The organism is Pollutimonas subterranea, assembly GCF_002849655.1.
Classification (GTDB): domain Bacteria; phylum Pseudomonadota; class Gammaproteobacteria; order Burkholderiales; family Burkholderiaceae_B; genus Pollutimonas; species Pollutimonas subterranea.
Map to the genome: position 1 here is coordinate 1 of NZ_PDNW01000014.1, position 57,671 is coordinate 57,671.

The window sequence follows — 57,671 nt, forward strand, 5'->3', positions numbered from 1 at the left end:
TACTCACCACGGTGCTCTTGCACCATGCGCACAGCGCGCTCACGCACCTCGGGGGAAAACTTGTTCTGCTTCTTCATAGCTCCATTCTCTCAGATGTTGGAGCCTCTACAAATCCCGGGGCGCTTCACTCAAGTACTGTGCGGGCCATAATGCCGTGTGCCTTAATTCCGTTGCAGCTTTCATAGGCCAAAAGCGATAGCCTCAATGCCGTTGGGCTGTCCATCAACTGTCGGCTTCACTGGAAACGCGCCTACGCCGGGGATTGTACCGGGACGTGTGCTGTGAAGCGTCGCAGCCTCTTCACCGGGATAGATGACGAAGGCGCCCCAGGAGCGCCTAATTGCGTCGCGGTACCCGACTCTTCTATCCGGCTGGAAACATGCAGGGGCACAGAGGTCGCAGCATTCAGACGCAGCGCCAATGACAGGGAATGCCTGCATATGTCGTCGATCATCGCCCGGAACGCGAAAACATCGAACTTTGCGGGGTAAACATCGACATTTGCAACCAGCAAATCGGTCTCATCGTGCCGACTTAGCTCGATTTCAAGCCTGAGTATTCCAGCCTGCGATTGAGTATTCAGGACGCCCTCACTCCGATCACGAGGAGATCCCTTGATCAATCGGCCAACTGGGACAAGGCGTGCATGCACCGTCGGGTCACTGACCTTTAGCGTGTACCAGTAGACGCGATCCTCGATCAAGTAAGGCGTGTCCGATGACGGGTACTCAGGCTGCGGGCTTGGCTGAAAGTCCAGCCCCTTCGGCCTCAACAATGCCGCGAATGACCCAACGGCCGGCGACGTTGACGACGACAGCAACGGCGTCGCCGTACGACTTTCCAACCTTCTCGTCCACGATAGCAGTGTCTTTGAGAACCTTCCCCTCGTCGAAGATGCGCCACACAAAGCAAAGGGGCAGCGGAGTAAAAGCCGCCTCGTGCCAGCTCGGGCGTTCGCGCCGGCTCGGCTAATAGACCGGAGTGAGCTCGCGACCCGTTGGTTGGGGCGCCCCCGGCAACGCGGCGGCCCCACAAAAACTAAATTCAGGTTTTTGCTTCTTCGAACACTTTTATTAAAAAGGTTGAGATCGGCCGCCCCGAGATGCAAAGGGTGCGGGCCGCTGGGCGCATCATTTCCCTTTTATTTCCGTTCTCCTCGGCGCAGACCATTTGACGGTTGGGGGAGGCCGCGTGGACCTAAATAGAGAGCCCACCGAATAGCGGGCGCCTGTTGTTGTGTATTTGTCGTGTTATTTCGCTCGGCAAGCTAGAAATGGACAAGGGCTTACAAGCAAAAAACTTGTGAGCCCTTGATTTCATTGGCCGCGACGAAATTCTAACTCGCGACTCTTTGCACCCCATGTAAGAAGTCCCATTTCACAGCCGTCCAGAGCGCCCGCTATCTTCGAACGGTCTACTATTCCACTAAGGTCCCACCGGCTTGTGAATGCCATAAGATCGAAAATCTTGGCGATTAAATCGATATTGACGGAAGTTAGCCACAATTGAGAATCGACAGACTTTATTCCCTTTCGACAGGCTTTATTCACGCTCTTCAAATGGCATGTCGCGAGAGCCACCCTACTCCACCGTCACACTCTTAGCCAGATTCCGCGGTTTATCCACATCCGTCCCCCTCGCGCACGCCGTGTGATACGCCAGCAACTGCAGCGGTATCGTGTGCAAGATCGGGGACAGTTTTCCGTAATTCTCGGGCATGCGAATAACGTGTATTCCTTCGCTGCTTCCAATCCTGGTATCCGCATCAGCAAACACATACAGCTCGCCGCCGCGCGCATGGACTTCCTGCATGTTGGACTTCAGCTTCTCCAGCAACTCATCCCGCGGAGCTATCGTGACAACCGGCATGGCTTCGGTCACCAAGGCCAGCGGCCCGTGCTTCAATTCCCCCGCCGGATAAGCCTCGGCATGGATATAACTGATTTCCTTGAGTTTTAAAGCGCCTTCCAGGGCAATTGGATAGTGCATGCCGCGACCCAGGAACAGCGCATTTTCCTTGCTGGCAAATCGATCGGCCCACGCCATGATTTGCGGTTCCAGGGCCAGTACGGCGCCGATGGCAACGGGCAAGTGGCGCAAGGCTTTCAAGGATTCGGCTTCTTTCTCTTCGCTGAGCTTGTCCTTGGTTTGGGCCAAGGCCAACGCAAGCAGGAAAAGTGCGGTCAACTGCGTCGTGAACGCTTTGGTGGACGCCACGCCTATCTCCACGCCGGCGCGGGTTATGTAGGCCAGCTTGCATTCGCGAACCATGGCGCTGGTGGCCACGTTGCAGATCGTCAAGGTGTGCTCCATGCCCAGGCCGCGTGCATGCTTCAAGGCGGCCAAGGTGTCGGCGGTTTCGCCGGATTGGGAAATGGTGACGACCAGGCTGCGCGGGTTGGGAACGCTGTCGCGATAACGGTATTCGCTGGCAATTTCGACGTTCACCGGAATCTTGGCGATGGATTCAATCCAGTAGCGTGCGGTCAGGCCGGCATAATAGCTGGTGCCGCAAGCCAGGATCAAGACGTTGTCGATGTCCTTGAAGACTTTATACGCTTGATCGCCAAACAGCTCAGGCGTGATGCTTTCGATGTCTTGCAGGGTGTCGGCCACGGCGCGAGGCTGCTCGAAGATTTCCTTCTGCATGTAATGGCGGTAAGGGCCGAGCTCCGCCGCACCGGTATGCACTTGCACGGTATGGACTTCACGATCCACGGCACGGCCTTCGCTGTCGGTAATCCAGACGCGGGCCAGTTGCAGGTCGACGACGTCGCCGTCTTCAAGATAGGTGATCTGATCGGTCGTGCCGGCCAGCGCCAATGCGTCCGAGGCCAAAAAGTTTTCATTGACGCCGCGGCCGACGACCAGTGGCGAGCCATGTCTTGCGCCTACTACACGGTGAGGTTCGTCGCGGCAGAATACGGCAATGGCGTAGGCGCCGGTAAGGCGTCGCGTTGCCTGCTGCACCGCTTCTAACAGATCGCCGGCATACAGGTGATCGACCAGATGGGCGATAACTTCGGTATCGGTTTGGCTTTCGAACACGTAGCCGGCAGCCTGCAATTCTTCACGTAGTTCATCGTGATTCTCGATGATGCCGTTATGCACCAGCGCTATGCGCGGCGAGCTCTTGGCATTCCCGGAAAAGTGGGGATGGGCGTTGTGGGTGGCGGGCGCGCCATGGGTCGCCCAGCGCGTATGTGCGATCCCTGTAAAGCCGGCAACCTTGTCTTTCTCGACTTGCGACAACAGTTCGGCGACGCGTTCCGTGCTGCGGGCCCGACGCAGTTCACCTTCGGCGTAGACCGCGACGCCGCAGGAGTCATATCCACGGTACTCGAGGCGCTTAAGGCCTTCAAGAAGAACAGGGGTGATGTCGCGTTGCGCCACGGCGCCAACAATTCCGCACATAGATAAACTCCAGCCGATGTAAAAGAGAGACTATTGTGCGCAAGCTGGCAAGAAATAAGGTTTCTTATTATTGTTCGATATGGTATTTTATTTCTATAGCTAGTCGCTATGAAATTTTGTTCCAAAAAGAGCATAAAAACGATATAAATGACTGAAGTCACACACTCCATTGAGCTCGACGACCTTGACCTTCGCATACTCGATCATCTCCAGGTCGACAGCTCCATGACGAATCAGGACCTTGCACAGCTCGTGCACGCCTCGCCGCCGACCTGCCTGCGGCGGGTGCGTCGCCTCGTGCAGGAAGGCATCATCCAAAAGCAGGTCGCCATCCTGGATCCCGAAAAGGTTGGCCATGGGCTGACCGCTATTATTGAAATTACGATGGATGTCCAAACCGCCGAACATCTGGACGCGTTTGAGGCCAGCCTGGCCGACGATCCGGCCATTCTGCAGTGCTATCGCGTGTCGCCCGGTCCCGATTTCATTGTCATTGCACAGGTAGCCGACATGCCCGCCTACCATGCGATGGCGCACCGGACGTTCACGTCGCGGGCCAACGTGCGCAATGTGCGAACTTTTTTCTCCATGCATCGAAGCAAGTTCGAGACGCGTATGACGCTGGCGAAAAAAGGCAGCTGAACACGCAGCGGCTAGCTATTCCGATCAAGCAGGCGTTGATATTCAGCCAGATAGCGCCCCGCCATGACACTGGCATCGTGCTCGCGCAAGACATAGTCGCGTGCGTTTTCGACGATGCTGGCGCGCAGGCCGCGATCGTTCAACACGCGATCCATGCCGGAGGCCAGAGCTTCGTCATCGCCCACCGCGCACATGACACCGCGGCCGTCTGCCAATATTTCAGCCAGGCCGCCCGCATTGGTCGCCACGACGGGAACCGAGTACAAGAAGGCATCGAGCACACTCGTACCCAGCGCCTCGTCCCGGGAACTCAGCACAAAGACATCCATGAGCCTATACAAGTCGTCGATGCCTGATTGAAAACCGGCAAACACATAGATATCCCCAAGACCCAGTTCGCGCACCAGTTCGCGTGCCTCGGTTTCTGTTCCACCACCCGCGCCCAGATGCAGGAAGACAAAATCGCTGCGCAACTGACGCAAGCGATGCACCGCGCGTATCAATGTGCAGGGGTCTTTCTCGGCGGTCAGGGCAGCAGCCGTTGCAAGCACGCGCTTGCCCGCCAGATCGAACTGCCGAGTAAACGCAGTGATATGTTCCTGGTCCAACGGCCGTGCCTGGATCGCGCTCGGGATGACGCTTGCTTCCAGGCCAAGTCGACGCGGCTCGGACGCGGCGGCCTGGCTGATGGCCACAAGCACATCGGCGCTGCGCCACTTCCAGGCGGTTTGCCGTTCGCGCCGCTTTACCGGAAAGGCGGTTCTCCGGGTAAAGACGATGCGGCGCCCCAGTAAAGGTTTCAGCAGTGCCAGCCAGGTCATCATATTGGCAGTTTGCGCATGCAGGATATCGTAGCGGCGACCATGGCGCAGCAGAAAGCCGCACAATCCCGCTACATTGGCGGGCTCATGCACGGCAAAGCCCTCGGCGCTGGCACGCCGGGTAAGCGCGCCGCCGCGGCGCGCCAGCAGCGCAACGTCATGCCCGGCATCCCTGAACTGTTGCATGCTCAGCAAGGTCTGCCTTTCGCCGCCGCGCCAGCCTCGCTCGAAGTTCATCTGCAGTATTCGCATGGCGTCCTAGTGTGCTGTTTGGTTAGTTCGTGCGTTCAAATTAGCCAAATAGCGCACTATAGTTCGAGGTCCAGAGACGGATTCAACTGCCGCCAGATATTGATCGAAACGGCAACCAGGGCGCAAGCAATGGCGGCCGACACGCCCAGCACGGCGCCTTGCGACTGGCTGATATTGAAGGCGATCGCGACCAGGGCCGTGCCAAAACTCTGCCCGAAAACCCGGGTGGTTGCCTGCATACCGCCTGCCGCCCCGCTGCGATGCCGCGGCGCACCGGCCAGCAAGGCCCGATTGTTGGGCGTCTGGAAGAAACCAAAACCCACGCCGCCCAATAACATCGCCGCCATGAGCCATCCGAACGCAACGCCGGCTGGCAGCATAATGATCCAGAATAGGCCGGTCGCCATCCCCGCCGCGCCAATGCCGCACAACACGGCAATGGAGTAGCGATTGGACAAGGCCCCCGCCACGGGTGCCATGACGGCAACGCCTATCGACCAGGCGCCCAGCAATAGGCCGACGTCACCGAAAGAGAAATCCAGTTCCTGGTGAAAATAAAACGGCAGCGAGACGAATGCCGCCATCTGCGCGGCAAATGAAAATGCCGATGCGCCGACGGCGAACGCGATGGGAGTGATGCGCAGCAAGTCGATAGGCACAATCGGCGCGACCTGGCCGCGCGAACGGCGCACCAATACCCACCCGGCCAAGCCCGCCACAATCAGGCAAAGCGCGGAACGTGTGGGATCTTTCACGATGGCATCCAGGCCGACGATCGACAGGCCAAAAACCGGCACGCTCAGCGCACAGGCAACCCAGTCGAATCGGCCGCCGCTGCGCGGCACTTCAGGCAGGAATCGAATGCAAAAATAAGCGGCAATACCGATCGGGATATTGACCAGGAATATCCATTGCCACGATGCCAACTGCAGAATGAAAGCGCCTACTGTGGGACCCAATACCGCCATCAAGCCCACCGTCATGGCGTTCACGCTGATCCCCATGCCCAGTTTATTAAGCGGATACGTATTGCGCACCAAGCCCCCAAACAAGCACATCAACATGGCTGAGCCCAGTCCTTGCACAATGCGCGATAGGGTCAGCGTCAGCAAGGAGTTCGACAAGGCCGATGTGATCGACGAGAGCAGGAATATGGTCATGCCGATGGCGAACATGCGCCTGAACCCAATGCGCTCGGCCACGGCCGACAAGGGCAGCAACGAGACCACCACCATGAGGTTGTAGGCGATGACCACCCACACCACGGCGGCCGGGTCTATATTCAGCTGTTGGGCAATAGCTGGCAAGGCGACGTTGGCCATGCTGGAATCCAGCACCGTGATGGTGATGGCCAGCAACAGCCCCAACGCGGCCCAATAGCGTTCGGGCGTTGGCAGTCCATCAGGCAGGTTTGAGGGCCGGGACCGTGGTCGAGTGGCGTCAGACACTATCAAGATTTCTTGACTGGACGTACCCAACCCTTGATAGTCTGCTGCGCCGGCCGCGAGATCGTCAACTGATCTGCAGGTGCGTCTTTGGTCAAGGTGGTGCCGGCCCCCAGCGTGGCTCCGCGCCCTACCCGTACCGGCGCCACCAGCTGCGTGTCCGATCCGATGAAGGCGTCGTCTTCGATGAAGGTCTGCGCCTTGTTCACACCGTCGTAGTTGCAGGTAATGGTACCGGCGCCTATGTTTACACGCTGGCCAATGACCGCATCGCCGATATAGGCTAGGTGATTGGCCTTGGAACCTTGGCCCAATTGGCTCTTCTTGATTTCGACGAAATTGCCGACGTGAGCCTGAGCGCCGATATCGGCGCCCGGACGCAGGCGCGCATAAGGCCCTATGCGCGCTTCATTTGCGACCTTGGCTTCCTGGATATGGCTGAAGGCCTCGACATGCGTGCCGGCGCCGATAACCGCGTCTTTGATGACGCAGTGCGGACCGATGCGGACGCCGTCGGCCAGCTCGACCACGCCTTCGAAAACGCATCCGACGTCAATATAAACATCGCGTCCGCATTTCAGCGAACCGCGCACGTCGAATCGGGCAGGATCAGCCAGCGTAACACCCTGCTCCAGCAATCGCCGGGCTTGCTCACCTTGCCAGTCTCGTTCCAGCTGCGCCTGTTGTATGCGGCTGTTTACGCCGAGGGTTTCCCATGCTGCAGACGGCTGTGCCGCATGTACCGGCAAGCCGTCTTGGACAGAAAGTCCGACGACATCGGTAAGGTAATACTCGCCCTGGGCGTTATTGTTATTGATGCGGCCCAGCCAGTTTTTGAGCCGGCCCGTAGGCGCAACCAGGATCCCGGTATTGACTTCGGCAATGGCATGTTCGGCCGGCGTTGCATCTTTGTGCTCGACGATACGCAACACTTCGCCGCTATCGTTGCGCACGATGCGGCCATAGCCGGTGGGATCGGCGAGTGTCTCGGTGAGCACCGCCATGCCCTGCCCTCGCGCTTCCAGCAGGCGCTGGAAGGTTTCCGCCTGCACCAGTGGCACGTCGCCGTACAGCACCAGCGTGGCATCCTGCGCAGCGGCTTGTCCCTCGAGCAAGAGGTCGGCCGCCTGCTGCACTGCATGCGCAGTGCCGTGTTGCGGCACCTGCATGACGAAGTGCAAGTCAGATTGGCCGGCAAACGCCGCCTTCACGCGATCGGCGCCGTGTCCGACGACAATGATGATACGGTCCGGATTCAGCCGCCTGGCGTTGTCCAGCACGTGCGCGAGCATGGGTTTGCCAGCCAGGGGATGCAATACCTTGGGTAAATCGGACTGCATGCGTTTGCCCAGACCCGCGGCAAGAATAACAATGTTGAGCATGAAATAACTTGAAAAATGAGTAATGGATTTATGGCTTTCGGGCTGCCGGCGCGCGCTTGCGGGCCGTCGTTTTCTTGGCGGCGGCTTTCCGCGGCGCCGACGATTCGCTCTTGGTTGACGCTTGCGCTTGCGTCCTGGTCTTGCCCAGCGTGGAGTCGGCCGATGAGCCTGTACTTGCCTGTTGCGCGGCGGCTTTCACGGCTTCGGCACCTTGCAGGGTCGCCGTTGTAGCGGCTGCCAGTGTGTCGAATTGCTTTTGCACCATGTCCCACCATGCCTGGGCCGCTGGCGCTGTGCCTGCTTTATCGGCGTCGGCAGTGTCTTGGGAAGGTTCGCTGGCAGCCTTGCCGGTTTTAGCGGCGGGTGGTGACTCGCCGCCTGCGGATGGTGGCGACATCATGCCCAGCGCCACCTCGAGCGGTGATGGCCCATTCGGGTTGGACGCCGCGCCCGCCGCCGATGTCATGAACGACTTCAGCGTGGCTATGGTTGAGCGCTGGACTTCAAGCCCTTGTATGGTGCTGGAGAGCATGGACAGGTTCATGCGCAACCAGTTTTCGACGGCCCGCAGGTCGGCGATGCGCCGCTCGAGATCCTCGGCCGAAATAGGCGCCGACATGGCCCCTGCATTCATGCCGCCGGTGCTGGCGAGCCCTTGCCAGGCTTGGCGCATCATTTCCATGCTGGCAATCAGCGGATTCTGGGCCATATCGCCGGTTTGACCGAAACCGGGCAATACAAACGGATTGTTGTTTTGAGTGACCATGTCGCCTCCTTGAGCACAATCGTAGGGACCCTGGCTGCGTATCGTTGTGTGCGCGGGGCCAAGGCTCACGCTAGCTTAAACTGAACCCGGGCCGCCGTCTAATTGCCTGGGCTCTCCAGCGGCCGACTTTATGGAATAAGACCTTCGTGTACGCGTTTTCGCAAGCCTTCCAAAACGACCAGCTCGGCCTCGCGCGTGAAGTCGCCTGCCTCGACCATGGCCCAAAGCTCGTCGATGTCGACACGCCGAATTTCGCTGACTTCGCCATCCAGGTTCCGGGGCGTCACCGATTCGGCCAGGACGCAATCGCTCACCAGTACATCTTCGACCTGATAGCCCTCCGGCAGGCGCCGGTGCATACGCAGGATAACGCGCAACGGAGACCTGTCCTCGATGTCGTTGGCGATCAGGCCCGCCTCTTCGTTGCTTTCCCGCAACAAGGAAACATCGAGGCTTTCACCGGCACCCGCCAGCCCGCCGACCAGCGTATCCCACATGCCGGGATCTGTGGATTTGCTTAATGCGCGGCGTGCAATCCATAGCTTGCCGTCCGGCGTCCATGCATTCAGATGGACCGCCTTGGTCAGCAGGCCCAGGGGACGCACGGCAGCTCGTTCAATGACCGCCAGGCGACGGCCTTCGCCCACGACGTCCAGCAATTCGTCACGCCACGTGCGCAGGCAACCGGCGTCCCGAAGGGTAACGGCCAGCTCCGCCATCACTGCATTCAAAGGTTTGCGTTGTCCGGCCGCCGCAGTGATGTGCACGGCCTCGTCTTCTATATGGATGCCCGGCAGGCCGGCAAGATGACGGGTGGCTTTGGCCGTGATCCAGCCGGCAACTTTTCCGGCGACCGTCAGCGGTCGCGAACCGGTGGGCGGCAGGTGTTGAATTCGTTTCGCAAGGGTTTGATAACGCGCGTTTATGGCGGGCGTCAGTGCGTGGGCGCGTGCATCTTTCATGCCATAATTGTAGTGGATGCTGGGTTACTTACGCATGTTTGCCCGACGACACATTTAGGCGGTTAACGCCGAATCAGCCCATCGTCAGCGCTAGTTCGCTATAATTCCGCGGTCTATAGGTGATTCGAGCAGGTATTACCCAAGTACAACATTTTAAACCTGCCGTTCAATAATTGTGTGTTCGTTCCGTGTTTTCCCGGTCATGAGGTTTGATCAAAGTCAACATTCGTCCAGAACACGTCGTATTTCGAGGTCAGCATGAAGAAGTTGAGAGGGTTACTGGGCACTGGCGCATTGCTAACGGCGTGCGCTGCCGGTGCGCAGGTCAAGGACATGCCGGGAGGCCCTAGGGTCAATCAGCTCAATCTCCACGAGGGGGTAACGCAGATCGCGCAGGAAATCATGTGGATACACTGGATGATGCTCATCATCTGTGCCGTGATTTTCGTAGGCGTGTTCGGAGTCATGTTCTACTCCATCTTCATGCACCGCAAATCGCGCGGCGCCGTGCCCGCCAAGTTCCACGAGCACGTAGGCATTGAAGTCGCCTGGACAGTCATCCCATTCATTATCGTGATCGCCATGGCGCTGCCTGCCACGCGCACGGTCGTGGCCATGAAAGACACCAGCAGCTCAGACCTCACTATCAAGGTAACGGGCTATCAATGGAAATGGGGCTACGAGTACATCGACGGACCTGCCCAGGGCGTCAAGTTCCTGTCCAACCTGGCTACTCCGCGCGACCAGATTGAAGGCAGAGCTCCACGCACTGACCTTTACCTGATGGAAGTCGACAATCACGTTGTCGTGCCCGTCGATAAAAAAGTACGCATTGTCCTTACCGCCAACGACGTCATTCACTCGTGGATGATTCCTGACTTCGGCGTCAAGCAAGATGCAATGCCCGGCTTCCTGCGTGACACATGGTTCCGCGCCGAAAAAATCGGTACCTACCGTGGCCAATGCGCCGAACTCTGCGGTAAAGATCACGCTTTCATGCCTATTGTCGTCGACGTCGTTTCGCAAGCCGATTACGAAGCATGGGCAGCCGAACAGAAGAAAGCAATGGCTTCGGCCGCCGATGATCCAAACAAAGAGTGGACCAAAGAAGAACTCGTAGCTCGTGGTGAACAGGTTTACACTGCAAACTGCGTAGCCTGTCACCAGGCAACAGGAAAGGGCCTTCCTGGCACATTCCCTGCACTCGACGGTAGCCAGCAAGTGCTTGGACCCATGAAAGATCAAATCCTCACCGTGCTCAATGGGCATCCCGGCACCGCTATGGCGGCCTTCCGCGATCAGTTGAACGATGTCGAAATCGCCGCTGTCATTAGCTATTCCCGCAATTCCTGGGGCAATGCCGGTAAAGGTCAAGATCCCGTCGTTCAACCTGCCAACGTCAAGGCCTTGCGCTAAGCCGACAGCACGTTACAGACACATTCGAATGTTTTTACCGGATATCCGTCATACGGCATCCGGTTGAGTAGGAAGGAGTTCCACCATGAGCAGCGTTACTGCCGATCACGTCCCAGCCAGCCACGGCCACGACGACCACGACCACAGGCCACACGGATGGCGGCGCTGGTTGTTTGCCACCAACCATAAAGACATCGGTACCATGTACCTGCTCTTTTCGTTCATCATGCTGCTGGAAGGCGGCGTGCTGGCGCTATTGGTACGTACAGAATTGTTCTCGCCCGGCTTGCAGTTCTTCCAGCCAGAACTTTTCAACCAGTTCACCACCATGCACGGCCTGATCATGATTTTCGGCGCCATCATGCCGGCGTTCGTGGGCTTTGCCAACTGGATGATTCCACTGCAAATCGGCGCGTCCGATATGGCTTTTGCCCGCATGAACAACTTCAGCTTCTGGTTGCTGCCCATCGGCGCCATCCTGATGACCGGCTCGTTCTTCGTGCCAGGCGGCGCCAATGCCGCAGGCTGGACCATGTATGCGCCCCTGTCGCTGCAAATGGGTCCCGGCATGGACTTCACCATTTTTGCCGTGCACATCCTGGGCGCTTCGTCCATCATGGGCGCCATCAATATCGTGGTCACCATCCTGAACATGCGCGCTCCCGGCATGACGCTGATGAAGATGCCCCTGTTCTGCTGGACCTGGCTGATCACCGCTTACCTGCTTATCGCCGTGATGCCGGTACTGGCCGCAGCGGTCACCATGCTGCTTACCGACCGTCACTTCGGCACCGCCTTCTTTAACGCCGCCGCCGGCGGTGACCCGGTCCTGTATCAGCACGTATTCTGGTTCTTCGGCCACCCCGAGGTCTACATCATGATCTTGCCGGCCTTTGGTATCGTGTCGGCAGTCGTACCCGCGTTCGCCCGCAAGCAGTTGTTCGGTTATGCCTCGATGGTGTACGCGACGGCAGCCATTGCCATTCTGTCCTTCCTGGTATGGGCTCACCACATGTTCGCCACCGGCATGCCGGTTACCGGACAGCTGTACTTCATGTACGCCACCATGCTGATCTCCATTCCCACGGGCGTGAAGGTGTTCAACTGGGTAGCCACCATGTGGCGCGGCTCCATGACGTTCGAAACGCCCATGCTGTTCGCCATCGGCTTTATCTTCGTATTCACGATCGGCGGCTTTACCGGCCTGATCCTGGCGGTTGCGCCTATCGATATTGCTGTCCATGACACCTACTATGTTATCGCGCACTTCCATTATGTGATGGTGGCCGGATCGCTGTTTGGGATGTTCGCCGGGGCTTACTACTGGATGCCGAAGTGGACGGGCCGCATGTACAACGAAAAACTGGGCAAACTGCACTTCTGGTCCAGCATGATTTCGTTCAACATTACCTTCTTCCCCATGCACTTCCTGGGGTTGGCTGGAATGCCGCGCCGTTATGCCGATTACTCCGCGCAGTTTACCGACTTCAACCAGATCGCAACGATCGGCGCCTTCTGGTTCGGGCTGTCGCAGCTGATATTCCTGTACGTCATTCTCCGGTCGTATGCCGGACACGGAAAGCCTGCCCCGGCCAAGCCCTGGGAAGGCGCAACGGGCCTGGAATGGACCGTGCCTTCACCCGCACCCTTCCATACCTTTGTTGTCCCCCCCGTAGTCAAGTAAGGTAATTTAATGACACCCGAACAACGCCGGAAGAACCGCCGCACCGCTATCGTGCTTATCGTCATTGTGCTGGCGATCGTGGCGTGGACCTTCTGGCGCAGCGGGTCCCTGGGTGGAGGCTAGCCCGGTATGACTCGAGACATTCACGAACTTTCCCGGCGCAAGCTCAATTTCTTCCAGACACTGAAGGCCGTGGCCTGGGGATTTTTTGGCGTGCGCAAGGGCAAGGGCTACACCGAAGACATTTCCAAGCTCAACCCGGTGCATCTGATTCTGGCCGGCGTGCTGGCAGCCATAGTATTCGTTGTGGCATTGATCATGGCTGCCCGGTGGTTTATTTCCTATTTGACCTAGCATTTTCAATTTAATAATTCGCATCAGGAGAACACCATGAGTGCAAGTCACTTGGCTCAGGGCAACGAGGCACCTTACTACTACGTGCCTGCCGATTCAGTACATCCCGTACGCGCAAGTTTCTGCTTGCTGCTGGCTCTGGTGGGTGCCGCCTTCTGGATCAATAGCTACGAAGTGGGTTTCTGGCTGTGCATTGCCGGTATTCTTGGCCTGTTCGTGGTACTGTTCGGCTGGTTCGGCGACGCCATTCGCGAATCCGAAGGTGGAATGAACAACGCTCGCGTCGATCACTCCTACCGCTGGAGCATGGCTTGGTTCATCTTCTCTGAAGTCATGTTCTTTGGCGCATTCTTCGGTGCCCTCTGGTACACCCGCGAAGTCACCACACCGTGGCTCAGCAATATCGACCACCAGACATTGCTATGGCCGAACTTCTCCGGCACGTGGCCTAATTTGGGACCAGCTGGCGTTGTACCGGAATTCAAGACCGTGGGGCCTTTCTGGTTGCCTACAATCAATACGGCGCTGCTGCTGACGTCCGGCCTGACCCTGACTATTGCCCACCATGCCTTGCGCGCAAGCCATCGCGGCAAAGCAATTTTCTGGACCGCACTCACCGTCATACTGGGCTTTACGTTCGTCGGAGTTCAGAGCTACGAGTACATTCACGCTTACCGCGACTTGAACCTGCGTTTCGATTCCGGCGCGTACGGCTCGCTGTTCTACATGCTTACCGGTTTCCACGGTTTCCACGTCATACTGGGCGCCACATTCCTGACTGTGATCCTGTTCCGTCTCATCAAGGGGCACTTCACCGCCTCGCATCACTTCGGGTTTGAAGGCGCGGCATGGTACTGGCACTTTGTCGACGTGGTTTGGCTGGGCTTGTACTTGTTCGTATACTGGTTCTAGACAGTAACGATGTCCGTTAAAAAAAGGCTGGCATTGCCGGCCTTTTTTCTGGAATGGCGGTTCGTGCCCGCCAGCGGCTAGCCGGCGGCTATGCCGGTGCTTTGAATCCAGCCCATATGATGGGCGAACAGCACGAACAGGAACAATGCTATCGACAGCCCGATGCGTATTGTTAACGCGTTTACGGTACGATTGGTTCCGCCTTTGTCGCGCATGAGATAGAAAAGCGCTGACGCCAGACTTCCTAAAATACCCAGGAACGCCAGGATTACTACAAAACGCATTTTACCCTCCGCTGAAAGTAGAATTATTGCAGACATGGCTCGCTCTCACACAGGTTTTCGTATTGTTGCCGCATTAATTCTGCTGGGCATCATGGCGGTTGTGTTCACGTCGCTGGGCAATTGGCAACTGGACCGGGCCGCCGAACGTGAAACCATCAAGGCTGCCATACAAACCGGTCGCAGCACGCCCGCCTTGCACCTTGATGCCGGCACGCCCGCCAAGGAACTTATGCCATGGCGCCCGGCCGCCGCGCAAGGCGTGTGGCTGCATCCACTTACTGTACTCCTCGAGAATCGCAACTACCAGGGCCAGCCGGGTTATTGGGTGGCCACGCCGCTGCTGGTCGATGAACGAAGTAATTCCGCCGTCCTGGTACTGCGCGGCTGGATGCCCCGGCCCATGCGCCCAGGTGTAGCCATGCCGGTCGTCCCAACCCCAGGGGGCCTGCAAAACGTAAGCGGCCAACTGCTTGAACGCGTACCGCGTCTTTTTGAGTTAATGTCTTTGTCAAAGGACGATGGCAGCCAATTGCCGTCCGCCCTGCCCGATGCTGCAACACCCGTGCCGAAAGTCCAGAACCTGGATATTGACACCTATGGCAAGGCGACCGGCTTGAGGTTTTTGCCGACAGTCCTGGCCCAGGCCGGCGAATCCGGGGCGGTTGCTGCCGATGCACAGTCCGGCACACCATTGCAGCACGAATGGCCAGAGCCGTCACTGGATTCTGACAAGAATCGCGGCTATGCGCTGCAGTGGTTTGGCTTTGCCGCCATTGCCGCCGGCGCCTGGCTTGTTATTGCGTGGCGCGCCTTGCGCCGAAAGATTAAGCTTCCGACCTTGTAAGGAAACATTGTGGTCAGCCCTACTGAAGTTCCATCCAAAGAGCCCTCCCGACTCCGGTCAAAGGCACCCTTATTCGCCATACTCGCACTCTGCTTGGCGCCACTGGTTTTGGCCTTGCTGGCGTATTATGTGCCGGCCCTCGGGCTGCGACCAGAGGAGTCCAGTGCCTATGGTGAACTGATACAACCGCAACGGCCCATGCCCGAAACGGCTGCATTGCCGCTCACCACGCTGGACGGCCAGCCCGCCGACCTGAACAGCTTGCGCGGGAAATGGCTGCTGGTTAGCGCCGACGAGGGCGCCTGCCCGGAATCCTGCGTTGAAAAGCTGTTCATCTTGCGCAATTCACACGCCAGCCAGGGCAAAAATGTCGAGCGCCTGGCTCGCGTCTGGTTCCTGACCGACGATGCCCCGGTTTCCGACCAGATCAAGCAAGCCTATGTGGGTACCCATATGCTGCGCGGCGACCCTGAAAAGCTGGCTGCCTTCCTGGCGCCCCAGGCCAGTGCCGCTGAACGCGACGCCGCGCTGAAGGCGCCGATGTGGATTATCGACCCACTGGGCAATCTCATGATGGAATTCCCCGCCGATGCGGATCCGGTTTCAGTACGCGACGACATCCGGAAATTGATACGCAATTCGCGCATAGGTTGATCAGGCATGCAGGAACGAATTATCAAGCGCTACCGGAAACTAGTATTTTTGACCTGGTTCCTGACGCTGGACCTGATCATGTTTGGCGCCTTCGTTCGCCTGACTGATTCGGGGCTGGGCTGTCCCGACTGGCCGGGCTGTTATGGAAAGATCACGCCTATCGGTGCCAGCGGCCATATCGAACAGGCGCTGCAAGCGATGCCGCATGGCGCGGTCAGTTTTTCCAAGGCCTGGATCGAAATGATCCACCGTTATGTCGGTTCCATACTCGGCATGATGATTATCGGTATCGTCTACATGGCCTGGCGTTATCGCGCCCAGTTGGGCCATACGCCACGCCTGGCCATTGTGACCTTGATTGCAGTCTGCATACAGGGTGCATTCGGTGCCTGGACCGTCACGCATCAGCTCATGCCTGTCGTCGTGACCAGCCACTTGCTGGGAGGCATGATACTGCTGGCGCTCATGACTTGGCTGGCGGCCCGAGAAAAGCTCCACCAGCCGCTCACCGTGCAGGCACTGCGCTGGCGTCCCTGGATGGTGCTCGGGGTCATGCTGCTATTTATACAGATAGCCCTGGGAGGCTGGGTCAGCACCAACTACGCGGCGCTGGCCTGCATGGACTTCCCGAAATGCCATGGGGTATGGGTTCCGCCCATGGACTTTGAAGGCGGCTACTCGCTGATCCGCGGCCTGGGTCTGCTGCCCTCGGGCGAGTTCATATCCCAGTCCGCCCTCACCGCCATACACTGGGTGCACAGGAACTTCGCATTCGTCGTGTTTGCCTACCTGGGCATACTCGCAGTAAGAATGCTGGCGGATCCCGGTTTGCGTGGCCCTGCAAAGCTGGTCCTGGCCTTGTTGCTGGCCCAATTGCTGACAGGGCTGACCACCATTTTCTTTCAGTGGCCGCTCCTGATCGCCGTATTGCATAACGGCGGCGCGGCAGGGCTGGTCCTGGCCTGCGTCACTCTTCTGGTTCGCCTTTCGCGCGACGACTATAGGGCTAAAATACCAGCATGACTTCCGTTCACGCCCCAACGCCCGCCATTTTCCGGCAATACCTTGTTCTGACCAAGCCTCGCGTCACGCAGCTGGCCGTATTCTGTGCAGTGATAGGCATGTTCCTGGCCAGCCCCGGCCTGCCCGATATGGGCAAGGTCGTGGCCGGTACCGTGGGCATCTGGTTGCTGGCCGCCGCTGCGTTTGCCGTCAACTGCCTGATCGAGCAGGAAATCGATGCCCGCATGCTGCGCACCGCGCGACGCGGAACCGCGCGCGGCACGATCAGCAACATGCAGGTGATCATGCTGTCGGGCCTATTGGGCGGGCTGGGCATGCTGGTGCTGTATACCTTGGTCAATCCATTGACCATGTGGCTGACCTTCGCCACATTTGTTGGCTACGCCATCATCTACACCATTATCCTCAAGCCGCTCACGCCCCAGAATATCGTCATTGGCGGCTTGTCCGGCGCCATGCCGCCCGCCCTGGGCTGGGCGGCGGTTGCCAACGCGGTACCGGCCGAGGCATGGGTGCTCGTCCTGATCATTTTCATCTGGACCCCGCCGCATTTCTGGGCACTGGCCTTGTACCGCAACAACGATTACGCCAAATCCGGCTTGCCCATGCTGCCCGTCACCCATGGCAAGCAGTTCACGCGATTGCACATTCTGCTGTACAGCTTTGTGCTGTTTGCCGCCACGCTCCTGCCTTATATCGTGCGCATGAGCGGCCTGGTCTACCTGACGGCTGCCATCATTCTCAGCGGCATCTTTATCTCGTACGCGTGGCGCCTGCATAAAGAATATTCCGATGAGCTGTCGCGCAAGCTCTTCCGCTTCTCCATCCTGTACTTGGCGCTGCTGTTTGGCGCGCTGCTGGTCGACCACTGGGTCGCGCTCATCTGATCCACACCACGAGGTATTCATGTCCAGTTTTTCAAGCAAACGTCGCATTCTCTTGACCACCACCGCGGCACTGGCGCTGTCTGCCGCCCTGGCCGGTTGTGGCAAGAAAGAGCTGGTCTTCCAGGGTTCGGACATTAGCGGTACCGCATTGGGCCGCGACCTGGACATGATCGACGACAGTGGCAAGCCGCGCACGCTCGATGATTACAAAGGCAAGGTTGCCGTGGTGTTCTTCGGCTTCACCCAATGTCCCGACGTATGCCCCACCGCCATGGCGGAACTCTCGGAAACCATGGATCTGCTGGGCGCCGACGCCGCCAAGGTGCAAGTCCTTATGATCAGCGTCGATCCGGCCCGCGATACGCCCGAAGTGCTGTCCGCCTATGTCAAGGCGTTCAATCCTTCTTTCGTGGGGCTGACGGGCACACAGGAACAGCTCGGCAAAACCGCCAAATCGTTCAAGGCCTATTACGCCAAGTCGTCGGGCGGCACCGCCGAACAGTACGGCATGGATCACGCCTCGTCGTTCTACATTCTCGACCAAAATGGCGAAGCCCGTGTACTGGTCAGCGGCAACGCTTCGGCAAAAGACATCGCCAGCGACATCCGGCAATTGCTATAAGGCCTTGGGGCTCAGATCCGGCAGCGGTTCATGCTGGCGCTCGCCGGACTGGAACTGCTGCCACACTTCCAATGCCCGCAAACGCTGCTTGACCACTGCATCGATCTTTTCGCGCAAGGCGGGATCCCGCGCCAGCAAGGTGGCAAAATCCCCCTCGGTCAACATGAGCAGACGGCTATAGCCCAGCGATGTCACCTTCGCCGCGAATTCAGTGGCTGCGGCGAGCGCCATTTCCCCAAAGATTTCTCCGCTGCCCAACTCAACCGTCGTCTGGTCCGGCAAGTGAATAGTCACTGCGCCAGAGGCCACGAAATACATGACCCGCGTGCGGCCCATCTGCATCGCAATTTCTTGATCGGGTACGGCAAGCCGCGGTTTCAGCAACTTGCTGATGGATTTCAATGTTTCGACGGACAGCCCTTCGAACATTGGCACCCGCTTGATCAAATCGGCCGCACTCATGGCGATGTCCAGCGCGGGACGCTTGTCGATGTGGCTCCAGCGTTGATCAATCTGCTTGACCAGATCCGCGTACATCTCGCCGGTGATAAGAAAGTGCGACAGCATGTCGCGATAGCGGGCGCGCTCAAGCGCCCGTGCCATGCGTCCCAGGTAGGACTCCTGCAGCCAATGCGCAAAGATTGGATACTGCAGGTTCAAGGCTTGCAATGCGGTTTCCAGCAATAGCAGACGGCGGTGGTGGGCCTTGATGATGGCTTCAGTGGCCTCCACGCCCAGCAATGGCTGTATTTCCTTTTCGGCGAACTGGATAAGGCGCTGCGCCACCGACCGTTTGTTGATCAAATTGGCAAAACGCTTGGCCAATTCATGCGCGAGCCATCCCTGGAAGCCGAAAAGGTAATGCACCCGTAAAGACAGCCGGAACGCCGTCGAATAACGCAGGTCAGCCGCGATGGCGGCATCGAAGCCGCGCAAGCCGCCCGTTCGCACCGCCTCGCTCATGCGCTCGGCGCGGGCCAGTAGCGATTCCGCCGTCCGCCAATCCACGACCTGTGATTTCAGCGTGTCAAAGAACATTTCCTCCTCGCGCGATGCCAGCATGGCCAGTCCCATTGACACTTTCTGCTCGTGCGACAATTGCCCGACTTCACTGCCGTCCACGCTTGCCTGTGCCGCGTCGAAAATGGCGTGTACGCGCCCTTGGACATCGCTTCCTATATGCTCGTGGACGGCGATTTCATCGGTCTTGGTACGCAGGTCTTCCAGGGCAATGACCAGTGCCTGGTTGCGCAATGTACGATCGAAGGGGGAAAGCTCGTTCAGGCGCAGCTTGCGTATCAGGGGACGCAGGCTTATCCCGTTGACGAACAAGGTCATCAGCACGAATCCAGTGGTTGCCACGGCTATGAATTGGCGCGCCTCGTATGGGATGTTTTCCTGCTCGGTCACGGCAAGGGCCAGCGCCAGCGAGACGGCCCCACGCAATCCGCCCCACCACATGACGACCCGATATGCCGCACTAACCTTGGTGCCGAGGCGCGTGAGCCCCAGCACAGGCAGAACACCGAAGACCATCACCGCCCGCGCCACCAGTGTGACGGCAAAGACGAGTAGTATCAGCAATACCTGGGTCCAGGTGATCGCGGCCACCATGCGCGGGATCAGCATGGCGGCAAAGACGAATATCAAGGAGTTGGCCCAGAAGCCAAACTGTGCCCACGACGCCGACAACTGCTCGAACGTCGTGGGAGACATCCGTGTACGTCCGGTGGAGCCCACCACCAGCCCGGCGATCACTGTGGCCACTACGCCCGACACGCCCAAGTAGTGCTCGGAAATATAGAACGTGAGGTACGCCAGGGCGATGGTAAGCGTCACTTCAGCGGTTGGCCAGCCGCGCAACCAGATAAATAAGCCGCTGGCTAAGCGCCCCATCAGCAAGCCCACCACTCCGCCCCCCACAAAGCTGAAGACAAAACGGTAGAACACGTGACCTATTGAGAGCTCACCGCCGCCCGAAAGCATGGTCACCAATACGGAATACAAGGCTATGGAAGCGGCGTCGTTGAACAAGGACTCACCCTCCACCAGCGTCGTCAGGCGCTTGGGTGCACCCACTTCGCGAAAGACACCAACCACGGCAATAGGATCCGTCGTCGCGACAATGGCGCCCAGCATCAGGCATACCGCCAGGCCGTAGCCTGAAACGGTATCCAAAGAGAACCCGACCGCCACCGTGCAGACAATGACCGCAACGATGGCCATCATTAGGATGGGGCCTATGTCATCCATTAGCCGGCGTACGTTCAGGGCCAGGGCGGTCTCGAACAGCAGGATGGGCAGGAAGACAAAGAGAAAGGTCTCTGACGATACCTCGAACTGTTGCAGGGAATCGAGAAAGTCGGACATGACCAGCGGTGCCCAGCTATGCACATGAATGATCAATCCCAGCACGAACCCGACAATGGCCAGCAAGACCGAATAGGGCAGGCGCAGCCGTCCGGCGACCGGCGGCATAAAGGAAACCAGGGCCAATAGCCCAGCCAGGCCAAACACCAGATGTCCTATTTGCATATCCCATCCTTGCAACGCATTACGCCTTGCTAGGATATCGCTTTTTTTCTGCGCCGAAGGCGCCGACCACACTATTTTCTATGGGGCGCGCCATAAAAAATGGGACACCCGAAAGTGTCCCATAAACATCCGCTTCAAAAGGGAGGGGAAGAGGAGAAGCCGAAGCGGACGATAGACGAATGGCTCGCGCATCGCACAGCAAACACATTGCCTATATTTATTAGTCAATGCGGTTGCGAATTAGTTCGGCTCTCTCATAATTCAAATGTAAAAAAACTTGACGTTACAACAGCTTACGCGGCCAGGGCGATGCGCAGCTTCTTGAAGGCAGCCACTTCGATCTGACGAATACGTTCGGCTGAAACACCGAATTCAGCGGCGAGGTCGTGCAAGGTGGCGCCACCATCGTCTTGTAGCCAGCGCGCCTGCACGATACGCCGCGAACGCGGATCAAGGGCTTCGACGGCATCGGTAAGGCCGGCGCCCTGCAGGGAATCGAGCGCGCGGCGCTCGAGTATGCTGGATGGCTCTTGGTGCCCTTCATCGGACAAATATGAAATTGGCGCGTACGTGTCATCGTCGTCGCCCGGCGCTTCCAGGGCCATTTCGCGCCCGGACATGCGCACTTCCATCTCGCTGACGTCTTCCGGCCGAACATTGAGTTCGCGCGCAATAGTATCGACCTGGTCGGGATCCAGCGTTTGGCCGTCGGGACGCATGCGTCGCAGGTTGAAGAACAGCTTGCGTTGCGCCTTGGTGGTAGCCACCTTGACCATGCGCCAATTGCGTACGATGTACTCGTGAATTTCGGCTTTGATCCAGTGCACGGCGAACGATACCAGCCGCACGCCGCGATCGGGGTCGAAGCGCTTGACGGCCTTCATGAGCCCGACGTTGCCTTCCTGGATGAGATCGGCGTGCGCCAGGCCGTATCCCAGGTACTGCCGGGCAATGGAAACCACCAGGCGTAAATGGGAAGTGATGAGCTGGCGAGCCGCATCGAGGTCGGATTCGTCGCGTAAACGCTTACCCAATGCCAATTCCTGCTCGTGCGTGAGCATGGGTAGACGATTGACAGCGCTTATATAGGCCTCGATCGTGCCTAGCGCACCAGGATTGGAAATAGCCATGGCCAACTGTTGATTGGTCATAGCCAAGGATTGGGTACTATGGTTCATAGGCCGAACGGTCCTTCGTAGATTGGTGATTATCTAATATTAGCACTCTGGCTTGCAGACTGCTAATACCAGGTTAGAGGCCCGCGCCTTCCAAAAGTTCACCGCGAGATGATGGCGCGCAGCATGTCTACCAGCCGATCCGCATGATCGGGATCGAGCTTTTCCAGCACCCGGCGCTGATGTTCCATAGCCTGCTCGCACAAGCCATGGATAAGCTTGGAGCCCTTGGGGGTGATGCTTACCAGGGTCTGGCGCCGGTCTAGCCGTGACGCCTGCATACTGACGTAACCCTGCTCTTGCAGACGCGGCAATACCTTGCTGAGCGTGGGTTGCTTGGTGACTGCCAATTCCGCCAATCGACCCACCGTTTCGCCATCGCCTTCAAATAGGCTGCCCAGCACCCGCCATTCCGTCACGGTAAGGCCGGCTTTTTTGACCTCAATGTGAAATTCGGCAGAGATACGGTGGCTGGCCTGCGCCAGGACCGAAGCCAAGTATCGATGCACAAAACGCGTCGAGTCCATGGTTTGTACTGGTGGGGATTCTTTATCTTGCACAACGTTCAGGCTTTTCTTCCGCATATGGGTCGTAATGGTAGCCCGTAATGCTGGTTTAAGAACCATTCAGCTTGAAAAATAATGGTAAGCACTTATACCCAAATAGCTGTTATCTATACTAAATTTAATCGGTATATGAATATTCATATTTTTATTGACGCCGATAAAATTGAAGCCTAAAGTATTATGAAACGTCGTTCGCCATTTCTCCATCGACGAGATCGGCGGCAGATCCGCCTCGCGGCGGCTGCACGACATAGTGCCAGGAGACACCATGGCTGAACGCTCATTCAAGAAAGAAGTACAGCAACTTCGCATCGGGGCAGGGGAAGAATTCCGTGGCGAAGGAATCCTGGCCGTCACCAAAGGCTTGCTGCAATCCGGTGTCGGCTATGTCGCGGGTTATCAAGGATCCCCTATTTCCCACCTGATGGATGTGCTGGCGGACGCCCAGGAAATCCTCGATGAGCTGGGCGTGCATTTCGAAGCCAGCGCCTCGGAAGCGACCGCGGCAGCCACACTGGCGGCTTCGGTCATGTATCCCATACGCGGCGCCGTCACCTGGAAGTCCACAGTAGGCACCAACGTGGCGTCAGACGCCCTGGCCAACCTGGCGTCCGGAGGCGTCACCGGCGGCGCGCTGATTATTGTGGGCGAAGACTACGGCGAAGGCTCATCCATCATGCAGGAGCGCACCCACGCCTTTGCCATGAAGTCGCAGATCTGGCTGCTGGATCCACGCCCCAATCTGGAAAGTATGGTCAAGGCGGTCGAGGATGGCTTTCAGCTGTCCGAGGCCAGCAACACGCCTGTCATCCTGCAATTGCGCATACGCGGGTGCCACGTGCATGGGCGTTTTATCGCCAAAGACAACCAACGCCCCCCATTCTCGCTGCGTGAAGCGCTGGAGAACCCGGTACGCGACGTCAGCCGCATCGTATTGCCGCCCGCCTCCTTCCTGCATGAGCACGAAAAAATCAAATCGCGTTGGCCGGCCGCCGTCAAATTTATTAAAGAAAAGCAACTGAACGAATTGTTCGACGGCGACGACAAGGATATCGGGCTCATCCTGCAGGGAGGCTTGTACAACGGTGTCATCCGCGCTTTGCAGCTACTGGGCCTGGCCGACAACTTCGGCAACAGCCGCATCCCGCTCTATGTGATGAACGTGACCTACCCGATCATCGACGACGAGGTCCAGGCCTTCTGCCAAGGTAAAAAGGCGGTCCTGCTTATTGAAGAGGGCCAGCCCAACTATATTGAGCAAAACCTGCACACCATCTTGCGGCGGGCAGGTATCGCCACGATATTGTCAGGAAAGGACTACCTGCCCATGGCAGGGGAATACACGACGGTGGCCATCCGCGACGGCCTCCAGGGCTTTCTGACGGCATGCAAACCCGAACTTCTCCCAAGCATTACGCCTGCAAACGAGCCCGCCGCAGCGTCCATGTCCGTATCGCAGGCGGTACGCCCGCCCATCACTGAAAAAGTCATTACTTTCCAACGCAAGCCTGGCTCTTCGCCGGTGAACGACCTTGCACAAGCCGTGCCGGCGCGACCGGCCGGATTTTGCACCGGCTGCCCTGAGCGGCCGGTTTTCTCCGCCCTGACCCTGGCGCAGCAAAAGCTGGGCGACCATCACATTGCCTGCGACATCGGATGTCATCTTTTTTCCATTCTGCCGCCCTTCAACTTGGGCGCCACCACCATGGGCTATGGACTGGGCGCGTCCAGCATCGCGGCATTCAATGTCCCGTCATCCAAGCGGCCCATATCTATCATGGGCGATGGCGGGTTCTGGCATAACGGCCTGGCTTCAGGTGTGGGCAACGCTGTCTTCAACAAATACGACGGCGTCATTATTATTATTGATAACTATTACTCCGCAGCCACCGGCGGCCAAGACATTTTATCGTCCCGCGCGGGCAATACGCATCGCTCCACCAACAACCCTATCGAAAATGCCGTACGCGGCGTAGGGGTCAAATGGCTGCGCACGCTGGACCGGACCTATGACGTTGCCAAGGTCCAGGCCACCATCGAAGAAGCGCTCACCACATCGGAAAAAGGCCCGAAAGTCATCATTGCACAGTCAGAGTGCATGTTGAACAAGCAGCGCCGCGAAAAACCCCTGTTCAACCAGGCCGTGAAGAGCGGACAGCGTGCCATCAAGGAACGCTTCGGGGTGGATCCCGATGTCTGTACCGGCGACCACGCCTGTATCCGACTATCGGGCTGCCCATCGTTGACGGTCAAGGATAGCGGCGATCCGCTCAAGGAAGACCCTGTCGCCCATATCGACAATAGCTGCGTCGGTTGCGGTAATTGCGGCGAAGTCGCCCACGCCGCGGTGCTTTGTCCCTCATTTTACCGAGCTGACATCGTCCACAACCCCAGCCGATGGGACAAGTTCATGGCGCGCATGCGCGGACGATTTATCCACTATCTGCAGTCCCGCCGTAACGCCCGGCTGAATGAATATTCCTTATAAACCTGAATCCATGAGCGATCGAACCCTGTTCCGTTCCGGCACGCCGATCAAGATCGCCATTCTTGCCATGGGCGGGCAAGGTGGTGGTGTATTGGCCGACTGGATCGTCGATATGGCAGAACACGCCAAGTGGTGGGCGCAGACGACTTCAGTCCCCGGTGTGGCGCAACGTACCGGCGCCACGATTTATTACCTCGAGATGCTGCCCGAATCGACCGTCAAGGCGGCCGGACGAGATCCCGCGCTGGCCATGATGCCCACACCCGGCGACGTCGACCTGGTCATCGCCGCCGAACTCATGGAAGGAGGCAGGGCAATACAACGCGGCCTGGTCACTCCTGACCGAACAACACTGATTGCCTCGTCGCACCGCAGCTATGCCGTCGCGGAAAAGGCGGCTCACGGCAATGGCATCGCCGACCCCAACACGGTCATCGACGCCGGTAACGAGGCCGCAAAAAAATTCTACTGCTTTGATCTCCAGGCATTGGCTGACCAGGCGGGCAGCATTATCAGTGCCAGCCTGTTCGGTGCCGTCGCCGGCAGCGGCACCCTGCCCTTCAGCCGCGCTGACTTTGAACAAACCATCCGGCGTGCCGGCGTGGGCGTTGATGCCAGCCTGACAGCTTTCGCCCTGGGATTCGACGCGGCGGCACACGCGCTCGCGGTTCCGGCGCCTATCGACACCAGCCGCCCCATGCCCGAGGTTCCCGAGCACGCCGAAAGCCCGCACATGCAGTTTCTGCTCGACGACCTGAAACAGAATTTCCCGGTACAGGCTCACGCCATGATGATCGCCGGCCTGCGCCGCACGCTGGACTTTCAGGATTTGCGCTATGCACGCGAATACATGGAGCACATGCGTCGCATCTGCGCACTGGACACGCAGTTTGGCGGGCTGGGCAAATCCTGGGCACTTACCTGTGCGGCCGCACGCTACGTGGCGGTATCGATGTCCTACGACGACGTCATCCGCGTAGCGGACCTTAAAACCCGCAGCGCCCGCTTCGAGCGCGTCCGCGGTGAGGTCGGCGCGCAAACAGGCCAGCTGGTCTACACCACCGAGTACATGCATCCACGCCTCGACGAGGTCTGCGGGACCTTGCCGACAGCGCTGGGCCGGGCGATTGAAAACTCACCCGCCGCCAGCCGCTTTATTGGCCGCTTCCTGCGCAAGGGACGTTTCCTGCGCAGCGGCACGCTGGGCGGCTTCCTGCTGCTGTATTCATTAGCTGGAATGCGGCGCTTCCGGCGCGCCACCTTGCGTCATCAGGTGGAGACCAACAGCCTGCAGCAATGGCTGGCACTGGTTTCCACAACCGTCGAGCATGACTACGAACTGGCGGTCGAAGTCGTCAACTGCCGGCGTCTGGTCAAAGGCTATAGCGATACGCATGAACGGGGCAATAGCAAGTACCAACGGCTTAGCCAGGCAGTCGGGCGCTTGTCAGGGCAGCCCGATGCGGCCGGCACGCTGCGGGCCTTGCTGGCGGCCGCGCTTGCCGACGACAAAGGAATAAAACTCGATGAATTGCTGGGTAAAGCCTTGAGCCCGCACAACAGAGACATACCATGGCCCACCTGATTCTGACCGTCACCGACATACAAGTCGAGACGCCAATTATTCGCTCATTGGTCTTGGAAGCCGCCAACGGGCAAGCCTTGCCCGCGTTTACCGCGGGCGCGCATGTGAAAGTCACGATTCCGGGACAGGCGGTACCTCGTTGTTATTCTCTCGTATGCCTGGACGCCGATCAAACCTCGTTCGACGCACCTGAACGTTACCGTATAGGCGTGCGGCTTGAAGAGCCTGGTACGGGCGGGTCACGGCATATGCATGGCCTTAAGATTGGCGACACGCTACAGGTGGAGGGCCCGAAGAACGACTTTCCGCTGCACGACATGGCCACCGGCGAGTCTCGCACCGTGCTGATTGCAGGCGGCATCGGCATCACGCCCATCATCTCGATGACGACGGCGCTGCACCATGCACAACGCCCATACGAATTGCATTACTACGGCCGTAGTCGCGACCAGATGGGTTTCCTGGAAGCACTTACCGCCCGGCATGGCGACGCCTTGCAGATCCATGCGGACGACGACGCAACGACCCAGCTGGCGTTGCGGGACCTGCTGCAGAAGATGGAACCCAGCCAGCATCTCTATGTTTGCGGACCCAAAGGCCTGATCGACGCCGTTATCGAGCAGTCGCGCAACCTGCAATGGCCGCCGTCACAGGTGCATTTCGAGGTCTTTACCAGTGCGGCAGCCATGACCGGCGACAAAGCATTTGACGTGGAGCTGCGCCAGTCAGGGCGCACGCTGCACATACCTGCGGATAAAACGATACTCGACGTACTCGAAGAGGCCGGCTGTGATCCGATGTACGACTGCCGGCGCGGGGAATGCGGAGTGTGCCAGGCGACCGTCCTGGAAGGAATTCCCGATCATCGCGATCACTACCTCTCCGACTCAGAGCGCAAGGCGGGCGAGGTCATGCAAATTTGTGTTTCACGCAGCCATTCTGATCGCCTGGTATTAGACCTTTGATTCATAGGTGCCCGACATGAACTACCGCAATAATCCCGCTGCTGTCGCCGCCCTCGTGCGGCCCACCGAGGTTCACAAGGATATCTTCATCAGCGAAGAGATCTTTGAGCTTGAAATGGAGCATTTGTTCGCCAATACCTGGGTGTACGTCGGACACGCCAGCCAGATACCCAATGTGGGTGATTTCTATACCACCATGGTGGGCAACCAGCCCGTCGTCATGGTGCGGCATACCGATAAAACCATCAAGGTCTTGCATAATCGCTGCCCGCACAAGGGGGTAATGGTTGCCGGCGACACCTGTGGCAACACCGGCAAGTTCTTTCGCTGTCCTTATCATGCGTGGACGTTCAAGACCGACGGCAAGCTGCTTTCGATCCCATTAAAAAAGGGCTACGACCCCGAGGTATTCAATGACTGTGAAGCCAGCCAGGGCATGGCCGCCGTTGAGCACGTTCATGACTACCGTGAATTCGTTTTTTGCCGGCTCAGTCCCCAAGGCCAGTCGTTTGATGAATTCTTCGGCGAGTCGCTATCCACGCTGGACAACATGATCGAACGATCGCCGGAAGGCCGGCTGGAGGTCGCTGGGGGCGTGCTTCGGTACATGCACGATTGCAACTGGAAAATGCTGGTCGACAACCAGACCGACACGTGCCACCCCATGGTGGCGCATGAATCGTCGGCCGGGACGGCTGTCCGGGTATGGGAAGAAGCGCCCGAAGGCACGCCCAAACCCATGGCCGTCGAGCAATTCGCCCCCTTCATCTCACCCTATGAATTCTTCGAAGGCATGGGAATTCGAGTCTGGGAAAACGGTCACGGCCACACTGGCGTCCATAACTCGATTCACGCCGCATACTCGGAAGTGCCGGGCTACCAAGAGGCCATGAACCAGGCCTATGGCAACGAGCGCGCGGCACAGATCCTGGCCAACACCCGGCACAACACCACCTATTTCCCCAACATCATGGTCAAGGGGCCTATCCAGACCTTGCGTATCTTCAAGCCCTTGGGCGCCGACAAGACACTTGTCGAATCATGGACCTTCCGGCTGGTCGGGGCACCCGACAAGCTGCTGGAACGCACCTTGATGTACAACCGTCTCATCAACGCACCCACGTCCGTAGTGGGGCATGACGATCACGAGGTCTACGAACGTTCGCAGCACGGCTTGCACAGCAGAGGCCGCGACTGGGTCAACGTTGCCCGCCTGTACGAGCCGTCTGAGGCCGGCCGCAAGAACGAAGCCGTCAACGGCACAAGTGAATGGCAAATGCGCAACCAGTACCAGGCCTGGGCTCGCTACATGACCGCCACCATGAAGGAGTCCGCATGAGCACATTCAACGATCAGCAGCTCTTTGCCTTCGCCTATGGCGAAGCCCGGCTTCTCGACGAGCAGCAATTCGAGGCGTGGCTTGCCCTCTTCACCGAAGACGGGCATTACTGGATGCCGCTGAGCCACGGCCAGACAGATCCGCTGCTGCAGGGCTCGCTCATGTATGAAGACAAGTTGTTGTTGCGCGTCCGTATCGAACGGCTGGCGGGCCAACGCACTTACTCGCAACAGCCAAAGAGCCGTAGCCATCATCTATTGCAACAGCCCACGATCGAGTCCGGCCACCCCTGGCATAAGCCTGAACAAGGACAATATGCGCTGCGTACGGCCTTTCACTACGTAGAAAGCCGGCAGGATCAACAAACCACATACGCCGGCTGGTCCACCTTCGAGCTGATCGACGTCCAGGGCGAGCTGCGCATCAATCAAAAACGCGTGGACCTCGTCAATTGCGACTCGGCATTGCGCAGCATTCAACTGTTCATGTGATGAGGCCGGCATTGTCCACCACGGTTTACCAGGCTTTTGCAGAAGCCGCGCAACAATGGCCGCAACACCCCTTCCTGTGCGTAACGCCCGAAACAGCGCATGCGTACGGCATTGCCGCCGGCGAAATCAGCTATCGGGATGCGCAAGCCAGCATCGATGCGCTCAAGGCAACCTTCGGGGCCGCCGGTTATGGCCATGGCCACCGCGTCGGCGTGTTGCTCGAGAACCGGCCGGCCTTCATCCTGCATTGGTTCGCCCTGAACGCCTTGGGCGTATCCGTCGTGCCGATCAATATCGACATGCGCGCCACCGAGCTGGAATATCTGATCGACCATTCGGATATCGTGCTGGCCATCGCCTTGCCCGAACGCCATGCACTGTTGCAGGCGGCCGCCCAGGCAGCGGGGCGTTCACTATTGCTCATGGAAGCGAACCAGCCACCGCCCGCCGCTCCTGGCGACGCCCCATTTTCCACTTCGCGTATCGACATGTCGACGGAATGCGCGCTGCTTTACACCTCCGGCACCACAGGGCGTCCCAAAGGCTGCATACTGCCCAACGAGTATTTCCTGGCTGCGGGCCGTTGGTATGCCCAAGCGGGCGGACTTGCCGCCTTGAGCCCCGGCCGCGACCGCATGCTGACGCCGTTACCGCTGGTACACATGAATGCCATGGCGTACTCGGTCATGGCAATGGTGATCACGGGCGGATGCTTGATTGCCATCGACCGATTTCATCCGAAAACGTGGTGGGACACGGTACGCGAATCACGAGCCACGGTCATCCATTACCTGGGCGTCATGCCCGCCATATTGATGAAGGCACCAGTAACCGACCAGGATCGCACGCATCAGGTACGAATGGGCTTTGGCGCGGGTATCGACCGCTCATTGCATGCACCGTTTGAGCAACGTTTCGGCTTCCCATTACTGGAAGCCTGGGCGATGACCGAGACCGGCGCGGGCGCCGTGATCATTGCGAACCATGAACCGCGTTTCGTTGGCTCCAGCTGTTTCGGCAAAGAGAGCGACGATATCCAGGTCCGTATCATCAATGACGCCGGCGAGCCCGCCGCAACCGACGAAAATGGCGAGCTGCTGGTCCGCCATGCGGGACCCGACCCCAGGTTCGGTTTCTTTGCCGCCTATCTGAAAGACGACACGGCAACCCGGCAGGCGTGGGAAGGCGGCTGGTTCCACACCGGCGATATCGTCCGGCGCAACCGGCAAGGCTATCTGCATTTTGTCGACCGCAAGAAGAACGTGATCCGACGCAGCGGGGAAAACATCGCGGCCGTCGAAGTGGAAAGCGTGCTGGTCCAGCACGCGGCCGTCAAGGCCGTCGCCGTCGCGGCAGTACCAGATGAGGTACGCGGCGACGAAGTATTGGCCTGCATTGTGAGCCATGCCGCCCTGGACGCCAGCCAGGCCACGGAGCTTGCCCACGACATCGCAAGATGGAGCCTGACCCAGCTGGCGTACTACAAAGTGCCCGGCTATATCGCCTTTGTCCAGGAATTGCCATTGACCATCACCAACAAAGTGCAGCGTGGCGAGCTGAAATCGCTGGCCCCAACCCTGCCGGGCACTCCGATGTGCATTGACACCCGAGCGCTGAAGAAACGACAGGAACCGGTCGCATGAAGCCGGCGCGCGCCGGTTATGAAGGCATAGTGGCCGCCGTACCGGTCACCGTGCCCTATCAGCGATATTCGATCAACAGCGCACATTGGTGGCTGGGCAAGGCGCTGGGCGCGCTGCTGCGTGAGTCCGGCATTGCCAAGCACGATATCGACGGGATGTGTGTATCCAGCTTTACCCTTGCTCCGGACACCGCGGTCGGGCTCACGCAGCACCTGGGCATGAGCCCCCGATGGCTGGACCATATCCCCATGGGGGGAGCAAGCGGCGTCATAGGCCTGCGCCGCGCCGCGCGGGCCGTTCAGGCGGGTGATGCCAACATCGTCGCCTGCCTGGCGGGCGACGCCAACCAGGTCGATTCGTTCCGAACCACCGTCAGCCAATTCTCGCGTTTCGCTCAGGATGCCGTCTACCCTTACGGCGCTGGCGGCCCGAACGCCAGCTTTGCTTTGCTGACCAAGCACTACATGCGCACAAGCGGAGCGACGCGCGAGGATTTCGGCAAGCTTTGCGTCGCACAGCGCGACAATGCCCTGCGCTATCCCCATGCACTGATGAAAAAGCCCTTGACGCTGCAACAATACCTGGACGCTCGTGAAATCACCGAGCCCATACATCTGTTCGATTGCGTGATGCCCTGCGCGGGGGCGGACGCGTTCCTGGTCATGCGTGAAGAACAAGCCCTTGCACTACAACTGCCTTTTGCACGGATCCTATCCACGATCGAGCGGCATAACGCGTGGACTCAAGACGCCATCCAGACACGCGGAGGCTGGACCGTAGATCGAGAAGACTTTTACGAGCATGCAGGGGTAGGTCCCGCCGACGTCGACGTTATGCAGGCCTATGACGACTATCCCGTGATCAACATGATGCAGATCGAAGACCTGGGATTCTGCGCAAAAGGCGGCGCACCCGAATTCGTGCGCAGCAATACCTTCACCATAGACGGCAGCTTCCCCTTCAATACCAATGGCGGGCAGCTTTCTGTAGGCCAGGCGGGCGCGGCCGGCGGCTATCTGGGCATAGTCGAGACCTTGCGCCAGCTTACCGGCCTGGCTGGAGCCACCCAGGTGGCAAATGCCAAAATAGGTCTGGTCAGCGGATTTGGCATGATCAACTATGACCGCGGCATTTGCACCGCCGCCGCCCTGCTGGCCAGGAGTAACCCATGAGCCAGGCCCTTACCCGACCGCCGCGTAAGAATCCGCTGGCGCGCACCCGGCAAGCGACGCGACCGCCCGGCACGCGCAGCCGCCGCGCATTAGGCCTTACCGCGGCGGCGGCCGCCGGACGGTTCGATCTGCAAGTATGCCGGGAGTGCGCGGCGGTACAGTATCCGCCCCGCGAGGTTTGCCATTCCTGCCTGTCGGATCAGCTGCACTGGCAAGCCGTCGACCCGAATGGCGAACTGCTGGTCACGACCACTTTGCACCACAGCAACGACCTGTACTTCCGCGAGCGGCTTCCATGGCGCATAGGCACGGTGAAGATGGCGGCTGGTCCATCCGTCGTTGCGCATGTTCACGGCGATTGCCGCGACGGCGACAAGGTTCGCCTGGCGCTCAAGCTGGACCGTAGCGGACAAGCCGTCATCCTTGCACTTCCACAACAGGCGACCCCCAACATGGCAGACGACAAAATACTGCGCGAAACGTCGTGCGACCCTAAGTTTCGGCGGGTACTGGTCACCGACGGTAAATCCGCCGTAGGGCTTGCCACCATCGAATCCTTACTGGCGGCGGGTGCCACCACCGTGTTTGCCGGCGAGTCGCAGCCATGGAAAGCCTCTGATAAATTCAATGCTCTGTGCACCGATGATCGCGTACAGCGGCAGGACCTCGATATCACCGACTCCGATTCGGTTGAACGCCTTTCGCGCTCCATAGGCGGCAAGGTGGATATCCTGATCAACACAACAGGCTACGAGCGTGAAGGCGGCATACTGCACAACCGCGACATGAGCAAGGCGCATGAAGCCATGGACATCAACTGCATGGGGCTTATGCGGCTGGCGCAGCATTTCGGACCGGCGATGGCCGGCCGTGCCGGTGATGGCGTGAACAATGCGGTCGCCTGGGTCAACATCATGTCCATCTATGCGCACGTCAACCTGCCCTCGCGAGGCATTTGGTCGGCATCCCAGGCGGCGGCGCTTTCGGTTTCGCAGTGCCTGCGCAACGAGTTCCTGCAGTCGGGCATCCGGGTGGTCAATCTATTCTCGGGCCCCATCGATCACGAATGGGAGCAGTTGACTCCCCCGCCACGCGTCAGCCCCAATGCCATAGCCGCCGCCATCGTGCGTGCCCTGCGAGATGGCGTTGAAGACGTCTATGTAGGCGATATCGCACACGAATTCCAGGTGCGTCTGCACGATAACCCCAAAGGCTTGGAACGCGAGCTGGGCACATGAAAGGAGACCTCATGACAAGCACCGTACTCACCCAATTCATGGCCGAGCTTTTGTCCGGCAAAATAAAGATAGTGGACCTGACCGAAACCCTGACGCCGGACTTTCCCACTATCACGTTGCCGCCCGAATTCGGACAAGCCTGGCCATTTCGCATCGAAGAGATCTCCCGCTATGACGAACGCGGACCCGCCTGGTACTGGAATAATTTCTCGATGTCCGAACATACCGGCACCCATTTCGATGCGCCCGTGCACTGGATCAGCGGTAAAGACCAGCCCAATAATTGCGTCGATACCATTCCGCTTGATGCCTTTATCGCCGAGGCCTGCGTGATCGATTGCTCAGTGGAATCAAAAGACAACCCCGACTTCCTGCTGACCATAGACTTCATCAAGCAATGGGAAGCGCAACACGGCCAAATTCCGGCCAGGTCCTGGATTTTCATGCGGACCGACTGGTCCAAACGCGATAAGCGCACTGAATATCTTAATCAGAAAGAAGACGGCGCCCATTCACCGGGTCCCGATGCCGAAGTCGTCCCATGGCTAGTCAAAGAGCGCGATGTGCACGGTTTCGGTACCGAGTCGGTCGGCACCGACGCAGGACAGGCGCAGCATCTTGATCCTCCCTACCCCTGCCACTACTTCATGCATGGCAATAACCGCTATGGCCTGCAATGCATGACGAATCTGGATCAGCTGCCGCCAAAAGGGGCCGTCATTTTTTCCGCACCGCTGAAGATCCGCAGCGGCTCCGGCAGCCCTTTGCGCGTCCTGGCCCTGACACCGACATCACCCCATTAAGCGGAGAAGCAAACGTGACCGATGCTCGTGTAGCGGTGGTAACCGGCGGCAGTGCCGGTATTGGCGCCGAAATTTGCCGTCAGATGCTGGACCGCAACTATGAGGTGATTTCCATGGCGCGCCGGGCGCCCGACTTCACTCACCCGCGGCTGCATTCCGTACAGGTGGACCTGCTGGACGCCCAGGCCACGACGCAGGCCTGCGCGGAAATCGCCCATCAATACCCGGTGAGTCATGTTATTCACAACGCGGGCGTGATCTGGCCCAAGCTGCTGGGCGAGGTCTCGCTTGATGACCTTCAAGGCCTGACGCAAATTCACCTGGGCGCGGCCATTTCGCTGGTCCAGGCTGTTCTGCCTGGCATGGAGGACAGGCGTTTTGGTCGAATCGTGCTGATGTCATCACGAGGAGCACTGGGCCTGCCCACGCGAACCGCGTACTCCGCGACCAAGGCAGGCATGATAGGCATGGCGCGAACCTGGGCGCTGGAACTCGCCCCGAAAGGCATCACGGTCAACGTTGTGGCCCCGGGCCCAATACAAACCGACATGTTCTACGACGTCATACCGGAAAACAGCGAGCGAGAAAGAAATATCGCGCAAGGCATACCCGTGCAACGCCTGGGCCGCGTCGACGACGTGGCGCGGGCCGTCATGTTTTTTTCCGACCCCGAAAACAGCTTTATTACCGGCCAGACGCTCTACGTTTGCGGCGGTGCCAGCGTAAGTTCAGTAACGATCTAAAAAGCAGAAAGCAGCATCCCTTTTTCCACCGGAGATCAACCCATGCTACTAAAACGACTTTCCATCTCTGCTGTCATTTTCGCCGCGCTCGGCATCACGCCAGTGCTGGCGCAGGTAAAAATAGGCGTTGTCACCTCGGCGACCGGCCCAACCGCGCTGATCGGCATCCCACAAAAAAATACCGTGGCCCTATTGCCCAAGAAAATAGGCGATCTCACCGTCCAGTACATTTCGCTGGACGATGCCAGCGACCCCACCCAGTCCGTGACGAGCTTCAAGAAACTGATTACCGAGGAAAAAGTGGATGCACTGATTGGGCCATCCGGATCGCCCAATGCCATGGGTGTCATCCAGTTTGCAGCGGAATCAGGAACGCCTATGCTGGCACCCGTTGGCACGGCATCGGTGGTTCTGCCTATGACGCCCGAAAAAAAATGGGTCTTCAAGACCACCCAGAACGATGACATTATTGCCAAAGCCCTAGTCAGCCATATGGCCAAGTCCGGCATCAAGACGGCCGCCTTCGTCGGCTTGAACGATGCCTACGGCGAGAATTGGTTGAAAGTATTCACCGACCTGGCCGCTAAGAACAATATCAAGCTTATAGCGACCGAACGCTATCAGCGCTCGGACAGCTCGGTCACTGGCCAAGCCTTGAAGGTGCTGGCCGCGAACCCAGATGCGGTGCTCATTGCAGGCACCGGAGCGGCGGCAGTCCTTCCTGAAACTACCCTCGCCAAGCAAGGCTACAAAGGCAAGTTCTATCAAACGCACGGCGCGGCCCTTCCCGCTTTCCTGAAACTTGGCGGCAAGGATGTCGAGGGAACAATATTGGCGGCCAGCCTTATGCTGGTTCTGCCGGAAATCGACGACAGCAACCCGTCGAAGAAAGTTGCTGAAGATTACATTGCGCGCTACACCAAGGAATACGGCAGCGCCCCCGCGACGTTCGGCGCGAATGTGTACGATGCGGGACTGCTGCTTGAGCAGGCCATTCCAGAAGCCGCCAAAAGCGCCAAGCCAGGCACCAAGGAATTCCGCAGCGCCTTGCGGGACGCCCTTGAAAAAACACGCGAACTGGTCGCCACGCAAGGCGTCTACAACATCACCCCCGAAGACCACAGCGGCTTCGATGACCGTGGCCGCGAACTGATCACCGTCAAAGACGGGGAATGGCGTCTGGTTAAGTAAATTACACGTTGGATTAACGCCGCCAGGGCGTTAATCCAACGTCTGGCTTACTGGGTTTGCTGGCGCCGCCATTCGGTAGGCGATACCCCATAGCGACGCCTGAACGCGTGGCTGAAGACGGTGGAATCTGAAAAACCGTGCTGATAGGCAATTTCGCTGACTTGCTTGACCACGGTTCTATCCGCCAGAAAAGAACGGCAGCGTTCAAGCCGTGTGCGCAAGATGTAGTCGGCCGGGGTAAGCTCGTGGTCTGCAAATAGCTTGTGCAAATAACGGCGCGAAACACGAAAGCGCGTTGCCAGACCCGTGGCGGAAAGCTCGGGATCATGCAAATTTTCAGCGATGTACTGGCTTATTTTCCTGAACTGCGCCTGCCTGACCTCGTCCATGGCAGACATGCCACCGTTGCCGGATTGCTCGCATAGATTGAGGCCTATCATCTGCAAGATGATCTTGGCGATGTCGCGTGTGGCGGCATTTGACAGGCCAGGATTTTCTGCGAGGGCGAGACGCAGCGTGTCCATGGCCACACGAGCGCTTCCGTGGCTTGCACTAAAAGAACGTGCCACCGCTTGCGCCAGATAAGGCTGCCACACCGTCATTTGCGGTGCAGGAATTTGCAGAACCAGAAAATGTGCATCTTGGTCGACGGTGACCTCGTAGGGCCGCGCCGTATCGTAGAGACCCCATTCTCCGGGATTTAGAACGGCCGAACGCTGGTCCTGGACGACTTCGCTACGGCCCGACAGCTGCAATGTAGCCTTAAAGACGCTTTGGTCAGATCGGTCGGCAAGCAGTCGTGTGCGCCGCACGCGCTGTGCGGAAGTAAAGAGTTCGGTGACCTGTAGACACCCTATGGTATCGGTAGCCGCCACATTGATGAAAGGACCGGAATTACTGGCGTTGACCTCCAGTTCTACAAAATACTCGCACACGCCCTCACGCCATGGGCTATGGCTCTCGAAGCGGCGCGGCGAAGTGCGAAGTAGCATCGGCGTACACCCTCATCCCTGAGAACTGAATCAGCTGATGGCGGCCAACTATGCCGTTGAATTCTGTTAGATCTTTATACCTAAAATAGCCCGCCAAAGCCATGAGTGAAAACCTGTACTCGCTGCATATGGCAATACAAATTCACTCCGATGCAACCTCGTTCTGCCCAAAAGTATAGGTGGATAGTTCGTATCCCAGCACGCTCAGCTGTCGGCTTAATTCTTGGCGAATGGGCACGACATTATCAAAGCGATATGGACGGGACGCGCCCACCTCACCGGCAGTGAACGGGCTGAAGTCAATCAACGATTGCTGTGGGCCATAGGTGGCCACTATCCAGTTAAGCACACCGGCCAACTCCGCGTTGCTCAGGTGAGACTGCGCCGCTCCCGGTACGCGAATCATGTAGGCGCGACCTGCAGGCAAGCGGCTTAGCAGGCCTATGGAATTGCGGAAACTGGGAACAGAGCGGCGATCCACTCCCTCTCCATCGTAGCGGTGGCAGCCAGCGCACTGCAACATGTAGTCTTTATAAGCGTCAGCACTTAAGACATAGGCCTCATTGGCCGCGGCAGGAGCGGTCTGCGCATAAGCATGCCCCACGATGCTCAGTGCCACCGCGCCGCCCATGTTGCCAAAAAATCTCCAAAAATTAACCATATAGCAACCAACCGGCTTAGTCTTTTGCCAAACTGATAATTACTGAAGTGGTGCAATGGAAAGTACTATTATCGTTGGCCATGCACCAGTTAACATCGTTGTGCAGGAAGAACTCATAGCCCGGCCGCTCTCGTGTTTGCGATGAGCATAGGCATCTTCCACATGCTGTCTTCCCGCAGCAATCATGGTAGCTGACCAAGTAATTCTTGCCGTCCTTGGGATTATGGCAAGTGCCTACCCATGAAATCGGTGAGGGTGTGGTTCCTGGAGGACATGTAGTGGCCGAACCCCCGCAACACGAACACAAGAACCCATCTACCGCGCAATAGCGCCAATAATCACAAGAGCTCAGGTCTTCGTCACTTGCACTTTCCAAATCGGAAGACGTACCCGCAGCGCGCGCGATGGGCAGCACTGGCATAACGAAAGCCGATCCCACCATGATTTTCCCTATTGAACACAAGACGCTACGGCGCGACGCAGTATGAGCCACTTTGCGAGCCACGTTTTCCCCGAGTTTATCCAGCCAATGCATTGACGTTCTCCTTGCGTGACACTTGGGTTTCCCGCAGATCGCTATTTGCCAGAAATTCCTGAGCCGAAGCCACTCCGAGTTCTTTTGCGGTAAATAAACTTTCCAATTGCTCGCGCGAGTTAATCAGTCCCTTGGCCCGCACAATGCCTTGGTCGTCGAGCAGTACCGCGTAGGGCAGCTTGCTGATCTGAAACCCCATGCCCAAACTGGTCGACAGCAAATACGGGAACTGTTGCAGTGCTGCTTGCCGATAGAACGCAAGATGCTCAGGCATCTCGCCGTCGCTGGCCAGTACGATATTCAACCACTGCTTCTCGCTTGCCGCCACTGACTTGAGAATGGGAATAAGCTTTTTACATACCGGGCAAGTAGGAGACAGAAAAAACAGCAACTGACTCTTGGCACCCGGGGTTCCCACCCATTGTTTACGCCCGAGCAGGTCGACCAATTCGAACCGGGGCGCAGGCTCGCCGATGCCCGGCCCCTTGTCCATGGTCAGCGCGCCCATAGGTGCGACACGCTCATACAGCACACCAATTTGCCGCGATAAGGCAAGTACAACCAGAACGAGGCCAAGCACGACAGCCCATAAGATTACATTTGAAATCATCAACCCATTCATGGGGATCTCCTTAGAGTTTTTGAAGCTTGGTATGGGAATCGATCAGTTGGTTCAGTGAAAAATAAAGCCCGAGAACGGCCAGGGTCGCTCCAACGAACGTCAAACCATCCGTCCAGGCCAACATGCGTGCAACGGCCTGGTTCGCCAATAGCGCAGGAAGAGCAAGTCCCAATAGCAAGCCGTTGCGTGCAACCAGCCACCATGTCAAGCCACCTGGCTTATCTGTGTAGCCACCACATCCGCAATCAATATCACGCCTGCCCCGGAGTAGATTGATAGCCATGCCCAAAGTACCCGTCAACAACAGCAGCTCGGCGACTACGGCCCCCATGGGACGAGTGGCCGGAATCAGCAGCAAGATTCCAGCAGCGATTTCCGCCGTAACAAACACTGCGGCAAACGGTACGATCAGGCCCATGGGCAGCAATGCATAGTCAGATACAACGCCCTGGAAACCAATGAAGTTGCGCAGTTTTTCCAGCGAGCCCAGCAAAAAGATGCCGGCCAGGCTGGCCGCACTGACGTGGATCAGTATCGGATCGATCATCATTTCCCTCCACTGCCCGGATGGGGCAGCACCTGTAGTGCTGCTTCTCCAGCGCCTTCTATTGTTTTTAAATATTCGGGTTGAACGGCGCTGATATCGTAGATGTTCACATTGCCGCCGTCTAAGGTCAACAGCCGGGGTGAGGCACCCTGTACGATCGACATCGACAATGCATCACGACCTGGCACACGCGCTATGCGCGTCTTCGATGCCAAGTCATAGACCCAGATCTCGGCTGCGGGATTCTTGTGCGACCCCTCTTTACCATCGGGATGCATGAACACATACAGACGTTTACTGGCCTGTTCCACATCAATCAGGTTGTAGCCGCCGGGTACCCAGCCCTTCGCCTTGTCGGCCTCGCTAAGCAATGACCACACCGGTTCGAACTTGATTTCATTTCCATGGAGGTCGGCGGTATAGACATTCCCGTGAAAGGAAACAAAGTAAGCCTTGTCGTTCAACAGGCCTGGCGCAATAAAAATGGGATCATCCTGTACCGGAAACATACGCGTGCTGCGGTGCTGACTGGCCACTTTTCCTTCGGCATCCAGGTTTATGGACAACAAAGAGCCATCGCCGCAAATGGTCATGAAGCTTCGTGGCTTGTTCGGCAACGGAATAACACTCCAGCAACCCGCCGTGGAAGTGATCTCGGTGGCAAACTTTTCTTTGGCAACGTCGACCACCGTGATTGAAGTAGCCGGCGTCGCATTTTGTAAAACGATGAACTCGCCGTCTGTGGTTTGCCTGAAGATCCCGTTGTAGTTCAATGCCTGGGCTCGCTTGGCGGGGATAATTATTTCTTTCTTGAATGTCAGCGCGGAGCCATCCCAGATTTCCACCACATCGGTTCGTTTTCCACGAGTCACGCGCTCGTGATAGGTGGTCATCGTGTAGATGTTTTTACCGTCTTTGGAGACCTGCATATGTCCGTTATAACTGGTGGGCACCATGCCCAGGAACTTACCTGTGGCACCATCATAGATATTGAGCCGGCTTTCGGTCAGGTGCTGGAACACCGAATCCATGACGTAAATCCGATGTGATGCATCGTTCGAGAGCTTATGGCCGCCGCTAAGAGTCTCAAGCGGCGCCTGTTGCTGACCCGATGCGATTCCTGACGCCGTCAGAAGGGTTGCCATAGCCAGCAACTTGGCTGCACCCGGCTTGCGTCTAAAAACAGTAATCATGTAAGTTTGCTCCTGGCAGGTAGACGTGTAGTCAGAATGCATACACGTAACGAAGCTGCACTCCGCGCATACGCGGGCCATTTTCTACTTTAAGGTCATGGATGTACTGAAGCTGGATCTGGTTTGCCTCGTTGATCTGGTGCGTGGCTTCCAGCGCCAGTTGATGACTGTTATTGCGCGTTACCATGGTTTCGCCATTGACCTTTTCCCGTCCACCGGTTTCGTAGCGATACCGCAAGCCGACATACGTATCTGGTGTCAGATTGGTCGATGCCAGGGCCATCAAGCGTATGGAAGGTGATTTCTTCAAGGTCTGGCCGTAATAGTTGTCGTTATTCCCGTAGAACTCGAACTCGGCGATAGCCTCAAGATATGTGGACTCGCCTATGCCTTTCACAAAGGCAAAGTCCTGGATGGTAGTCCAGCGATTCTTGCCAGGCGACACATCGGCCTGAGACCCACGATAGCGACCCGTAGGAATCGTTATAAAAGGTTCCCACGCAAACCAGGTTTTGGTTTCCTCATTGTTATAGAACCAGAAGGCCGCACCGGCCACGATATCGCCAAAGCCGGAAAGACGATCGTCTGGCATGCCGGGAACTTTCAAGGTTGTGCGGTACGACGGTGCAATGAGTTCGTACTGCACGGTGGTTTCGCCTACTTTTCTAAAATGCATTTGCCTGTAAACCAGCGCCTGAACATCCAGTTCGGGGCCGTCTTCAATGCGACTACCACGGTTATAAAATCCGTGGCTACCAAGCGTGGCAAAGTATCCCGCTATCAGGTTTGTTCCAGGCGGCGCGGGGATCCAGTCTCGCGCACTTGGATCGCCGGCCTGTGCTGCCCCAGCCATACCAAGACAGGCAACCATCGCCAAGGCCTTTATTCTTATATCGCCTGCTTTTATCATTATTGAAATCCCCTTTTAGTGATATACGCCAAGGCGGCTTATTATTCTTAACGCGCCGCCGCATACGCCATGCAAACTGATTTTTTCTTCAGATACATGTCAATAGCGGCGGCACCATGCTCGCGCCCGATTCCAGATTGCTTGTACCCGCCAAAGGGCATGTGCGGATCCAGCATATTGTGTGTATTGATCCAGACCGTACCGGCCTGCAAGCGCGGTATCAATTGGTTGACGCGCGTCAGGTCGTTGCTCCAGATGCTCGCGCCCAGGCCGAAACGCGAGTCATTAGCCAGCTGTATCGCCTGCTCTTCGGTGTCAAAAGTAGCTGCTACGACCACTGGCCCAAATATTTCCTCGCGTGCGATCCGGGCATCGGGCGCAACATCGGCGAATACAGTGGGTCTTACGAAATAGCCCGTGCTCTCGTCGGGTTCTCCACCCGTCATAACAGTGGCGCCTTCCCGCTTGCCGATATCGATATAATCGAGCACCCGTTTGCAATGGCGTTCAGACACCATCGGACCTAGTTGCGTAGTCGGGTCGAATCCCGAACCCATTTTCATGCTGTCAGCCAGGTCGGCCAGGCCGCCTACTACTTTTTCGTATATCTTTTTTTGGATATATAAACGTGAACCTGCGGTACATACCTGACCTTGATTGAAGAAGATGGCATTTGCGGCACCCTGAATAGCCAAATCAACATCGCAGTCGTCCAGCACGATAACGGGCGACTTGCCTCCTAGTTCAAGCGAGACCCGTTTCATATCGTCCATGGCTTGCCGACCTATTAGCTTGCCCACCTCGGTAGATCCGGTAAAAGCGATCTTGTCGATGTCTGGATGCGCCACTAGCGCGGCGCCCGTTACCTCGCCGCGGCCTGTAACAACGTTGACGACACCGGGAGGGAAGCCTGCCTCGAGCGCGAGCTCTGCCAAACGAATGGCGGTCAGCGGAGTTTCTTCGGCGGGCTTCAGCACGACGGTACAGCCGGTGGCCACGGCCGGTGCGATTTTCCAGATGGCCATAAGCAAGGGGAAGTTCCAGGGAATAATGGCAGCTACCACGCCAACCGGCTCCGGTCGGGTGTATGCATGGTAATGAACACCTGGCGGAAACGGAATGGAAACATTCAAGGTTTCACCAGAAATCTTGGTCGCCCAGCCTGCCATGTAACGCAGCCACTGGGTTCCAGCCCCGACTTCCAGGCCGTGTGAAAGTGCCAACAGTTTCCCATTATTGAGGGTTTCAAGGCGAGCCAGTTCATCAGCATGAACTTCCATGAGCTCCGCCAGATTCAATAGTAGTTTTTCACGCCCGGCTGGAGACATATCGCGCCAATCCGGATGGTCGAAAGCCCGGCGTGCCGCTTGCACTGCATCGTCGACCTGCTTTGGTCCGGCCTCGAGCTGCTGGGCGATTACTGTGCCAGTGGCGGGGTCGTAAACCGGGATAGTCGGGCCGTCGGACTGCGTATAGGGACGGCCATCGATTATCATGTGCTCGCGAATTCCGTCAAATGCTGAACTTCCTGGTAGTAACGTGGCTGACATAATTCTGCTCCGGACTCTGAGGTATGGAAGCAGAATAGCAACGTCAAAGCGCAAGGTCGTGTGCTGGTGTGCACCGCTACATGTCAGTTTGCGCACCTCGTGCCATGAATCCGTGGAACCCCGGATCAATGCCCATAAAGAACCGGATCGACGCGGCATATGTATGAATCGACTATGCCGTTTAGAATAGCCTCCGAACGGCAACAACGCCCCATCAGGATGACGCCCCATGTCTCCTTGCATACTCATTCTTTAACGGAGAACCCGCCCATGTCCTTCAGAACGCTTGCGCTTACCGCGACGCTGCTTGCCGCTATGGCCACCGCCCCCGTATTGGCTCAGGTCAAGATAGGCGTGGTCACATCGGCAACCGGTCCCACCGCAATGGTCGGTATCCCTCAAAAGAACACGGTTCCGCTGCTGCCCAAAAAAATCGGCGACCTGACGGTTGAATACGTTTCGCTGGACGACACCAGCGATCCTACCCAATCGGTCACCATCATCAAGAAGCTGCTCAGCGAGGAAAAAGTCGACGCCATTATCGGGCCTACCGGTTCGCCCAACGCCATGGCGGTTATCCAGTTCGTGGCCGAATCCGGCACGCCCATGCTGTCGCCCGTGGGTACGGCTTCAGTGATTCTGCCCATGACTCCCGAAAAGAAATGGGTTTTCAAAACCACGCAGAATGACGACCTGATTGCCAAGGCGCTGGTGCAGCACATGGTTGGCACGGGCGTTAAAACCGCCGGCTTCATCGGCTTCAACGATGCCTATGGCGAAAACTGGCTAAAGGTATTTAGCGACCTGGCCAAGCAAAACAACATTAAGCTGGTTGCGGTTGAGCGCTACGTTCGTTCCGATAGCTCGGTCACCGGCCAGGCCCTGAAAGTATTGGCGGCCAAGCCCGACGCGGTGCTGATCGCCGGCACCGGCACAGCGGCGGTACTGCCCCAAGCCACGTTGGCCAAGCAAGGCTACAAGGGCCAGTTCTACCAAACCCACGGCGCTGCGTTGCCCGCATTCCTGAAGCTGGGCGGCAAAGATGTGGAAGGCACAATCCTGGCAGCGGGCCTGATGTTGGTACTGCCAGAAATCGCCGACAGCAATCCTTCCAAGAAAATCGCACAAGACTACATTACCCGCTACACCGACATGTATGGCAGCGCGCCTGCCACGTTCGGCGCCAATGTATTTGACGCGGGCTTGTTGCTTGAAAAGGCCATTCCGATTGCCGCCAAAGCGGCCAAGCCAGGCACCCCGGAATTCCGCAGCGCCTTGCGCGATGCCCTGGAAAACACTCATGAATTGGTCGCCACTCAAGGCGTCTACACCATGAGTCCCGAAGACCACAGCGGCTTCGACGAACGTGGCCGCGAAATGATCACCGTCAAAGACGGCCAGTGGACACTTCTAAAGTAAGGCACGACAACGATAGGCGTGCCGGAGTCCTGATGGCGCCGGGGAGTTCAATACTCTGACGATTTGCCGGTCAATGCCACCCCGGCCCTCAGCATGAAGTATGAAAAGGCGTCGATCCAGCGCCCGATCATGCCACGGCCCTGCAATGCTTCCTCGGTAACGAGCCGGGCGTTGTTCTGCAGTTCTGTTTCAAGCGCCGACTTCAGCTCGTCGGCGAAAGCCGCATCCTGGACGTAGACGTTCGCTTCACGCGCCAGCAGCAAACTGAACGGATCGAGGTTCGATGAGCCCACCATGGCGCAGTCGTCAATGACCGCGACCTTGGCATGCAGGTAGCTGGCCATGTATTCGTGGATTTCGATGCCATCGTCCAGCAACTTGCAGTACATGTAGCGGCCGGCCCGGTATTGCATGGGGTATTCCGATCGCCCTTGCAACAGCAGCCGCACCCGCACGCCACGGCGCGCCGCATCCTCCAATGCCTTGCGCAGGCGACGCCCCGGAAAAAAATAGGCATTGGCAATCAGGATATCGTGGCGCGCGTGCTCCATGATACTCAGGTAGGCATCTTCGATCGTCTGGCGAAAACGCAGGTTATCGCGCAACAGCAATGCCGCGCGATGCCCGGGGCCGTCCAGGGGAACGGCAGGCGCCTTAACGCGAAGGCTACGCCACTTGCCCCATTCCTTCAGGCGCCGATAGAAGGCCGCCCAGTCGTCGCGCCGCCTCCATGCCATGCGCAGCCACAGGCCGCGCTGCGCCCGCGCCAGGTCGTCCACGATAGGGCCCCGCAGGCGAACGGCAAAGTCGAACCGGGGGCGCGCACCTTTTCCGTCGTCCGGTACATCCACATAATCGTCCAGTATGTTTATACCGCCCACAAAGGCGATACGCTCGTCGACCACCGTCACTTTCCTGTGCAGGCGACGCAAGCGGCGCAGATCGAACTTCATATAGCGCAGGCCGGTGGGCTCCGGCCGATAGATGCGGAATTGCGCTCCCATATTAGCCAGTCGCACTCCGATCTCCCTGGCATGCTCGTGGCTTCCGAAGCCGTCGATGACCACGCGCACTTTAATACCCCGTGCACAGGCTTCGCGCAGATGGTCCAGCACCAGCAGACCGGTCTTGTCCAGGTTGAATATATAGGTTTCCAGATGGACTTTGCGCTTGGCTGCGGAGATGGCCGCGCATAGGGCGGGGAAGAACTCCTCGCCGTTATGCAAGAGATCGATATGATTGTCCTCGTGCCACTTCAAACGCAATGGTTTACGCGCCATGGATGCGTCCCTTTCTAAAACGCGTCGATTGCATGCCCATCAAGGGGAATGGCTTTGTTCAGTACCGTCGCGCCAGTGCGAGACGTCGAGTATGCGCGTTCACGGCAATTCAAGTTCGGCGACCAGCGGTGCATGGTCGGACAACTGCTTCCAGGGCGAACCGTGCAACACCCGCGCACTGCGTACGGCGAAGCCGCGCTGGTAGATCCGGTCCAGGCGCAGCCATGGGAACGCAGCGGGAAAGGTGCGAGGCGGAGGGATAAGGCGCGCCGCCCCATTGATGCCCAACTGATGGACTTGCTGGGCCAGGGGCAAAGGCTTGGGAAATGGACGCAGGCTGTTGCGCCAACGCGCCACCGAGCCCCGTAAGTTGCCGGGTTCGCCGTTTTGCGGGGCGATGGCGAACACCTCGTACAAACCCAGTTGCTGAACGAACAATGGCGCCAGGCGATTGTTCCAGTCGTTGAAGTCGCCCGCGACCAGCACCGGCTCATCGTCCGGGACCAGACGTTTGATGCGTTCGACCAACGCGGCTACCTGCCGCGAGCGCCCGCCGGCGAACAGACCCAGATGGACGACCAGGCAATGCACCGGTGTGTTGTTGATTTCCACCACCGCATGCAGAATCCCGCGCTGTTCCATCTTGTGATCGGAAATGTCCTGGTTTTCGTGTTTCAGTATGGGGAAACGCGATAGCAGGGCATTGCCATGATCGGTATGATCGCGCACGGCATTACAACCATAAGCGGCCTCCATGCAGAGCACGGCACCCAGCGACTCATGCTGCGCATGAAGGCTGGACCGGGATTGATTTCGGCCCTGTACCTCTTGCAGGAAGGCCAGGTCGGGACCCAGGTTGTAGAGCCCGAGCCGCAACTCGGCCAACGACTCACGGCTGCCCATTGCCGAGCGGCCCTTGTGAATGTTGTAGCTGACGACCCGGATTACCGACACTGCGGTCCTTCCTCTTGTTACTGCGCTGGTTTGGCTTCGGGGCTGCGCAAGCGGATGTGCAATTCGCGCAGCTGCTTTTCGTCGACCGGTGAAGGTGCCTGGGTAAGCAAGCATTGGGCGCGTTGCGTCTTGGGGAACGCGATAACGTCGCGTATGGATTCGGCGCCCGCCATCATGGTCACCAGACGGTCCAGGCCGAACGCTACGCCGCCATGCGGAGGTGCACCGTATTGCAAGGCATCGAGCAGAAAGCCGAATTTCTCGCGGGCTTCCTCGGCGCCGATATTCAGGGCACCGAACACTTTGCTTTGCACATCGGCGCGATGGATACGAACCGAACCACCACCCACTTCCCAACCGTTCAAGACCATATCATACGCCTTGGCCAACGCTTGGCTGGGATCGGTTTCAAGAAAGTCTTCGTGCCCGTCTTTGGGGCTGGTGAACGGATGATGCGCCGCAAAATAACGGCCTTCGTCCTCGTCATATTCGAACATGGGGAAATCAACGACCCACAACGGCTTCCAGCCGGCTTCGAACAGCCCGCTTTCCTTGCCGAACTCGCTATGGCCGATTTTCACGCGCAACGCGCCAATGGCGTCGTTGACGACCTTGGCCTTGTCAGCGCCGAAGAAGATCAGGTCGCCGCTTTGGGCGCCGGTGCGTTCAATCAGTTGGGCCAGGACGTCTACATGGATGTTCTTGACAATCGGCGACTGCAGGCCTTCGGGAATGGCGGCGGCATCATTGACCTTGATATAAGCCAGGCCTTTGGCACCATAAATGCCCACGAACTTCGTGTAAGCGTCGATTTCGCTGCGGGGCATCGAGGCGCCGCCGGGCACGCGCAAGGCCACGACACGGCTGGCCGGATCGTTGGCAGGCGCGGAAAACACCTTGAAATCCACTTCGCGCATCAAATCGCCAACGTCGACGAATTCCAGCTTGACGCGCAGGTCCGGCTTATCGGAGCCGTAACGGCGCATTGCCTCTTCCCAGGTCATGGTGGGAAAGGAACTTGGCAATTCCACTTGCTGGACGCTGGCGAATACATGACGGATCATGCCTTCGAAAATTTCACGTATCTGCACTTCGTTCAGGAACGACGTTTCGCAATCGATCTGGGTGAATTCAGGCTGGCGATCAGCGCGCAGGTCTTCGTCGCGAAAGCACTTGGTGATCTGATAGTAGCGATCGAAGCCGGAAACCATCAACATTTGCTTGAACAATTGGGGCGATTGCGGCAAGGCAAAGAACTCGCCGGCATTCACGCGGGAAGGCACCAGGTAGTCGCGCGCGCCTTCAGGCGTGCTCTTGGTCAGCATGGGCGTCTCGATATCGATGAAGCCCAGGTTATCCAGGAACTTGCGCACTTCGATGGACACACGGTAGCGCAGCATCAGGTTGCGCTGCATTTGTGGGCGGCGCAGATCCAGCACGCGGTGTGTAAGCCGGGTCGTTTCCGACAGGTTGTCGTCATCGAGCTGGAACGGAGGTGTCACCGACGCATTCAGGATTTCGATTTCGCGGCACAGGATCTCGATTTCACCGGAAGCCAGGTCGGCGTTGCTGGTGCCCTCAGGACGCTGGCGCACGAGCCCCGTGATGCGTACGCAGAACTCGTTGCGTATGGATTCGGCGGTCTTGAACGCTTCCACGTTATCAGGGTCAACCACGATTTGCGCCAGTCCAGCCCGATCGCGCAAATCGATGAAGATGACTCCGCCGTGGTCGCGGCGACGATGGACCCAGCCGAACAAGGTCACTGTCTGGTTCAAGTGGTCTTTATTGACCTCGCCGGTATAGCAGGTACGCATCAAGGATTACTCCGTATATAAATTCTTAAACTGGACTCAGGGCTTATCGTTGCCGGGATGGCGCGCTTCATCGGCGCGATCAATATCGTGGGCGGCATCGATGATCGACACCGCCTCGTTGCCGGCCTCGAGGCCCTTGATAGAAACGGGCGCTACAACGCCCATGGAAACAATGTACTTGAGCGCCGCGTCGACACTCATATCGAGCACCTGGACTTCGTGGCGCGGCATCATCAGGAAAAAACCGGAAGTCGGATTGGGCGTTGTCGGCACGTAAATACTGACATAGTCGTCACCCAGCTTCTCGGCCACTTCACCGGTGGGGGCACCGGTAAGGAATGCAATAGTCCATGCCCCATGCCGGGGATACTGAACCAGAACCGCCTCGCGAAAAGCCTGGCCATTTGGGGCAAGAATGGTATCGCTGACTTGCTTGACCGAATTATAGATGGAGCGCACCAGCGGAATGCGGCCCAGCAGTTGCTCCCAGCGGTCGACCACCGCGCGGCCCAGGAAATTCGCGCCCAGCACGCCGGTAAGCAATACCACCACCAATACCAATATGAGCTGGAAGCCGGGTATGCGGTGTCCGAACAGCGACTGCGACGACAAGAATGCCGGTACGACGCTTTCCAGCGTGCTGAACAGCAGCGCAATAACCCACAGCGTGATGATCAGGGGAATCCAGATCAGCAGGCCGGTGATGAAGTATCGCTTGAAAAAACGCATGCAGTGCTTGGGCTACGGCATCAAGTAGCGGCGGGGCCGGCGGGCGTCGCCGCAGCAGCGGCCGGTGCACTGGCCGCCGGCGTGCTGCTGGCGGCGCCACTGTCGGCGCTTTTACCGCTGTCCGCCGTAGGGGCCGCGGCCGATGATCCGGCGGTCGGCGATCCGGCGGCCGGCGTCCCGGCCGCCTGAGCCGGGGCACCACCGCCATTATTGCGGAAATCGGTAACGTACCAGCCGGAACCCTTTAGTTGAAACCCGGCGGCGGTAACTTGTTTTGTATAGGTACTTTGCCCACATTCAGGGCAGTCTGTCAGGAGCGGGTCCGACATTTTGCGCAAAACATCCTGCGCATGTCCGCAGGCGCTGCATTTATAAGCATAGATAGGCACGTAACAGTCCCAAGAAAGTTCACCAAAGGAAAAACCCGCTTGCGGCCGCCCCGCCGTGCGAGAACGGGTAGACGCGGCGAAGCATAGAAATCCCTTAATTTTAGCCGGTTTTGCCAACGGCCATTATGGGGCTGCGCCACCTACCGGGGCTGCACGCTAAAACGGTTGGGGCAACAGGAACATGACAGCCGCGACAAGCGTCGGCACAGCCGCGGATGCCAGCAGCTTCAGCGGCGAAATGGCGCCATCCGGAAACGTACCCTTCAATATGGAGAAGCCGGCCGGGTTGGGCGCATTGGCAATTACGGTAAGTCCGCCGCCCGTTACAGCGCCGGCCACCAGCATGTAGCGCCACAGTTCGTTGGTGCCTTCAACCAGCGAGCCCAGATAAGTCAGCGCCGCGTTATCGGTCACCGCTGTGAGCGCGGTGGCACCCCAATACAGGACCGTCGGCGACAAACCGGCCAACAGATCCTGCAGCCACCATTTCTGCAGGCCGCCCAGGACGACCAGGCCGGCAAGAAAAAACCCGACCATCAATCCTTCCCGGATCAACAAGGGATTCTGATGCCGCTTATAGGCATGCGCGTACCCGATGAAAAGCATGAGGAAACCGAGGAAGATAATGGGATGATGTGCGGAAATTACCACCCCTACCAGGAATATCGTGTGGATGGCGATCACTATCCAGGGCACTGGGGCGCGGACCGGTGCATCGTCGGTGGGATCACGCCCTATGCTGCCATCCAGGAGATGCACGCGACAGATGAAGGTAAGTACCGCTGCGTTGATGATGACAGCCGCGGCGGCTCGCCATCCGAAATGAGTCGCCATATAGGCCGTATCCCATCCGAACGTCTGCGCGACCATAAGCACCGGTGGGGCGGCATAGGCGGTTAGTACGCCGCCTATGGAAATATTGACGAACAACACGCCGATGGTCATGTACTTGAAGCCGGCCTGACCGGGACGGCGAAAGTAAGCGTCGCGCAGCAACAGCGCGGCCAACGTCATGGCCGCGGGCTCGGTAATGAAAGAGCCCGCCAGCGGTACGAAGGCCATGGTCATGAAAAACATGGCAAGTTCATTGCGAATCGGCAGCATGCGGGCCAGCGCCTTCACCGACATGCCGACCACTTCAAGGATAGGACGGCTCGCCGCCACCACCATGATCGCAAAAACGAATGCGGGTTCCGTGAAATTGCGCGTGTCAATATAGGTGACGGTTTCGCCCACCCCCGAAAGCAGCGCCATCACGGCCAAAAGGACACACGCCCACACTCCGAATACCGCTTCCACTTCTGATAGCAGATGCCACAGCCCCGCATGCGCGCCGCCGCGGTTGGCCAGGCGTGCAAAGACAGGCACCGAAAAGGTGTGGACGATGGCGATCGCGAATAAGGCGGTAGCCAGATACTCCATGAAATTAGGCATGTATCACTCTTCCAATACTAAACAGATGGGTGCAAATTGTCGCATGAACTTACAGTCATGCATCGTCGTACCACTTGGCCCGCCGCTGGGCCGCTTGTTGTTATTCCTGTTTTCTAGACGGTGATAGTCCCCGCCAGGGCTGCCACAAGCAGCAACACGCCTATGCTCATATTGGAGCGGAACAGCATGAAATTACGTTCCGGGCGAGCCAGGTCGAAGACCCGCATCTGCCAGGTAAAGTGAGCGGCAATCCCGGCCATGACCAGATAATAAGGCCAGGCCATTTGCATGGCTGAGCCGGCCCATACCCAAAGCGCGACGGTCGCAACGTAGAAGCCGCTGATCCAGATTTTTCCCTTGTCTTTAAAGCGCAGCGCAGTGGAATGCAGCCCCAGCTGCTTGTCGTCCCTGACATCGACATAAGCATAAATGGAGTCGTAGCCCACCTGCCACAATACCGCGCCTAGCCACATGGCCACGGCTGAAAGCGGAACGGCATTTTGTGTGTCGGACCATGCCATCAGCATGCCCCAATTGAAGCCTATGCCCAGCACCACCTGCGGCCAATAGGTAAATCGCTTGCACAGCGGATAGATGATCACGATGGGCATAAGCGCGACGGCCAGCCATCGGCTGTATTCGTTCAAGGCCAGCAGCAGCATGGCGCACACCACGAGCTGCGCCAACACAAACCACAACGCATTTTTCAGCGTGATCTGGCCGCTGGTCAATGGCCGGAAACGGGTACGCTCGACCTTCTTGTCGATGTCGCGGTCAAAAATATCATTGAAGCAACACCCTATGCCGCGCATCAACAGCGCGCCCAGGGAAAAAATGAAGAGTCGAAATAGTGTGGGCCAGCCATCGGCGGCCTGTACCAGGGCCGCCATGCAAGGCAGCAGCGTAAGCCAGGTCCCGACCGGCCTGTCCAGCCGGCACAAGCGCGCATAGGGCCCCCAGGAACGTGGCAGCCAACGCTCCACCCAGTCGTCGGGCCGCATATCGGATAAATCAGGCGAAGTTCTGGCACCCGTATTGGGGTTCTGGGTGGAATCTGTAGAAGAAGGGGTCATTGCACAATATAGAACGGGATTGCTGGCCGGAAAGCACCGCGCCGCGGGCAAGAGGGATCGCGAAGATCCCACTCCTTGCTGATTCTACCGCGTCTAAAACCAGATGCTTATCCCGCACTACCGCGACATGGCAGGTGACATTATGATTGGGACACATCTCCTGGCCGGGCAAGGTAAGCAATCAGTTCCGGCACAGCGGCCTGGGCCAGCCCAGCGTCGCTGGCTTGCGCATAAACTTGCTGGATAGCCGACGCTGCTCCGCGCGGCGCCCCCACATCGTCCGCCATGGCGGTGTAGTAACCCATGTCCTTGAGCGCATTGGAAATGGAGAAACGAAAGCCCGAGGCATCGCCCGTTTCGATATAAGGACGCAATCGATTGAACACCACACCTGCTCCGCCACCATTGCACAACACATCGGTGAACACATCGGCATCTACGCCGGCAAGCTTGGCGCATGCCGCGGCTTCGGCAAGCACGGTGGAAAATCCCAGCGATACGAAGTTGTGCAGAAGCTTGAGCTGATGGCCCGACCCTACCTTGCCGGCATAGACGATGTTCTCGGCATAGGCCTGCAATATAGGAAGGCAGCGGTCGAATAAATCCCGTTCACCACCCACGATAAGGTTCAGCTTGCCCTCGGCGGCTTCTTTGGGCGTGCGGGTCATCGGCGCATCCAGGAACAGGCCGCCCGCATTTTGTACGGCATCCGCTATCTTTACCGTGGAGGAAGGAATAGCAGTCGAACAATCGATGACAATAAGCCCGGGTTTCAAGCCTTCAAGCAGCCCCTCTTTCCTGAATAGCACGTCTTCCACCTGCGGTGTGCCGGTAACGCAAAGAATCACGACATCCACCGCCTGCGCCAATGCCATGGCCGTATCGACGGTTGTTGCACCGGCGGCAAGCAGGTCGTCGACCGGCTGGTTTCCCGCGTGCTCGAGCAGAGTCAGGTCATACCCGCGACGCAAGAGGCTGGCGGCTATGCCGTGGCCCATCAATCCGACGCCTATCAAGCCTATCCGTGTTTCACTCATTTTCAGTTTCTCGTTATATGACATTATTGATTGTGCCCACGCGCCGTGAACCGGGTACTGGAGCCCGGCCGCGCCGCGCAGGCTTCCTGGTCTTAAACAGTACTTTTGCTACGTATCCCGCCAGCGCAGATGTATTTGATTTCAAGATAGTCGTCGAGGCCGTACTTGGACCCTTCCCGCCCGACTCCCGATTCCTTGGTGCCGCCAAAAGGAGCCAGCTCCGTCGAGATAATGCCTTCGTTCACGCCCACAATGCCGCACTCCAGCGCTTCGGCCACGCGCCATGAGCGTTCGTAATCGGTTGTGAAAAAATAAGCCGCCAGGCCGAACGGCGTGGCATTGGCCATCGATACTGCCTCTTGTTCGGTGGAAAAACGGATCAGGGGTGCGACAGGCCCGAACGTTTCCTCTTGCATCAGCTTGGAGTTCGTCGATACGTCAAGCAGGATCGTGGGCTGGAAAAACAGGCCGCCCAACGCGTGCGCCTGCCCGCCCGTCAACACGCTGGCGCCCTGCGACAGCGCGTCGCTGATGTGTTCCTGAACCTTGCTGATGGCCGCGTCATCGATCAAGGGACCGAGGTCCACATTGTCCGTCATGCCATTTCCAACCTTCTGGCTCTCCACGACTTCTTTCAAGCGGGCCGCGAACGCATCGTAGATGCCGTCCTGCACGAAAATTCGATTGGCGCATACGCAGGTCTGCCCCGCATTGCGGAACTTGGAGGCCATGACCCCCGCAACCGCCTGTTCAAGATCGGCGTCGTCGAACACGATGAACGGCGCATTGCCGCCCAGCTCCATCGACACCTTTTTCATGGTGGGGGCGCATTGAGCCATGAGCTCTTTACCTACGCTGGTGGAGCCCGTGAACGACAGCTTGCGCACCAAGGGGTTGCCGGTAAGTTCGCCACCGACCACCGATGAATTACCGGTCACGACGTTGAATACGCCGGCAGGTATGCCGGCCTCCAGGGCCAGCTCGGCGAGCGCCAGTGCTGAATAAGGAGTTGCCGTGGCCGGCTTGACCACGATCGTGCAGCCCGCTGCCAGCGCCGCCCCCGCCTTGCGCGTAATCATGGCATTGGGGAAGTTCCACGGAGTGATGGCGGCGACGACACCCACCGGCTGCTTGATCACAATGATGCGCTTGTCGTTGGTCGCCGCCGGGATCACGTCGCCATAAGTGCGCTTGGCCTCTTCGGCAAACCACTCGAGGAAAGAGGAACCGTAGGCGATTTCACCCCGCGACTCTTTCAAGGGCTTGCCCTGCTCCAGGGTCAGGATAGTTGCCAGGTCTTCCTGATGCGCCATGCATAGCTCGTACCAGCGCCTGATCAACCTGGAGCGGTCCTTTCCGCTTTTTTCGCGCCAGGCCGGCAAGGCATTATTGGCGGCTTCAATAGCCTTGCGCACATCGGCGGCAGTCAGCTTGGGCACGCTGCCCAGGACACTGCCATCGGCGGGATTGCTGACAGTAACGGAATTGCCGTCGGAAGCATCTATCCATTGGCCAGCCACGTGGCATTGCTGGCGGAAAAGTGTTGGGCGATCAAGTTTCATGGTCCATCCTATTTAGTGGTCATGCGAGAAGATTGCTGGGCGTACGGCCGTGCCGCACATCGTCAAGGCCGTTGATCAGGAGCCACCCCATTGCGTCCCTGGTTTCGTGTGTCGCACTGCCTATATGCGGCGTAAGAAAAACATTGTCTAATGTGCGATAACGCTGATCGATCTCGGGCTCATTGGCAAACACATCCAGGCCGGCAGCAAAGACCCGGCGGGAAACCAGTGCCGCGATCAGTGCGTCGTCGACAACCAGGTCTCCCCTGGAAATGTTAACCACGACAGCATTCTCGGGCAACAGGGCTATACGACTGGCGTTTATTGCACCCTTGATCTCGGGAGAGCCAGGCGCCGCAATCATGAGGATGTCGGCCACTTTTACCGCCTCGTCGAGCGTGCCATGAAAGACGGCGCCGGACTCATGTTCAGGCGACAACCGCGTACGATTGTGATAGTGGATTTCCAACCCGAATGGACGGGCTCGAGCCGCGATTTCGCGGCCGATTCTTCCCATTCCGAAGATCACGAGCCGCCTGCCTGTCAGGCCTCTTCCCAGAAGTTGCGTCGGCCCCCAGCCGGGCCATTGGCCGCTACGCACCATGCGATCCGCCTCGTAGCCACGTCGGCAAGCGTTCAGCATGAGCATGATGGCGATTTCCGCGCACGCATGGCTCAATACATCGGGCGTATGAAGAATACGAATTCCCAATGCCCGCGCGGCGGCCATGTCAATGTGGTCGTAGCCGACCGATAGTGTTGCCACATACTTCAAGGTCGGCGATAAGGCCCGCAATACCTCTGCTGAAATAGTCTCGGTCGCACTCACAAACAGGACTTGCGCTCCCCTGGCGTTCGCAATGATCTGGCCGGCCTCCAATATGGAATCGTCTTCGTTCAGGCGTAAATCGTAGCGATCGTGAATAGCGGCTTCCACCGCGGGTGTGAAACGCCTGCATAGGTAAGCACGGGGAATTGCGGGAGAGTCCATTTCTTGTCGCCTCTAATATTGTGTATTTATAATACCAATTTATATGATGAGTTTGTCAAGAAAATTAGCCAAATGGTATTATGCTCACATAACGGCATAGGAAGCGCGAACATGGTCAAGGCTCCAAGCAATTCTCAAAAAGAAAGGGCGCCCGCGGAAATGACGCTGGCTGATCGCGTTACCCATATACTGGAAAGCCAGATACGTAGCGGTGCTTATCCCGTCAACGCGCGATTGCCCACCGAGCAATTCATGACGCAAGAGTATGGCGTCAGCCGTACAGTAGTACGCGAGGCAATATCGCGGCTTAAATCTGAAGGGCTGGTCGAGACGCGCCAGGGCAGCGGTACGGTGATCCTGGACCCAAAAACCAGCGAAGCATTCCGCCTGGGTCTCCCGGACACCAACCCCGCAAGAGGTGTGCTGCGCATTATCGAACTACGCCGCGGAATCGAAGCCGAAATGGCCGCACTCGCCGCCGAGCGGCGCAGCCAGGCGCAAATGGCCGACATCAATAAAGCCTTGGCGCATATTGACCGGGCCGTGCAGAAGGGCGGCGACGGTGTTGCTGAAGACTTGGCCTTCCATATCGCCATTTCGCGAGCGACGGGCAACCCGCACTACACAGAGCTGCTGGGCCTGCTTACCAGGGCACTGCACGATGCCATCCGTGTGACGCGCGGCAACGAAGCTCAACGAACCGACCTCGCTGATGACGTACGCGCCGAACATGAGTCCATCCGGGCCGCCATCGAGGCGCGCAACGTCAATGAAGCCAGGGCGGCGGCTTTTCGCCACATGGAAAATACAGCGCGCCGTATAGAAACCGTTGACGAAAGCTATTGGAGCGGGGCCAGCGGCGCGGCCGCCCACAGGCTGGCACGCGCTAGCCTTGGTGCTGTCGTGCGCGAGCAAAAGAACATCGGGCGCGGACCGAAGTCCTGACATTTCCCGACCGGTGACTTGTCATGCACGATATTCCCGTTCGATAAATTAAGCCGCCACCCTCCTTTTTGTGTGATATATTCGTCATACAATTTATCAGCCGCAGTACCTCGGCCGTTTATAGCGGTTGCGGTACGTCGGCTTGACGAGGAGACAAGAATGACCGCACAACGTGGCACCTCTCCCTGCAATGGCAGGTTCACATGAACCAGGTGACTCGACCCCTTGTCGTCCTGACTGACCAGATCCACCAAGATGCCTACCGCCGCTTGTGCGAACACGCCGAGGTAACAGTTCTCGATCCATCGTTATCCCCGGATAAAGCCAATACGGCCCTGCGCACAGCACTTGAGCATGCCCAAGGACTTATTGTTCGGCGCCAGCTACCAATGGATATTTTTGACGCACAACACGACTTGCGTGGCGTGGTACGGCATGGTGTTGGCCTGGACTTCATCCCGGTCGCGATGGCCACGGCGAAAAAACTGCCGGTGGCGAACACCCCCGAAGTCAATGCTAACTCGGTAGCCGAATATGCCATAGGCGCCATGCTGGCTGCCGCCCGGCGCTTTGCTGAATTCGACAAGAATGTGCGGGATGACAGGTGGGACTCGCGTCGCAACGCCGGCGCACTGACCTTTGAATTGAAAGACCGTTGTGTCGGGATCGTGGGCTATGGCGCAATCGGCAAGCGGCTTGGAGAAATCGCCTTTCATGGTTTTGCAATGCGAGT

53 protein-coding genes (1 of these 53 running past the window's edge) are annotated in these 57,671 nt (G+C 58.1%); 24 read left to right on the forward strand and 29 right to left on the reverse strand.

The genetic code is table 11. The features are described from left to right. Window positions 1-728 precede the first annotated feature (728 nt). The gene (locus CR159_RS22110; protein WP_255398895.1) at window positions 729-857 is read right to left on the reverse strand and encodes a hypothetical protein; all 129 of its coding nucleotides are present in this window, start codon (window positions 855-857) and stop codon (window positions 729-731) included. A gap of 724 nt (window positions 858-1,581) precedes the next feature. Continuing rightward, window positions 1,582-3,414 carry a glutamine--fructose-6-phosphate transaminase (isomerizing) gene (gene glmS, locus CR159_RS15255; protein ID WP_102074830.1) on the reverse strand — a complete coding sequence of 611 codons (1,833 nt, stop codon included), beginning with the start codon at window positions 3,412-3,414 and terminating at the stop codon, window positions 1,582-1,584. Window positions 3,415-3,561: 147 nt separating this feature from the next. Between glmS and CR159_RS15260 the strand changes: the two genes are divergently transcribed. Beyond that, entirely contained in the window at window positions 3,562-4,056 is a 495-nt protein-coding gene (locus CR159_RS15260) for an Lrp/AsnC family transcriptional regulator (RefSeq protein ID WP_102074831.1), read from the forward strand. Between the two features lie 11 nt (window positions 4,057-4,067). Here CR159_RS15260 and CR159_RS15265 read toward each other — a convergent pair whose 3' ends face one another. The 5 genes from CR159_RS15265 to CR159_RS15285 form a co-directional block, all read right to left on the reverse strand. Beyond that, entirely contained in the window at window positions 4,068-5,129 is a 1,062-nt protein-coding gene (locus tag CR159_RS15265; protein ID WP_102074832.1) for a glycosyltransferase family 4 protein, read from the reverse strand. 56 nt (window positions 5,130-5,185) lie between these two features. After that, entirely contained in the window at window positions 5,186-6,583 is a 1,398-nt protein-coding gene (locus tag CR159_RS15270) for an MFS transporter (RefSeq protein ID WP_439650553.1), read from the reverse strand. Then, complete coding sequence (glmU, locus tag CR159_RS15275) at window positions 6,580-7,956, reverse strand: bifunctional UDP-N-acetylglucosamine diphosphorylase/glucosamine-1-phosphate N-acetyltransferase GlmU (protein ID WP_102074834.1); 1,377 nt, start codon at window positions 7,954-7,956, stop codon at window positions 6,580-6,582. Before glmU ends, CR159_RS15270 begins: the two co-directional genes overlap by 4 nt. Before the next feature lie 28 nt (window positions 7,957-7,984). Then, on the reverse strand, window positions 7,985-8,722 hold the full coding sequence (locus CR159_RS15280) for a PhaM family polyhydroxyalkanoate granule multifunctional regulatory protein (protein WP_102074835.1): 738 nt from the start codon (window positions 8,720-8,722) through the stop codon (window positions 7,985-7,987). A 128-nt stretch (window positions 8,723-8,850) separates the two neighbouring features. Next, a complete protein-coding gene (locus CR159_RS15285) occupies window positions 8,851-9,684 on the reverse strand; it encodes an NUDIX hydrolase (protein ID WP_102074836.1) in 834 nt (277 codons plus the stop codon). A 258-nt stretch (window positions 9,685-9,942) separates the two neighbouring features. Here CR159_RS15285 and coxB point away from each other — a divergent pair, with 258 nt between their 5' ends. From coxB to CR159_RS15305, 4 genes are all read left to right on the forward strand, one after another. Next, a complete protein-coding gene (gene coxB / locus CR159_RS15290; RefSeq protein WP_102074837.1) occupies window positions 9,943-11,100 on the forward strand; it encodes a cytochrome c oxidase subunit II in 1,158 nt (385 codons plus the stop codon). A gap of 85 nt (window positions 11,101-11,185) precedes the next feature. Further along, entirely contained in the window at window positions 11,186-12,784 is a 1,599-nt protein-coding gene (gene ctaD, locus CR159_RS15295) for a cytochrome c oxidase subunit I (protein ID WP_102074838.1), read from the forward strand. A gap of 129 nt (window positions 12,785-12,913) precedes the next feature. Next, complete coding sequence (locus CR159_RS15300; RefSeq protein ID WP_102074839.1) at window positions 12,914-13,138, forward strand: DUF2970 domain-containing protein; 225 nt, start codon at window positions 12,914-12,916, stop codon at window positions 13,136-13,138. A 36-nt stretch (window positions 13,139-13,174) separates the two neighbouring features. Then, window positions 13,175-14,050 carry a cytochrome c oxidase subunit 3 gene (locus tag CR159_RS15305; protein ID WP_102074840.1) on the forward strand — a complete coding sequence of 292 codons (876 nt, stop codon included), beginning with the start codon at window positions 13,175-13,177 and terminating at the stop codon, window positions 14,048-14,050. 77 nt (window positions 14,051-14,127) lie between these two features. Here the strand turns inward: CR159_RS15305 and CR159_RS15310 are convergent, their stop codons facing one another. Next, entirely contained in the window at window positions 14,128-14,334 is a 207-nt protein-coding gene (locus CR159_RS15310) for a twin transmembrane helix small protein (RefSeq protein ID WP_102074841.1), read from the reverse strand. Window positions 14,335-14,368: 34 nt separating this feature from the next. Between CR159_RS15310 and CR159_RS15315 the strand changes: the two genes are divergently transcribed. The 5 genes from CR159_RS15315 to CR159_RS15335 are packed head-to-tail and all read left to right on the forward strand — an operon-like array spanning window position 14,369 to window position 18,364. Next, window positions 14,369-15,178, forward strand: coding sequence for an SURF1 family protein (locus tag CR159_RS15315; RefSeq protein WP_102074842.1), 810 nt, complete (start codon window positions 14,369-14,371; stop codon window positions 15,176-15,178). A 9-nt stretch (window positions 15,179-15,187) separates the two neighbouring features. Further along, window positions 15,188-15,832 (forward strand): SCO family protein, encoded by a 645-nt coding sequence (locus CR159_RS15320; RefSeq protein WP_102074843.1) that lies wholly within the window; start codon window positions 15,188-15,190, stop codon window positions 15,830-15,832. Between the two features lie 6 nt (window positions 15,833-15,838). Beyond that, window positions 15,839-16,855 carry a COX15/CtaA family protein gene (locus tag CR159_RS15325; protein WP_102074844.1) on the forward strand — a complete coding sequence of 339 codons (1,017 nt, stop codon included), beginning with the start codon at window positions 15,839-15,841 and terminating at the stop codon, window positions 16,853-16,855. Further along, on the forward strand, window positions 16,852-17,742 hold the full coding sequence (gene cyoE, locus CR159_RS15330; RefSeq protein WP_102074845.1) for a heme o synthase: 891 nt from the start codon (window positions 16,852-16,854) through the stop codon (window positions 17,740-17,742). The genes CR159_RS15325 and cyoE overlap by 4 nt, the downstream gene beginning before the upstream one ends. Before the next feature lie 19 nt (window positions 17,743-17,761). Continuing rightward, entirely contained in the window at window positions 17,762-18,364 is a 603-nt protein-coding gene (locus CR159_RS15335) for an SCO family protein (RefSeq protein WP_102074846.1), read from the forward strand. Here CR159_RS15335 and CR159_RS15340 read toward each other — a convergent pair. The 3 genes from CR159_RS15340 to CR159_RS15350 form a co-directional block, all read right to left on the reverse strand. Then, window positions 18,359-20,899 (reverse strand): cation:proton antiporter, encoded by a 2,541-nt coding sequence (locus tag CR159_RS15340; RefSeq protein WP_102074847.1) that lies wholly within the window; start codon window positions 20,897-20,899, stop codon window positions 18,359-18,361. The genes CR159_RS15335 and CR159_RS15340 overlap by 6 nt on opposite strands. A gap of 293 nt (window positions 20,900-21,192) precedes the next feature. Then, entirely contained in the window at window positions 21,193-22,077 is an 885-nt protein-coding gene (gene rpoH / locus CR159_RS15345) for an RNA polymerase sigma factor RpoH (protein ID WP_102074848.1), read from the reverse strand. A gap of 98 nt (window positions 22,078-22,175) precedes the next feature. Continuing rightward, complete coding sequence (locus tag CR159_RS15350) at window positions 22,176-22,601, reverse strand: MarR family winged helix-turn-helix transcriptional regulator (protein WP_233208346.1); 426 nt, start codon at window positions 22,599-22,601, stop codon at window positions 22,176-22,178. 307 nt (window positions 22,602-22,908) lie between these two features. Between CR159_RS15350 and CR159_RS15355 the strand changes: the two genes are divergently transcribed. From CR159_RS15355 to CR159_RS15405, 11 genes are read left to right on the forward strand one after another with little or no spacing between them, the layout of a single operon-like run. Further along, complete coding sequence (locus CR159_RS15355; protein ID WP_102074850.1) at window positions 22,909-25,128, forward strand: ferredoxin family protein; 2,220 nt, start codon at window positions 22,909-22,911, stop codon at window positions 25,126-25,128. A 10-nt stretch (window positions 25,129-25,138) separates the two neighbouring features. Further along, a complete protein-coding gene (locus CR159_RS15360) occupies window positions 25,139-26,713 on the forward strand; it encodes an indolepyruvate oxidoreductase subunit beta family protein (RefSeq protein ID WP_102074851.1) in 1,575 nt (524 codons plus the stop codon). Further along, the gene (locus CR159_RS15365) at window positions 26,701-27,678 is read left to right on the forward strand and encodes a PDR/VanB family oxidoreductase (RefSeq protein WP_102074852.1); all 978 of its coding nucleotides are present in this window, start codon (window positions 26,701-26,703) and stop codon (window positions 27,676-27,678) included. The genes CR159_RS15360 and CR159_RS15365 overlap by 13 nt, the downstream gene beginning before the upstream one ends. A gap of 16 nt (window positions 27,679-27,694) precedes the next feature. After that, on the forward strand, window positions 27,695-29,017 hold the full coding sequence (locus CR159_RS15370; RefSeq protein ID WP_102074853.1) for an aromatic ring-hydroxylating dioxygenase subunit alpha: 1,323 nt from the start codon (window positions 27,695-27,697) through the stop codon (window positions 29,015-29,017). Then, on the forward strand, window positions 29,014-29,508 hold the full coding sequence (locus tag CR159_RS15375; protein WP_102074854.1) for an aromatic-ring-hydroxylating dioxygenase subunit beta: 495 nt from the start codon (window positions 29,014-29,016) through the stop codon (window positions 29,506-29,508). Before CR159_RS15370 ends, CR159_RS15375 begins: the two co-directional genes overlap by 4 nt. Window positions 29,509-29,519: 11 nt before the next feature. Then, window positions 29,520-31,151: an AMP-binding protein gene (locus CR159_RS15380; RefSeq protein WP_102074919.1), complete on the forward strand. Its 1,632-nt coding sequence runs from the start codon at window positions 29,520-29,522 to the stop codon at window positions 31,149-31,151. Beyond that, the gene (locus tag CR159_RS15385; RefSeq protein ID WP_102074855.1) at window positions 31,148-32,323 is read left to right on the forward strand and encodes a thiolase family protein; all 1,176 of its coding nucleotides are present in this window, start codon (window positions 31,148-31,150) and stop codon (window positions 32,321-32,323) included. Before CR159_RS15380 ends, CR159_RS15385 begins: the two co-directional genes overlap by 4 nt. Continuing rightward, window positions 32,320-33,561, forward strand: coding sequence for an SDR family NAD(P)-dependent oxidoreductase (locus tag CR159_RS15390; protein WP_102074856.1), 1,242 nt, complete (start codon window positions 32,320-32,322; stop codon window positions 33,559-33,561). The genes CR159_RS15385 and CR159_RS15390 overlap by 4 nt, the downstream gene beginning before the upstream one ends. Window positions 33,562-33,572: 11 nt before the next feature. Further along, complete coding sequence (locus tag CR159_RS15395; protein WP_102074857.1) at window positions 33,573-34,364, forward strand: cyclase family protein; 792 nt, start codon at window positions 33,573-33,575, stop codon at window positions 34,362-34,364. Between the two features lie 14 nt (window positions 34,365-34,378). Next, window positions 34,379-35,107, forward strand: coding sequence for an SDR family NAD(P)-dependent oxidoreductase (locus CR159_RS15400; RefSeq protein ID WP_102074858.1), 729 nt, complete (start codon window positions 34,379-34,381; stop codon window positions 35,105-35,107). 42 nt (window positions 35,108-35,149) lie between these two features. Beyond that, complete coding sequence (locus CR159_RS15405) at window positions 35,150-36,298, forward strand: ABC transporter substrate-binding protein (protein ID WP_102074859.1); 1,149 nt, start codon at window positions 35,150-35,152, stop codon at window positions 36,296-36,298. Window positions 36,299-36,345: 47 nt separating this feature from the next. On the opposite strand, the gene CR159_RS15410 is transcribed toward CR159_RS15405, so the two are convergent. The 8 genes from CR159_RS15410 to CR159_RS15445 form a co-directional block, all read right to left on the reverse strand. Beyond that, window positions 36,346-37,290, reverse strand: a complete 945-nt coding sequence (locus CR159_RS15410) for a helix-turn-helix domain-containing protein (RefSeq protein ID WP_102074860.1) — start codon at window positions 37,288-37,290, stop codon at window positions 36,346-36,348. 142 nt (window positions 37,291-37,432) lie between these two features. Continuing rightward, on the reverse strand, window positions 37,433-37,951 hold the full coding sequence (locus CR159_RS21700; protein WP_199173333.1) for a c-type cytochrome: 519 nt from the start codon (window positions 37,949-37,951) through the stop codon (window positions 37,433-37,435). Between the two features lie 16 nt (window positions 37,952-37,967). Further along, window positions 37,968-38,486: a methylamine dehydrogenase light chain gene (locus CR159_RS15420; RefSeq protein WP_102074861.1), complete on the reverse strand. Its 519-nt coding sequence runs from the start codon at window positions 38,484-38,486 to the stop codon at window positions 37,968-37,970. Then, window positions 38,470-39,108 carry a methylamine dehydrogenase accessory protein MauD gene (gene mauD / locus CR159_RS15425; protein WP_102074862.1) on the reverse strand — a complete coding sequence of 213 codons (639 nt, stop codon included), beginning with the start codon at window positions 39,106-39,108 and terminating at the stop codon, window positions 38,470-38,472. Before mauD ends, CR159_RS15420 begins: the two co-directional genes overlap by 17 nt. A gap of 10 nt (window positions 39,109-39,118) precedes the next feature. Continuing rightward, a complete protein-coding gene (locus CR159_RS15430; protein ID WP_233208347.1) occupies window positions 39,119-39,658 on the reverse strand; it encodes a MauE/DoxX family redox-associated membrane protein in 540 nt (179 codons plus the stop codon). After that, window positions 39,655-40,848 (reverse strand): amine dehydrogenase large subunit, encoded by a 1,194-nt coding sequence (locus CR159_RS15435; protein WP_102074863.1) that lies wholly within the window; start codon window positions 40,846-40,848, stop codon window positions 39,655-39,657. Before CR159_RS15435 ends, CR159_RS15430 begins: the two co-directional genes overlap by 4 nt. Before the next feature lie 31 nt (window positions 40,849-40,879). Further along, window positions 40,880-41,758 carry a transporter gene (locus tag CR159_RS15440; RefSeq protein ID WP_233208348.1) on the reverse strand — a complete coding sequence of 293 codons (879 nt, stop codon included), beginning with the start codon at window positions 41,756-41,758 and terminating at the stop codon, window positions 40,880-40,882. A gap of 47 nt (window positions 41,759-41,805) precedes the next feature. After that, window positions 41,806-43,308 (reverse strand): aldehyde dehydrogenase family protein, encoded by a 1,503-nt coding sequence (locus CR159_RS15445; protein WP_102074864.1) that lies wholly within the window; start codon window positions 43,306-43,308, stop codon window positions 41,806-41,808. 270 nt (window positions 43,309-43,578) lie between these two features. Here CR159_RS15445 and CR159_RS15450 point away from each other — a divergent pair, with 270 nt between their 5' ends. After that, window positions 43,579-44,727, forward strand: coding sequence for an ABC transporter substrate-binding protein (locus CR159_RS15450; protein ID WP_102074865.1), 1,149 nt, complete (start codon window positions 43,579-43,581; stop codon window positions 44,725-44,727). Between the two features lie 47 nt (window positions 44,728-44,774). On the opposite strand, the gene clsB is transcribed toward CR159_RS15450, so the two are convergent. The 10 genes from clsB to CR159_RS15500 form a co-directional block, all read right to left on the reverse strand. After that, the gene (gene clsB / locus CR159_RS15455; protein ID WP_102074866.1) at window positions 44,775-46,007 is read right to left on the reverse strand and encodes a cardiolipin synthase ClsB; all 1,233 of its coding nucleotides are present in this window, start codon (window positions 46,005-46,007) and stop codon (window positions 44,775-44,777) included. A 99-nt stretch (window positions 46,008-46,106) separates the two neighbouring features. Then, complete coding sequence (locus CR159_RS15460; RefSeq protein ID WP_102074867.1) at window positions 46,107-46,961, reverse strand: endonuclease/exonuclease/phosphatase family protein; 855 nt, start codon at window positions 46,959-46,961, stop codon at window positions 46,107-46,109. 17 nt (window positions 46,962-46,978) lie between these two features. Further along, window positions 46,979-48,778: an aspartate--tRNA ligase gene (gene aspS, locus CR159_RS15465; protein WP_102074868.1), complete on the reverse strand. Its 1,800-nt coding sequence runs from the start codon at window positions 48,776-48,778 to the stop codon at window positions 46,979-46,981. Window positions 48,779-48,814: 36 nt separating this feature from the next. After that, window positions 48,815-49,507 (reverse strand): DUF502 domain-containing protein, encoded by a 693-nt coding sequence (locus CR159_RS15470; protein ID WP_102074869.1) that lies wholly within the window; start codon window positions 49,505-49,507, stop codon window positions 48,815-48,817. Between the two features lie 20 nt (window positions 49,508-49,527). Next, window positions 49,528-49,896: an FmdB family zinc ribbon protein gene (locus CR159_RS15475; RefSeq protein WP_102074870.1), complete on the reverse strand. Its 369-nt coding sequence runs from the start codon at window positions 49,894-49,896 to the stop codon at window positions 49,528-49,530. A 156-nt stretch (window positions 49,897-50,052) separates the two neighbouring features. Further along, window positions 50,053-51,330: a putative Na+/H+ antiporter gene (locus tag CR159_RS15480; protein ID WP_102074871.1), complete on the reverse strand. Its 1,278-nt coding sequence runs from the start codon at window positions 51,328-51,330 to the stop codon at window positions 50,053-50,055. A gap of 113 nt (window positions 51,331-51,443) precedes the next feature. Continuing rightward, the gene (gene ubiA / locus CR159_RS15485) at window positions 51,444-52,403 is read right to left on the reverse strand and encodes a 4-hydroxybenzoate octaprenyltransferase (RefSeq protein WP_102074872.1); all 960 of its coding nucleotides are present in this window, start codon (window positions 52,401-52,403) and stop codon (window positions 51,444-51,446) included. A 140-nt stretch (window positions 52,404-52,543) separates the two neighbouring features. Next, window positions 52,544-53,521: an NAD(P)-dependent oxidoreductase gene (locus tag CR159_RS15490; RefSeq protein ID WP_255398901.1), complete on the reverse strand. Its 978-nt coding sequence runs from the start codon at window positions 53,519-53,521 to the stop codon at window positions 52,544-52,546. Between the two features lie 11 nt (window positions 53,522-53,532). Next, entirely contained in the window at window positions 53,533-55,002 is a 1,470-nt protein-coding gene (locus tag CR159_RS15495; protein WP_102074873.1) for an NAD-dependent succinate-semialdehyde dehydrogenase, read from the reverse strand. 19 nt (window positions 55,003-55,021) lie between these two features. Beyond that, window positions 55,022-55,993 carry a 2-hydroxyacid dehydrogenase gene (locus CR159_RS15500; RefSeq protein ID WP_102074874.1) on the reverse strand — a complete coding sequence of 324 codons (972 nt, stop codon included), beginning with the start codon at window positions 55,991-55,993 and terminating at the stop codon, window positions 55,022-55,024. 111 nt (window positions 55,994-56,104) lie between these two features. Here CR159_RS15500 and CR159_RS15505 point away from each other — a divergent pair, with 111 nt between their 5' ends. Then, the gene (locus CR159_RS15505; protein WP_102074875.1) at window positions 56,105-56,938 is read left to right on the forward strand and encodes a FadR/GntR family transcriptional regulator; all 834 of its coding nucleotides are present in this window, start codon (window positions 56,105-56,107) and stop codon (window positions 56,936-56,938) included. 203 nt (window positions 56,939-57,141) lie between these two features. After that, window positions 57,142-57,671 carry the 5' portion of an NAD(P)-dependent oxidoreductase gene (locus tag CR159_RS15510; RefSeq protein WP_102074876.1) on the forward strand. The gene runs 463 nt beyond the window's last position, so the window shows 530 of its 993 coding nt (coding positions 1-530); the start codon lies at window positions 57,142-57,144; the stop codon falls past the right edge of the window.

What these genes read in the sequence shown, in the direction of transcription:
- CR159_RS15385 (WP_102074855.1), top strand. Translation starts at nt 31,148, where the DNA reads ATGAAGCCGGCGCGCGCCGGTTATGAAGGCATAGTGGCCGCCGTACCG.
- cyoE (WP_102074845.1), top strand. Translation starts at nt 16,852, where the DNA reads ATGACTTCCGTTCACGCCCCAACGCCCGCCATTTTCCGGCAATACCTT.
- rpoH (WP_102074848.1), bottom strand. Translation starts at nt 22,077, where the DNA reads ATGAACCATAGTACCCAATCCTTGGCTATGACCAATCAACAGTTGGCC.
- CR159_RS15445 (WP_102074864.1), bottom strand. Translation starts at nt 43,308, where the DNA reads ATGTCAGCCACGTTACTACCAGGAAGTTCAGCATTTGACGGAATTCGC.
- CR159_RS15405 (WP_102074859.1), top strand. Translation starts at nt 35,150, where the DNA reads ATGCTACTAAAACGACTTTCCATCTCTGCTGTCATTTTCGCCGCGCTC.
- CR159_RS15340 (WP_102074847.1), bottom strand. Translation starts at nt 20,899, where the DNA reads ATGCAAATAGGACATCTGGTGTTTGGCCTGGCTGGGCTATTGGCCCTG.
- CR159_RS15265 (WP_102074832.1), bottom strand. Translation starts at nt 5,129, where the DNA reads ATGCGAATACTGCAGATGAACTTCGAGCGAGGCTGGCGCGGCGGCGAA.
- CR159_RS15310 (WP_102074841.1), bottom strand. Translation starts at nt 14,334, where the DNA reads ATGCGTTTTGTAGTAATCCTGGCGTTCCTGGGTATTTTAGGAAGTCTG.
- ctaD (WP_102074838.1), top strand. Translation starts at nt 11,186, where the DNA reads ATGAGCAGCGTTACTGCCGATCACGTCCCAGCCAGCCACGGCCACGAC.
- CR159_RS15360 (WP_102074851.1), top strand. Translation starts at nt 25,139, where the DNA reads ATGAGCGATCGAACCCTGTTCCGTTCCGGCACGCCGATCAAGATCGCC.
- CR159_RS15395 (WP_102074857.1), top strand. Translation starts at nt 33,573, where the DNA reads ATGACAAGCACCGTACTCACCCAATTCATGGCCGAGCTTTTGTCCGGC.
- CR159_RS15305 (WP_102074840.1), top strand. Translation starts at nt 13,175, where the DNA reads ATGAGTGCAAGTCACTTGGCTCAGGGCAACGAGGCACCTTACTACTAC.
- CR159_RS15470 (WP_102074869.1), bottom strand. Translation starts at nt 49,507, where the DNA reads ATGCGTTTTTTCAAGCGATACTTCATCACCGGCCTGCTGATCTGGATT.
- aspS (WP_102074868.1), bottom strand. Translation starts at nt 48,778, where the DNA reads ATGCGTACCTGCTATACCGGCGAGGTCAATAAAGACCACTTGAACCAG.
- CR159_RS15505 (WP_102074875.1), top strand. Translation starts at nt 56,105, where the DNA reads ATGGTCAAGGCTCCAAGCAATTCTCAAAAAGAAAGGGCGCCCGCGGAA.
- CR159_RS15420 (WP_102074861.1), bottom strand. Translation starts at nt 38,486, where the DNA reads ATGCATTGGCTGGATAAACTCGGGGAAAACGTGGCTCGCAAAGTGGCT.
- CR159_RS15280 (WP_102074835.1), bottom strand. Translation starts at nt 8,722, where the DNA reads ATGGTCACTCAAAACAACAATCCGTTTGTATTGCCCGGTTTCGGTCAA.
- CR159_RS15260 (WP_102074831.1), top strand. Translation starts at nt 3,562, where the DNA reads ATGACTGAAGTCACACACTCCATTGAGCTCGACGACCTTGACCTTCGC.
- CR159_RS15350 (WP_233208346.1), bottom strand. Translation starts at nt 22,601, where the DNA reads ATGGACTCGACGCGTTTTGTGCATCGATACTTGGCTTCGGTCCTGGCG.
- glmS (WP_102074830.1), bottom strand. Translation starts at nt 3,414, where the DNA reads ATGTGCGGAATTGTTGGCGCCGTGGCGCAACGCGACATCACCCCTGTT.
- CR159_RS15315 (WP_102074842.1), top strand. Translation starts at nt 14,369, where the DNA reads ATGGCTCGCTCTCACACAGGTTTTCGTATTGTTGCCGCATTAATTCTG.
- CR159_RS15440 (WP_233208348.1), bottom strand. Translation starts at nt 41,758, where the DNA reads ATGATAAAAGCAGGCGATATAAGAATAAAGGCCTTGGCGATGGTTGCC.
- glmU (WP_102074834.1), bottom strand. Translation starts at nt 7,956, where the DNA reads ATGCTCAACATTGTTATTCTTGCCGCGGGTCTGGGCAAACGCATGCAG.
- CR159_RS15390 (WP_102074856.1), top strand. Translation starts at nt 32,320, where the DNA reads ATGAGCCAGGCCCTTACCCGACCGCCGCGTAAGAATCCGCTGGCGCGC.
- CR159_RS21700 (WP_199173333.1), bottom strand. Translation starts at nt 37,951, where the DNA reads ATGGTTAATTTTTGGAGATTTTTTGGCAACATGGGCGGCGCGGTGGCA.
- CR159_RS15285 (WP_102074836.1), bottom strand. Translation starts at nt 9,684, where the DNA reads ATGAAAGATGCACGCGCCCACGCACTGACGCCCGCCATAAACGCGCGT.
- CR159_RS15365 (WP_102074852.1), top strand. Translation starts at nt 26,701, where the DNA reads ATGGCCCACCTGATTCTGACCGTCACCGACATACAAGTCGAGACGCCA.
- CR159_RS15355 (WP_102074850.1), top strand. Translation starts at nt 22,909, where the DNA reads ATGGCTGAACGCTCATTCAAGAAAGAAGTACAGCAACTTCGCATCGGG.
- ubiA (WP_102074872.1), bottom strand. Translation starts at nt 52,403, where the DNA reads ATGACCCCTTCTTCTACAGATTCCACCCAGAACCCCAATACGGGTGCC.
- CR159_RS15500 (WP_102074874.1), bottom strand. Translation starts at nt 55,993, where the DNA reads ATGGACTCTCCCGCAATTCCCCGTGCTTACCTATGCAGGCGTTTCACA.
- CR159_RS15435 (WP_102074863.1), bottom strand. Translation starts at nt 40,848, where the DNA reads ATGATTACTGTTTTTAGACGCAAGCCGGGTGCAGCCAAGTTGCTGGCT.
- mauD (WP_102074862.1), bottom strand. Translation starts at nt 39,108, where the DNA reads ATGAATGGGTTGATGATTTCAAATGTAATCTTATGGGCTGTCGTGCTT.
- CR159_RS15450 (WP_102074865.1), top strand. Translation starts at nt 43,579, where the DNA reads ATGTCCTTCAGAACGCTTGCGCTTACCGCGACGCTGCTTGCCGCTATG.
- CR159_RS15325 (WP_102074844.1), top strand. Translation starts at nt 15,839, where the DNA reads ATGCAGGAACGAATTATCAAGCGCTACCGGAAACTAGTATTTTTGACC.
- CR159_RS15480 (WP_102074871.1), bottom strand. Translation starts at nt 51,330, where the DNA reads ATGCCTAATTTCATGGAGTATCTGGCTACCGCCTTATTCGCGATCGCC.
- coxB (WP_102074837.1), top strand. Translation starts at nt 9,943, where the DNA reads ATGAAGAAGTTGAGAGGGTTACTGGGCACTGGCGCATTGCTAACGGCG.
- CR159_RS15410 (WP_102074860.1), bottom strand. Translation starts at nt 37,290, where the DNA reads ATGCTACTTCGCACTTCGCCGCGCCGCTTCGAGAGCCATAGCCCATGG.
- CR159_RS15495 (WP_102074873.1), bottom strand. Translation starts at nt 55,002, where the DNA reads ATGAAACTTGATCGCCCAACACTTTTCCGCCAGCAATGCCACGTGGCT.
- clsB (WP_102074866.1), bottom strand. Translation starts at nt 46,007, where the DNA reads ATGGCGCGTAAACCATTGCGTTTGAAGTGGCACGAGGACAATCATATC.
- CR159_RS15300 (WP_102074839.1), top strand. Translation starts at nt 12,914, where the DNA reads ATGACTCGAGACATTCACGAACTTTCCCGGCGCAAGCTCAATTTCTTC.
- CR159_RS15375 (WP_102074854.1), top strand. Translation starts at nt 29,014, where the DNA reads ATGAGCACATTCAACGATCAGCAGCTCTTTGCCTTCGCCTATGGCGAA.
- CR159_RS15370 (WP_102074853.1), top strand. Translation starts at nt 27,695, where the DNA reads ATGAACTACCGCAATAATCCCGCTGCTGTCGCCGCCCTCGTGCGGCCC.
- CR159_RS15430 (WP_233208347.1), bottom strand. Translation starts at nt 39,658, where the DNA reads ATGATGATCGATCCGATACTGATCCACGTCAGTGCGGCCAGCCTGGCC.
- CR159_RS15335 (WP_102074846.1), top strand. Translation starts at nt 17,762, where the DNA reads ATGTCCAGTTTTTCAAGCAAACGTCGCATTCTCTTGACCACCACCGCG.